The 57,671-nt window shown below is 63.0% G+C and carries 43 protein-coding genes and 1 pseudogene (1 of these 44 running past the window's edge); 20 read left to right on the forward strand and 24 right to left on the reverse strand.

Annotation, left to right across the window (positions count from 1 at the left end; genetic code table 11):
- The first annotated feature begins 151 nt into the window (after positions 1–151).
- From U0S50_RS15930 to U0S50_RS15945, 4 genes are read left to right on the forward strand one after another with little or no spacing between them, the layout of a single operon-like run.
- Positions 152–1,447 (forward strand): TolC family protein, encoded by a 1,296-nt coding sequence (locus U0S50_RS15930; RefSeq protein ID WP_322309664.1) that lies wholly within the window; start codon positions 152–154, stop codon positions 1,445–1,447.
- A 40-nt stretch (positions 1,448–1,487) separates the two neighbouring features.
- Entirely contained in the window at positions 1,488–3,638 is a 2,151-nt protein-coding gene (locus U0S50_RS15935) for a type I secretion system permease/ATPase (RefSeq protein ID WP_322309665.1), read from the forward strand.
- On the forward strand, positions 3,635–4,738 hold the full coding sequence (locus U0S50_RS15940; RefSeq protein WP_322309666.1) for a cell wall hydrolase: 1,104 nt from the start codon (positions 3,635–3,637) through the stop codon (positions 4,736–4,738). Before U0S50_RS15935 ends, U0S50_RS15940 begins: the two co-directional genes overlap by 4 nt.
- A gap of 14 nt (positions 4,739–4,752) precedes the next feature.
- A complete protein-coding gene (locus U0S50_RS15945) occupies positions 4,753–6,003 on the forward strand; it encodes an HlyD family type I secretion periplasmic adaptor subunit (protein WP_322309667.1) in 1,251 nt (416 codons plus the stop codon).
- Here the strand turns inward: U0S50_RS15945 and U0S50_RS15950 are convergent.
- The 6 genes from U0S50_RS15950 to U0S50_RS15975 all read right to left on the reverse strand — a co-directional run bounded on the left by U0S50_RS15950 (position 5,949) and on the right by U0S50_RS15975 (position 15,865).
- Positions 5,949–7,073 (reverse strand): transglutaminase-like cysteine peptidase, encoded by a 1,125-nt coding sequence (locus U0S50_RS15950; RefSeq protein WP_322309668.1) that lies wholly within the window; start codon positions 7,071–7,073, stop codon positions 5,949–5,951. The two genes, U0S50_RS15945 and U0S50_RS15950, sit on opposite strands and share 55 nt — an antisense overlap.
- Before the next feature lie 129 nt (positions 7,074–7,202).
- On the reverse strand, positions 7,203–8,615 hold the full coding sequence (locus tag U0S50_RS15955) for an aspartate ammonia-lyase (protein WP_322309669.1): 1,413 nt from the start codon (positions 8,613–8,615) through the stop codon (positions 7,203–7,205).
- Positions 8,612–9,310, reverse strand: coding sequence for a Type 1 glutamine amidotransferase-like domain-containing protein (locus U0S50_RS15960; RefSeq protein ID WP_322309670.1), 699 nt, complete (start codon positions 9,308–9,310; stop codon positions 8,612–8,614). The genes U0S50_RS15955 and U0S50_RS15960 overlap by 4 nt, the downstream gene beginning before the upstream one ends.
- A gap of 58 nt (positions 9,311–9,368) precedes the next feature.
- Positions 9,369–10,607, reverse strand: coding sequence for a DUF819 domain-containing protein (locus tag U0S50_RS15965; protein ID WP_322309671.1), 1,239 nt, complete (start codon positions 10,605–10,607; stop codon positions 9,369–9,371).
- Positions 10,608–10,628: 21 nt separating this feature from the next.
- Positions 10,629–12,701 carry a S9 family peptidase gene (locus tag U0S50_RS15970; RefSeq protein ID WP_322309672.1) on the reverse strand — a complete coding sequence of 691 codons (2,073 nt, stop codon included), beginning with the start codon at positions 12,699–12,701 and terminating at the stop codon, positions 10,629–10,631.
- Between the two features lie 131 nt (positions 12,702–12,832).
- On the reverse strand, positions 12,833–15,865 hold the full coding sequence (locus U0S50_RS15975) for a TonB-dependent receptor plug domain-containing protein (protein WP_322309673.1): 3,033 nt from the start codon (positions 15,863–15,865) through the stop codon (positions 12,833–12,835).
- Between the two features lie 120 nt (positions 15,866–15,985).
- Between U0S50_RS15975 and U0S50_RS15980 the strand changes: the two genes are divergently transcribed.
- Entirely contained in the window at positions 15,986–16,882 is an 897-nt protein-coding gene (locus tag U0S50_RS15980; protein ID WP_322309674.1) for a LysR family transcriptional regulator, read from the forward strand.
- Between the two features lie 10 nt (positions 16,883–16,892).
- On the opposite strand, the gene U0S50_RS15985 is transcribed toward U0S50_RS15980, so the two are convergent.
- From U0S50_RS15985 to U0S50_RS15995, 3 genes are read right to left on the reverse strand one after another with little or no spacing between them, the layout of a single operon-like run.
- Positions 16,893–17,093: a FecR/PupR family sigma factor regulator gene (locus U0S50_RS15985; protein WP_322309675.1), complete on the reverse strand. Its 201-nt coding sequence runs from the start codon at positions 17,091–17,093 to the stop codon at positions 16,893–16,895.
- A 47-nt stretch (positions 17,094–17,140) separates the two neighbouring features.
- The gene (locus U0S50_RS15990; protein WP_322309676.1) at positions 17,141–17,638 is read right to left on the reverse strand and encodes a sigma-70 family RNA polymerase sigma factor; all 498 of its coding nucleotides are present in this window, start codon (positions 17,636–17,638) and stop codon (positions 17,141–17,143) included.
- Positions 17,635–18,354 (reverse strand): M23 family metallopeptidase, encoded by a 720-nt coding sequence (locus tag U0S50_RS15995; protein WP_322309677.1) that lies wholly within the window; start codon positions 18,352–18,354, stop codon positions 17,635–17,637. Before U0S50_RS15995 ends, U0S50_RS15990 begins: the two co-directional genes overlap by 4 nt.
- 141 nt (positions 18,355–18,495) lie before the next feature.
- Between U0S50_RS15995 and U0S50_RS16000 the strand changes: the two genes are divergently transcribed.
- Genes U0S50_RS16000 through U0S50_RS16040 form a run of 9 tightly spaced genes read left to right on the forward strand, consistent with a single transcriptional unit; the run spans position 18,496 to position 28,705 of the window.
- Entirely contained in the window at positions 18,496–19,308 is an 813-nt protein-coding gene (locus tag U0S50_RS16000) for an aldolase/citrate lyase family protein (RefSeq protein WP_322309678.1), read from the forward strand.
- 5 nt (positions 19,309–19,313) lie between these two features.
- The gene (locus U0S50_RS16005; protein WP_322309743.1) at positions 19,314–20,141 is read left to right on the forward strand and encodes an inositol monophosphatase family protein; all 828 of its coding nucleotides are present in this window, start codon (positions 19,314–19,316) and stop codon (positions 20,139–20,141) included.
- Positions 20,138–22,021: an SLBB domain-containing protein gene (locus tag U0S50_RS16010; RefSeq protein WP_322309679.1), complete on the forward strand. Its 1,884-nt coding sequence runs from the start codon at positions 20,138–20,140 to the stop codon at positions 22,019–22,021. Before U0S50_RS16005 ends, U0S50_RS16010 begins: the two co-directional genes overlap by 4 nt.
- Complete coding sequence (locus U0S50_RS16015; RefSeq protein ID WP_322309680.1) at positions 22,018–23,145, forward strand: capsule biosynthesis protein; 1,128 nt, start codon at positions 22,018–22,020, stop codon at positions 23,143–23,145. The genes U0S50_RS16010 and U0S50_RS16015 overlap by 4 nt, the downstream gene beginning before the upstream one ends.
- On the forward strand, positions 23,142–24,137 hold the full coding sequence (locus tag U0S50_RS16020; RefSeq protein ID WP_322309681.1) for a glycosyltransferase family 2 protein: 996 nt from the start codon (positions 23,142–23,144) through the stop codon (positions 24,135–24,137). The genes U0S50_RS16015 and U0S50_RS16020 overlap by 4 nt, the downstream gene beginning before the upstream one ends.
- Positions 24,134–25,432 (forward strand): glycosyltransferase 87 family protein, encoded by a 1,299-nt coding sequence (locus U0S50_RS16025; protein WP_322309682.1) that lies wholly within the window; start codon positions 24,134–24,136, stop codon positions 25,430–25,432. The genes U0S50_RS16020 and U0S50_RS16025 overlap by 4 nt, the downstream gene beginning before the upstream one ends.
- A complete protein-coding gene (locus tag U0S50_RS16030; protein WP_322309683.1) occupies positions 25,429–26,442 on the forward strand; it encodes an NAD(P)-dependent oxidoreductase in 1,014 nt (337 codons plus the stop codon). The genes U0S50_RS16025 and U0S50_RS16030 overlap by 4 nt, the downstream gene beginning before the upstream one ends.
- Positions 26,439–28,268 carry a thiamine pyrophosphate-binding protein gene (locus tag U0S50_RS16035; RefSeq protein WP_322309684.1) on the forward strand — a complete coding sequence of 610 codons (1,830 nt, stop codon included), beginning with the start codon at positions 26,439–26,441 and terminating at the stop codon, positions 28,266–28,268. Before U0S50_RS16030 ends, U0S50_RS16035 begins: the two co-directional genes overlap by 4 nt.
- A gap of 50 nt (positions 28,269–28,318) precedes the next feature.
- A complete protein-coding gene (locus U0S50_RS16040; RefSeq protein ID WP_322309744.1) occupies positions 28,319–28,705 on the forward strand; it encodes a GtrA family protein in 387 nt (128 codons plus the stop codon).
- Here the strand turns inward: U0S50_RS16040 and rfbG are convergent.
- Positions 28,679–29,791: a CDP-glucose 4,6-dehydratase gene (gene rfbG / locus U0S50_RS16045; protein WP_322309685.1), complete on the reverse strand. Its 1,113-nt coding sequence runs from the start codon at positions 29,789–29,791 to the stop codon at positions 28,679–28,681. The two genes, U0S50_RS16040 and rfbG, sit on opposite strands and share 27 nt — an antisense overlap.
- Complete coding sequence (gene rfbF / locus U0S50_RS16050; RefSeq protein WP_322309745.1) at positions 29,788–30,561, reverse strand: glucose-1-phosphate cytidylyltransferase; 774 nt, start codon at positions 30,559–30,561, stop codon at positions 29,788–29,790. The genes rfbG and rfbF overlap by 4 nt, the downstream gene beginning before the upstream one ends.
- Positions 30,562–30,602: 41 nt before the next feature.
- On the opposite strand from rfbF, the gene U0S50_RS16055 reads away from it, so the two are divergent.
- A complete protein-coding gene (locus U0S50_RS16055; protein WP_322309686.1) occupies positions 30,603–32,312 on the forward strand; it encodes an ArnT family glycosyltransferase in 1,710 nt (569 codons plus the stop codon).
- Positions 32,313–32,416: 104 nt separating this feature from the next.
- On the forward strand, positions 32,417–34,684 hold the full coding sequence (locus U0S50_RS16060; RefSeq protein ID WP_322309687.1) for an FdhF/YdeP family oxidoreductase: 2,268 nt from the start codon (positions 32,417–32,419) through the stop codon (positions 34,682–34,684).
- Here the strand turns inward: U0S50_RS16060 and U0S50_RS16065 are convergent.
- The 7 genes from U0S50_RS16065 to U0S50_RS16095 all read right to left on the reverse strand — a co-directional run bounded on the left by U0S50_RS16065 (position 34,681) and on the right by U0S50_RS16095 (position 40,128).
- A complete protein-coding gene (locus U0S50_RS16065) occupies positions 34,681–35,229 on the reverse strand; it encodes a mechanosensitive ion channel family protein (protein ID WP_322309688.1) in 549 nt (182 codons plus the stop codon). The two genes, U0S50_RS16060 and U0S50_RS16065, sit on opposite strands and share 4 nt — an antisense overlap.
- Positions 35,216–35,761 (reverse strand): molybdenum cofactor guanylyltransferase, encoded by a 546-nt coding sequence (gene mobA / locus U0S50_RS16070; protein ID WP_322309689.1) that lies wholly within the window; start codon positions 35,759–35,761, stop codon positions 35,216–35,218. Before mobA ends, U0S50_RS16065 begins: the two co-directional genes overlap by 14 nt.
- Positions 35,758–36,591 (reverse strand): formate dehydrogenase accessory sulfurtransferase FdhD, encoded by an 834-nt coding sequence (fdhD, locus tag U0S50_RS16075; protein WP_322309690.1) that lies wholly within the window; start codon positions 36,589–36,591, stop codon positions 35,758–35,760. Before fdhD ends, mobA begins: the two co-directional genes overlap by 4 nt.
- Positions 36,592–36,714: 123 nt before the next feature.
- Positions 36,715–37,317 carry a class I SAM-dependent methyltransferase gene (locus U0S50_RS16080; protein WP_322309691.1) on the reverse strand — a complete coding sequence of 201 codons (603 nt, stop codon included), beginning with the start codon at positions 37,315–37,317 and terminating at the stop codon, positions 36,715–36,717.
- Positions 37,318–37,332: 15 nt separating this feature from the next.
- Positions 37,333–39,342: a TonB-dependent receptor plug domain-containing protein gene (locus U0S50_RS16085; RefSeq protein ID WP_322309692.1), complete on the reverse strand. Its 2,010-nt coding sequence runs from the start codon at positions 39,340–39,342 to the stop codon at positions 37,333–37,335.
- A 44-nt stretch (positions 39,343–39,386) separates the two neighbouring features.
- Entirely contained in the window at positions 39,387–39,605 is a 219-nt protein-coding gene (locus tag U0S50_RS16090) for a helix-turn-helix transcriptional regulator (protein ID WP_322309693.1), read from the reverse strand.
- 4 nt (positions 39,606–39,609) lie between these two features.
- Positions 39,610–40,128, reverse strand: a complete 519-nt coding sequence (locus U0S50_RS16095) for a hypothetical protein (protein ID WP_322309694.1) — start codon at positions 40,126–40,128, stop codon at positions 39,610–39,612.
- Between the two features lie 105 nt (positions 40,129–40,233).
- On the opposite strand from U0S50_RS16095, the gene U0S50_RS16100 reads away from it, so the two are divergent.
- The 4 genes and pseudogenes from U0S50_RS16100 to U0S50_RS16115 form a co-directional block, all read left to right on the forward strand.
- Entirely contained in the window at positions 40,234–40,560 is a 327-nt protein-coding gene (locus U0S50_RS16100) for a hypothetical protein (RefSeq protein ID WP_322309695.1), read from the forward strand.
- A gap of 76 nt (positions 40,561–40,636) precedes the next feature.
- The gene (locus tag U0S50_RS16105; RefSeq protein WP_322309696.1) at positions 40,637–41,719 is read left to right on the forward strand and encodes a helix-turn-helix transcriptional regulator; all 1,083 of its coding nucleotides are present in this window, start codon (positions 40,637–40,639) and stop codon (positions 41,717–41,719) included.
- 784 nt (positions 41,720–42,503) lie between these two features.
- Complete coding sequence (locus tag U0S50_RS16110) at positions 42,504–49,307, forward strand: putative Ig domain-containing protein (protein ID WP_322309697.1); 6,804 nt, start codon at positions 42,504–42,506, stop codon at positions 49,305–49,307.
- A gap of 100 nt (positions 49,308–49,407) precedes the next feature.
- A pseudogene (locus tag U0S50_RS16115) lies at positions 49,408–49,591 on the forward strand (transposase); the annotation flags it as partial.
- A gap of 255 nt (positions 49,592–49,846) precedes the next feature.
- On the opposite strand, the gene U0S50_RS16120 reads toward U0S50_RS16115, so the two are convergent.
- The 6 genes from U0S50_RS16120 to U0S50_RS16145 all read right to left on the reverse strand — a co-directional run.
- On the reverse strand, positions 49,847–51,334 hold the full coding sequence (locus U0S50_RS16120; RefSeq protein WP_322309698.1) for an amidohydrolase family protein: 1,488 nt from the start codon (positions 51,332–51,334) through the stop codon (positions 49,847–49,849).
- 12 nt (positions 51,335–51,346) lie between these two features.
- The gene (locus U0S50_RS16125; RefSeq protein ID WP_322309699.1) at positions 51,347–52,546 is read right to left on the reverse strand and encodes a HAMP domain-containing sensor histidine kinase; all 1,200 of its coding nucleotides are present in this window, start codon (positions 52,544–52,546) and stop codon (positions 51,347–51,349) included.
- Positions 52,533–53,243: a response regulator transcription factor gene (locus U0S50_RS16130; protein ID WP_322309700.1), complete on the reverse strand. Its 711-nt coding sequence runs from the start codon at positions 53,241–53,243 to the stop codon at positions 52,533–52,535. Before U0S50_RS16130 ends, U0S50_RS16125 begins: the two co-directional genes overlap by 14 nt.
- 6 nt (positions 53,244–53,249) lie before the next feature.
- Positions 53,250–54,389, reverse strand: coding sequence for a type 1 glutamine amidotransferase domain-containing protein (locus U0S50_RS16135; protein ID WP_322309701.1), 1,140 nt, complete (start codon positions 54,387–54,389; stop codon positions 53,250–53,252).
- A gap of 238 nt (positions 54,390–54,627) precedes the next feature.
- Positions 54,628–56,694: a hypothetical protein gene (locus tag U0S50_RS16140; RefSeq protein WP_322309702.1), complete on the reverse strand. Its 2,067-nt coding sequence runs from the start codon at positions 56,692–56,694 to the stop codon at positions 54,628–54,630.
- Between the two features lie 17 nt (positions 56,695–56,711).
- Positions 56,712–57,671: the 3' portion of a UbiA family prenyltransferase gene (locus tag U0S50_RS16145; RefSeq protein WP_322309703.1), read on the reverse strand. It continues 489 nt past the right edge of the window; the window shows 960 of its 1,449 coding nt (coding positions 490–1,449); the start codon falls outside the window, past its right edge; it ends in the stop codon at positions 56,712–56,714.

A 57,671-nucleotide genomic window follows, 5' to 3' on the forward strand; every position in this document is an offset into this window, starting at 1 on the left:
CACAACCTCCGCCTCACGTAGCTTGCCGATAATCTCTTCCGGGCGATGCTTTTTGCTCGGCATTCTATATCTCCTTCGTCGTCCAAAATATCATCAATTTTGGACCACTCAGAAGGGGGCAGATCACGAGCCCGTATCGATGCAGAATGTCATGGCGATCGCCATCGATTCCAATCCGCAGATCCATCAGGCGGAAATGAACAAGCAGGCCATCGAATTCGAGATGGAGCAGGCCCAGGGCCTCTATCTGCCGCGCGTCACGCTGGAAGCATCGGCGGGCGTCCGCCGTCTGGAAAATGCGACGCGCCGTGCCCTGGGGATCGCCAATCAGGAACTCTATCCGCTGGAAGCGTCGATCCGTGCCGAACAGACGCTGATCGACTTTGGACGGCGGCGCGGTGAAAAGACGCGCCAGGCCGCGCGGGTCGATGGCGCCGCGCTGCGCGTGCTGGAACGGTCGGAGTTCATCGCGCTGCAAAGCGCCCGGCAATATCTCGACGTCCTGCTGCAACAGCGGGTCGTCGCGGCGGCCGAGGACAATCTGACCTTTCACAACAGCCTGGTTTCCGACCTGTCGAACGGCGTGACCGCAGGGTCGATCAGCGTCGCCGACCTGCAGCAGGCACAGGAACGCGCCAAGGCGGCCAGCGTGCGCGTCACCGAAGCCAAGGAAGCGCTCGCCAACGCCAAGATCGAGCTGCTCGCGCTCAGCGGGATGGAGGTGGACGACGTCCAGATGCCGCCCGCCATGCTCGAAAAGCTGCCCGGAAGCCTTAGCGAAGCGGTCGGCGTCACCCGATCGAAGCACCCCAAGGTGCTGGAGGCGGGCGCAGACGTCGATGCCGCAACCGCCGAAGCCAAAAAGGCAGCCGGCGACCTTTATCCGACCGTCGGACTGGAACTGACCGGCCGGATCGGCGACGATATCGACGCCTTTCGCGGAGAAACCAACGACCTGATGGGCCGCGTCGTCATGCGCTGGAACATCTTTGACGGCGGCATCAACCGCGCCAAATATCAGGAAATGGTGCGCCGCGCGAGCGAAGCACGCTTCCGCCTTCACCAGACCGAACGCGATGCCGAAGCCGATGTGCGCCGCGCCTGGAACAGCAAGGAAACCCAGACCGCGGTGTTCCGCGACCTGGTCGACCAGAGCCGGGCCACCGATGAACTGCTGTTGTCCTATCGCCAGCAATTCTCGGTCGGACGCCGCTCGCTGCTCGATGTCCTCGATGCCCAGAACACCCGCTTCAATGTTCAGGTTCGCGCCGAAACCGCGCGCTTCTCCGAACTGTTCGCGGGCTATCAGATACTGGCATCGACCAACAGCCTGCTCGACGCCTTTGGCCTGACAGCGCCGGAGTCGCGCAGGGTCTATGCGCGCGAGAAGGTAAATTATGGACCGCCCGCACCCGCAGAACTGCAACGGCGTCGCTATCCGCAGTAAAAACTGGTATTGGTTTGATTCTGAGCAAAGAAATAACAAGATGATGCGGGATCAATCCTCGCTGGCCAGTAACGACAACAAAGATTCGGGCGATCCGCTGATCGCCTGTATCGACTTCGTTGCGCGCCATTTCGGCCAGACTTTCCAGCGCGCCGCCCTGTCTTCGCTCGCGCGGGACGAACGGGGGCGCCTGCCTTTCCATCAGGCCGAGGCGGCCCTCGACCTTTGCCTGATCAACAATGAACAGCTGTTCGCCCGCAAGGTTCGCGGCCTTGCGCGCAAGCTGCCAGCGATCATCCAGCGCAAGAACGGCAGCACCGCCGTGCTGCTCGACGAACGCGACAATCAATATCTGCTTTGGGATTCCAACCGGGAAGAGCCGCTCTGGGTCGCAGAAGAGACGGTCGAAGAAGAATATGCGGGACAGGCAATTGCCGTCGCCGCCGATCCCACAGCCATCCGGGCCGAGGAGCGGCCCTGGGACGAGGTTGCCAAGCATCACTGGTTCTGGGGCGAAGTGCGCCGCGTCCGCCGGTCTTTCTACCCGGTGCTGGGCGCCGCGCTGATGATCAATCTGCTCGGCCTTGCCCTCCCCCTCTTCACCATGAACGTCTATGACCGGGTGATCCCGAACAAGGCGGTATCGAGCCTGTGGGTGCTGGCGATCGGCGCCTTGCTTGCCTTCGCGGTCGAATTCACGCTGCGCCTGGCGCGCGCCACGTTGCTCGACGACCTGGGGCGCGATCTTGACGTCAAACTGTCGGAGAAAATCTTCTCCAAAGTTCTGAACATCCCCCTGATCGATCGGCGCGGAAGCACCGGGATGCTGGCGCGGCGGGTTTCGGAGTTCGAAGCCGTACGCGACTTTTTCGCTTCGACCACGATCGTCCTGGTCGTCGATGTGGCGTTCCTGTTCCTCTTCGTCGCGATGATAGCCGTACTCGCCGGCTGGCTCGCGCTGATCCCCCTGTCGATCATCGCCGCCATGGCGGTCGCGGGCTTTTTCCTTCAACGCCGCATGGTCGCCGCATCGCTCGACAGCCAGGCCGATGCGAGCATCCAGCATTCGATGCTGGTCGAATCGATCGGCGGATCGGAAACGATCAAGAGCTGCGCCGCCGAGGGGCAGGTGCTCGGCCAATGGCGCCGGATGGTCGATGTCAATGCCCGCACCCAGGCCAGCCTGCGCCGCACCGGCGCGGCGGCGATCAACCTCGCGACGCTGGGCCAACAATTTTCGAGCCTCGCGCTTGTCGTCGGCGGCTTTTACCTGTTCGACGCCGGCAAGATTTCGATGGGCGCCATCATTGCCATCGTCATGCTCGCCGGCCGGTCGATGGCGCCGGTCGGCCAGCTCGCCTTTCTGATGACCCGTGGGCGTCAGGCGTGGACGACGATGGCAAGCATCCAGCAGATGATCGAGGCGAACGACGAGCGCCGGATGGGCAGCAGCACGCTCGACCTTGCGATCCATCGCGGCGAAATGGCCGTCGACGGGCTGTCCTTTTCCTATCCCGGCGCTTCGGCACCCTCGCTGTCGGATATCAATCTGAAGATCGCGCCGGGCGAGAAGATCGCCATCGTGGGCCGGGTTGCATCGGGCAAATCGACGCTCGGCCGCATCCTGTGCGGGCTTTACCCGCCCGACACCGGCAATATCTATATCGACGGGCTCGACAGCCGCCAATATTCGCCGATCTATCTGCGCTCGCAGCTTCGCTTCGTCGGCCAGGATGCCGTTCTGTTCAGCGGGTCGATCAAGCAGAATCTTCAACTTTGTGCGCCCGCGGCATCGGACCACGACCTGTTGCAATTGCTCCAGTCGATCGGTGCGGACCAGTTTCTGGGTCGCGACGAAACCGGGCTCGATCGCGTCACGGGCGAACGCGGCAGCCAGCTTTCGGGCGGGCAGCGCAGCTTCCTCGCCATTGCCCGTGCGCTGGCGTCGCCCTCGCGCCTCCTGTTCCTCGACGAACCGACCGGGGCGATGGACACGCAAAGCGAACGCTTTTTCATCAAGGCGCTGGAATCCTGCGTCGATGAGGAGCAAACCGTGGTGATCGCCACCCACCGCGAGGCGATCCTTCACCTGTGCGACCGGATCATCGTCATCGACGGCGGCCGTATCGTCGCCGATGGCCCGCGCGCCGAAATCCTTGCCAAATCGATGCCAAAGGAAAATCGGCCGTGATCCTGCACCGCGATATCCGGCTGGCCACCGCCAGCGAGACGAGCCCGCCGTGGAATATTGACGGCACCGCACCCACTGCGGCCCCGCGCCGCATGGGGCTGTTCCTTGCCGGCCTGGCGCTGGTTGCCGGCCTGCTCGTCGTGGCGGCCTCTAACGATTGGGTTGCGCGATCGATCGAAGGCCTGTTCGCGTCGCACCGCGAAGACCCCGCAGCGACCGCAAGGGCCGCCAAGGCAAAGGCGATCGCCAAGCTGATCGCCGAAACCGAGGCCGACGCCGAAACGCCCGCGCTGGAAGGCGACGATGCCGTCGCCCGCAATGCCGAGCTGCCCAAATCCACCCTGCCGGTCGAAGCCGCGCGTCCCTTTTTCATCCCGCGCCTGTCCCTGGCCCAGGCATCCAATGCCGAACGCTGCCTGACGCAGGCGATCTATTATGAAGCGGCGACTGAAACCGATCTGGGCAAGGCCGCAGTCGCGCAGGTCATCCTGAACCGCGTGCGGCATCCCGCCTATCCCAGCACCGTTTGCGGCGTGGTGTATCAGGGCAGTTCGCGCCCCGGATGCCAGTTCAGCTTTGCCTGCGACGGATCGATGCGACGCGTGCCCGTCGCGGCGCTGTGGCGCCGTTCGGCGGAGATCGCGCGCGCCGCGCTCGCCGGACATGTCACTGTCGGGGTCGGCATGGCGACCCATTATCACGCCAACTATGTCCTGCCGCGCTGGGCCCCCAAGCTGACCAAGATCGAACAGATCGGCGCCCATATCTTTTATCGCTGGCCCGGAAGCTGGGGCAAGCCGGCGGCCTTCACGAACGGCTATTCGGGCAATGAATGGATACCGGCCTTCAGCCAGCTTTATCAGGGCGGAAACGCCGCCGATGACGTGACCGGCGAGATCGCCGTGACCGCACAGCCGATGCCGCGCGATCCCACCGACCATCGCGCCGACAATGACGTTGGCGGACGGGTCGACGTCACCAAGGGGTGGACCCCGAATATTCCCGATCCGACACAAGGCAAATCCCGTTTCGACGCGTTGACGAACCAGCAAGGAAGCGCGACCCTGACGGTATCCGGTCCGGCATCCGGCAGCGAATAGTTGAGGCGCGATTGATGTTGAAATATTGGCAGCGTCTGCGGGGTGCGGAGCAGATCACGGTCGCCGCGGCCGTCGGTTTCGTCCTTTTCCTTTTGTGGGCCAGCGTCGCGCGCGTCGATGAGGTGACACGCGGTCAGGGCCGGGTCATTCCGTCGTCGAAGGTTCAGATCATCCAATCGGCCGAACCCTCGACGATCGAGGAGATACTGGTTCGGTCCGGGCAGACGGTGAACAAGGGGCAATTGCTCGTTCGCCTCGACAATACGGCTTCGCAATCCGAACTGGGCCAGCTGGAAACGGAAAATGCGCGACTGGCACAGCGCGCCGCCCGACTGGCGAGCGAAGCCGGAGGAACCGGCTGTGTAGGCGATTCATGCGGAGACGAGGCCCGCCTCCTCGAAGTGCGACGCTCGTCGCTGCAAAGCCAGCTTGCCGCCCTGTCCGCCGCGGTCGATCAGCGGTCGCGCGATCTGGGCGAGGCGCAGGCAACGGCCTCGTCCTTGGAATCCAGCCTGAAACTCGCGCGCGAACAGGTGGCGATGCTTGAACCGCTCGCAGCCAAATCGGTGGTCCCGCAAACCGAGCTATTGTCGGCCCAGCGCGAAGTCGTCGACATTCAGGGCCGCCTTGCCGCCGCCCGGCAGGCGATTTCGCGCTCGCAGGCCGCCGTACGCGAAGCCCGGGCAGAGGTTGCCCGCGCGCGTTATGATTTTCAGCAGGAGGCGCTGAACGAGCGCAGCCAGCTGACGACCAAGATGGCGGTCAACCAGCAAACGATCCGGGGAGCCGAGGGACGGCTCGCGCGGTCCGAAATCCGGTCGCCGACGCGCGGGGTGGTCAACGACCTGCTCGTCAACACGGTCGGCGGATATGTCAACGCGGGCGAACAGATCATGCAGATCGTGCCGCTGGGCGAAAAGTTACTCGTCGAAACGCGCGTCACTCCGCGCGACATCGCGTTCATCAAGGTCGGCGATCCGGCCAATGTCAAAGTCACTGCCTATGACTTTTCCATCTATGGCGGGCTGAAGGGCCGGGTCGTCCGGGTGTCAGCCGACAGCATTTATGACGAAGTCGAACGCCAGCCCTATTTCACCGTGGTCGTCGAAACGACGCACTCTTATCTGACGTCGAACGGGCACCGCCTGCCGATCACCCCCGGCATGTTGTGCGATGTCGAAATCCTGACCGGCAAGAAATCGGTGCTGACCTACCTGCTGAAGCCGGTCTTGAAGGTCAGCGGCTCGGCACTGACCGAACGCTGATCGAGCGCGGCGAGCGTCCGGCTCTTTTCCGCGGCGGGAACCGACGCGACGGTAAAGGGCGGCTGCGTACCGCGATAGGCATGGACCCATCGGCGGTTCTCGCTGAAAGACAGGACCGGCCGTACCGCGACCGCCTCGGCACCGCGATAAACCCGGTCGGTCGTGTTATCGAGCACCACATGCCCGCCATCGGTTTCGACCAGCAGGAAGGCATGATCGCTGTTCGCGGCCAGATCGCGCAGCAGCACCAGCTTCATTCGTGACGGCGCGACGCCGGCCGCCCGCAGCATGTGCATCTTCAGGATCGCGAAATCCTCGCAATCCCCGCTCAGCCGCGCCAGCGTCTGATCGGCGGTCGCCCAATAGTCACGCTGCCGATAGTTTCGGTCATCGGCGCGGTATTCGATCTGGCGATTGACCCAGCGATTGACCCGCGCGAACAGCTCTTCTTCCGCCACGCCATGACCGGCGCCAGCCTTGCCGAGCTGCGCCTGCATCAACGCCGCCGACGGCGCGCGCCGGACGCGGTTCCAGCGGTCGTCGAAGCGAGTGCGCTTGACCGGAATGGCGCGGGTGCCAAGCTCGTCGTCGGGCGACGACAGCGTCCCGAAGGGCGCGGCAATCCCCATGTCGCGCGGCATCTTGCGCAGCGCAGCCGCGCCGCAATCGCCCATCACAGACGGCAACGGAAGGGCTCCAAAGGAAAGGCTGGTTCGGCTGGCCGGTTCCAGGACGGCGGCGGCCGTCACCAGATCGCGGCCGAAGGGCACCGAAACGGCAGCCGCGGGCGCTGGCTCCACCGCCTGCGACGCCGCGCCCTGCTGTTGGCTCAGCCGGATACGGTCGAGGGCACTGGGTGCACCGCCCAGAATAGCCTGGGTCAGATTTCCCGGCCGCGCCGCGACGGGCGGCGCGAATGAAACCGGACAGGAGGTGGAGGCCGCGAGCAGCGGCTTCACATTGTCGAGTTTCGACGATGCCTCTGCCGCCGCCGGCGTACCGGCAGCGGCAATCGCAAGAGCGATGAGCCAGCGCGAATCGACCGCGGCAAGATAGGATTTCGTCCTCATGCTGCCACGAATGCCGAGCCGACATGAGGATTCGCTTCACGGCGATGGTAAACCGCCGATTCAGCATATCAGCCCGGCCCGCGCGCATCTGTGCGCGGCCGGAGCGAATAGATCATCCGGAAGTGCGCCCTAGACGAGCTGCAGTTCGGCCCGCAAACGCGCGGCCTCTTCGGGCGCATGGATATGCAAGGCCTCGGCAAGGCTGACGCGATCCTCGACCATTGCCTGCGCGATCCGCGCCGCCGGGCCATAGCCGATATGGGGCATCAGCGACGTGACCAATGCCGTGCTGCCCGCCAGCAACTGCGCCGTGCGGGCTTCGTCGACGGTGATGCCGTCGATGCAATTTTCGACCATTGTGTTCATTCCCGCGATGAGCGCGGTGCAACTGTCATAGATGGTCCAGATGATGATCGGTTCCATCGCGTTGAGCTGAAGCTGGCCCGCCTCCGCCGCGAACGTGACCGTCGTATCGCCACCAAAGACCCTAAAGCATATCTGGTTCATCACTTCCGGGATCACCGGATTGACCTTGCCCGGCATGATCGACGATCCCGGCTGCATCTGGGGCAGTTTCAGTTCCCCGATGCCCGACAATGGCCCGCTCGACAGCAAGCGCAGATCGTTCGAAATCTTGCTGAGCTTTGTCGCGAGCCGCTTTAGCAGTCCGCTGTAAAACACGAACAGGCCGGTATCCCAGCTGGCCTCAATACGGTTGGCCGACGGGGTCAGCGGCATTCCCGTGACCTTGGCAAGCGCGGGTACGATATGGTCGAGATAATAGGGACTGACCCCAACCGCCGTTCCGATCGCGGTGCCCCCCATATTCACTTCCATGAACAGGCTCTGCATTTCGGCGATCCGCGAAACATCCTCGCGCAGCGCGTCGGCAAACGCCTGCATTTCCTGTCCCACCGTCATTGGAACGGCGTCCTGCAACTGGGTACGACCAAGCTTCTGGATATGATCGAACGCGCGGGCCTTGCGTTCAAAGGCCTCGACGATCTTCAGGGTCGCGTCGGACAGGCGGCGGTTGATCTGAACGACGGTCAAGCGGATCGCGGTCGCATAGACATCGTTGGTCGATTGGCATTTGTTCACATGGTCTTTGGGATGAAGCCGCACATAATCGCCCCGCGCATGTCCCATGATTTCGAGCGCGCGATTGGCGATCACCTCGTTCGCATTCATATTGGTCGAGGTGCCCGCCCCGCCCTGAATGACGTCCAGACAGAATTCTTCGTGGAGCCGCCCCGCCAGAATCTCGTCGCAGGCCGCCACAATCGCATCGGCTTGTTCCGGCGTCAGATCGCCCGCCGCCGCATTGGTCCGCGCCGCGGCCTTCTTGATCCACGCCAGCGCGACGAGCAGTTCCGGCATCGCCGAAATCGGCGTCCCGGTGATCGGAAAATTCCGGATCGCGCGCATGGTTTCGGCACCGAAATATCGTTCGGCCGGAACGGCGATATCGCCCAGAAAATCATGTTCGACGCGCATGGCCGGGGTAATGGGGCCCGTGTGCGGCAACGCAAGATCGGTCATGGCAGCACCGCCGCTTCGGTGCCGAGCGAATGCCGCGCCCAATCCGCTCCCTGATGTCTTTTCCACGTCCCGACATGCTCGCCATCGACGAAATGAAGCGCCACGCCGTCGTCAATCGAAAAGGCCGGCCCCGTCGCGCGCGGATCCTTCAAAAAGGCCTCGAACGCCGCCGGGCGATGCGCATTGGCATCGTGATGAATGCCGACCGTGCCCGGCAGCAAGCCCAGCCCGGCGATCGGATCGATCCGCGTCCGCACCGAATCCGTCAGTCCCCATTCGAACATCATGTTCGTGCCCGCGCTGGCCCCCGCCAGAATGACCCCGCGATCATAGGCATCACGCAGCGCCTGATCGGCCCGCCATTCGCGCAGTAGGACCATCAGGTTGCGGGTCGATCCGCCGTCGACATAGACGATGTCGGCATCCGCGAAATATTCGTCGGGATTGTCCGTCAGCGGCGTGAAGAGGTTGAGCGCCCGCGGCCGGAAATTCACCCTTTCGGCCAACTGATAAAAGGCCAGGCGGCGATCGGGATGGTCGCCCTTTGCCGCGCCGACATAGCAGATGGTCGGAGAGGTCCGCAGCGCCAGCGCGACGAGCGCGCGCGCCAGCAGCGGCTCCTCCCACTCCGGCACGAACAGCGAGGGCGAATCGCTGATACAAAAAGCCTGACGTGAACGCTGGGACAAGGGCATGAAGATCAACCTGCCTGATGAATGCGGGACAAGAAGGCGGAGGGCCTTGCAAAGGAGGTCATGGGGCAACCATCCGCATCAGTTCGGCGCTGATGATCGCTCCATAGGTGCCAAGCGCATAACCGAGGACCGCAAGCAGCACCCCGACCGGCGCCAGCGCCGGGTGAAAGGCCGCCGCGACGACCGGCGCCGATGCCGCCCCGCCGATATTCGCCTTGCTGCCCACCGCCACGAAGAAAAAGGGCGCGCGGATCAGCTTTGCCACCGTCAGCAAGAGCAGAACGTGGATCAGGATCCAGATCAGTCCGACCAGAAACAGCGTCGGATTGTCGGCGAGTTTGAAAACGTCCATCCGGGTGCCGATGATCGCCACGAGCAGAAAGATCATCACCGAACCGAATTTCGACGCCCCGGCTCCTTCCAGTCGGCGCGCGCGCGTAAAGCTGAGGATCAGGCCATAGCTGGTCGCGATCACGACCACCCAGAAGAACCGGCTGGCGAGGACGCCCCCCGTATATCCGGGGATCGCACCGATCGCCGCCGACATCATGTCGGCGCCGAGATGCGACAGGCCAACGCCCCCGAACGTGACGGCAAGCAACAGCATCAGACGCTCCAGCGTCGGCACTTCCTGGACCGATTGACTGAAATCGGCCATCCGCTGCTGCAACGTCGAAATGGCGCTTGCGTCGGCGTCGAGCCAGCGATCGATCCGCGCCGACATCCCGGCCCCATAAAGCAGGACGGCCATCCAGATATTCGCCACGACGATATCGACCGCCACCATCGCCGAATAGAGTTCGGGATTATAGCCATAGATTTCCAGCATCGCGGTCTGGTTCGCGCCGCCGCCGATCCAGCTTCCGGCAAGCGTCGAAAGGCCCCGCCACGTCGCGTCCGCGCCGGTTCCGCCAACCGCGTCCGGACTGAAACTGCCGACGATCATCACCGCCAACGGCCCGCCGATCACCACGCCGACGGTCGCCGTAAAGAACATGATCAGCGCCTTTGGACCAAGCCCCCAGACGCCCTTCAGATCGATATTGAGCGTCAGCAGGATCAACGCCGCGGGCAGGAAATAATCCTTTGCGGCAGGCCAAAGCCCCTCCTCGCCCGACCCGATGACGCCAAAACTGGCGAGAAGCGACGGCACCAGATAGCAAAGCAGCACGATCGGGACGAAGGTAAAGAAACGGTCCCAGCCGCCGCCCTGTCCGCGCAGATAGAAAAGCGTGCCAACGATCGTACACAATATGCCAAAGGTGACGACGTCGCTGGTGATCAGGGGTTCGGCCATTGGTTATCCTTCCGCGCCGGATTAATCGTCCGATGCCGCCGCCGTTTCGGTAGCGGTCGCGGGCAGTGATAGCTCGTATTTCGTGCCCGTGACATGGCGTGCGAACCAATCAAGTTCGGCATTGATCTTGAAAAGCTGGTTCGACAGCTTGCGAAAATTATGCGGTTCACCCTCGCCAAGATAGAGCATGGTCGGCGCCCCGGCCGCCCGAACTCCCCGATACATCATGATCGCCTGCGTGGGCGGCACGCGCTCGTCCTTTTCGCCATTGAAGAATAAGGTCGGGGTCTTCACCCGCCAGGCGTCCTTCAGGATCGATTGGTCGCTGTACGACGCCATCGGGGCGTTTTCCTGCCATGGCGAACCGCCAAACCAGGGCGTGCGATTTTCGCGCACGTCGCTTTCGCCATAGAGTGATATCCAGTCAGCAACGCCGCCGCCCGACGAGGCGGCCTTGAACCGGTCGGTCATCGTGATCAGCTTGTTGGTCATGTGGCCACCCGCGCTCCACCCCATGGCGATCAAACGGTCCGGATCGGCCAGCCCCCGCGCGACCAGGGCATCGACGCCGTCGAGTACGTCGAGGTGCGCATTGTTGAAATATCGGCCGACCATGTCGCGCATGAAGGCATCGCCATATCCGGTTCCGCCGCGATGGTTGGGCAGGAAGACGCCATAGCCCTGCCCCGTGAAGACCGGCACCGACCGCGACATGTTCCACGACCCGAACTGCGACGATGAACGCGGACCGCCGTGGGTAATGGTGATCAGGGGAAAGCGCTGCCCCGCCTTGTAATTGACGGGATAGACCAGCAGCCCTTCCAGAGACTGGCCATCGCGCCCCTGCCAACGGAAGGCCTGTTGGCGCGGAAGCTGGAAACGGCGCGACAGGTTGGCGTATTCGTGCGTCACAGGGCGCAGATCGCTATCACCCGCGCGCTTTACCATCACTTCGCCGGGGCTCGCGGCATCGGTGACGACCGCAACCTGCGCCTGCGAGGTCGCATCATAGCGCCAATCGCCGATCGCATGGTCGCCCCGGGTCAATTGTTCGAGCCGGTCGGCGGGAACCGACAATTTGAACAGCGCATTGCGCAGTCCGACATTGCCGAGGAGCATGATGCTGTCTTTGGCCTGGGCCCAGGCGAAATCATTCACTTCCATCGGGACATCGGCCATCATCAGCCGCGGCGCCGTATCCCCGACTTTCTGAACAAAAAGATTGTCCTCATAATAGCCCTCGCCCGCCGCATTTACGGTCGCGATATAGGCAAAGCTCTTGTTGTCGGGTGACAATTGGGCGCGGGATTCGGCATAGCGATTATGGGTCAGTCGGCGCACCGCCGCCGTGGCGATATCGAACAACCAAAGTTCGCGGTCGATGCTGTCATATTGGGCGCCGTCAGGCACCAGCGTCAGCAATATCTTGGTGCCGTCGCGCGACAGCGTATAGTCGGTGACGGACATGTCGCCGCCCCGGACCAGATGCGTCAGCCCGTCGCGCCGGTCATGGCGCCACAATTCATAGGGCAGTTCGGTGTCATACGGCTTGATCTGCAGCTTGCGCAGGGCAGCCGGATCGGGATTTTCGCGCCGCGCACGGAAATACAGGACGTTACCGTCGCGGCCCCACATGATGTCGCCGACCTTCGAGGGATGCGCCGTCTCCCTGCTCAGGACCTGCGATTTCAGGTCATAGATATAGACCTGATCCTGTCGGTCTCCCTTTGCCTTCATGGCGAAGGCAAAGCTTTGGCCGTCGGGCGCCCAGCTTACCGCCGACAACGTGTCGCTGTCGCGCGGCCAATCGGAAATGACGCGCCCCTCGCCCGTCGCCATATCGAACAGCACATAGTCGTCGAGATGCTTGTTCTTGGACCAGTCGGCGTGCGAGCGGACATAGACCAATTTACCGCCGTCCGGCGACAGCACCGGTTTTTCAAGTTGCGGAAGCTCGACAAAATCGACCGCGCTCATGGGTTTCGGAGCCGCAGACGCCGGTACGGCGACATCCTGAGCCAGAGCCATTGTCGGCAATGACGCCACGAGAAATCCGGAACAGGCCAGCCGCCAGGACAGGGTCTTCAGGCGCATAATCTTCCTCGCGGGGTCAAGGCGCGGCCGCTCCGCGCAGGCAAGTGGGAGGGGAGCGGCAGGCGCATTTCCTTGCAAGAAAGAAAATGCGCCTGCCAACCGGGTGGACGTCCGGTTTCTATGCCGGCGGTTCAGAAACGCGCACGAACCCCGACATAAAATTCACGTCCGGCCGGATCGTTGAGCGGGCTGACGATATTCCGGAAGTTCCCGTTGTTCAGGCCGTCGGGCATGAAGGGGCCGTAATCGTTGAACAGATTGTTGATGCCGCCGTAGATGCGGTACTGATCGTCCTTGCCGAAGTCATAGGAGGCATAGATGCGGTGATAATCCTGCCCCTTGACCTTGTAATAACGGTCATCGGTCGGGTTGGGAGCCGCGACCAGATCGTCGACCCCACCACCCAGATAGGTCATCGTATAGGTGAAGCGGAAATCGCCGAGACGATAGCCAAGCTTCAGGCGCAGTTCGTCCTTGGGCGTGCCGATCTCGCCCAGCGGCGACGAGGTCAGCACCTGTCCACCGATACCGGTGAACTTCACATCCTGCGTCAGATAATGGGTGTAACGGACGTCCACGTCGAACCGGCCAGGAACAAATCCGGGCTTGAACTTGTAGAACAGACCCGCATCGATACCCTCGACCCGCTCGCGGTTCAGGTTTTCCTGATAGTTGATGACCTCGATAATCTCGCCGGACGCCTGGTTCCGGGTGATGACGTCGCAGAATTTATTGTTGGGATAATCGGCGGCCGTGTAACACAGGTCGACCGTATCCTGGGTATCGATCGAGGTGATCGCATCCTTGATCGAGATGCGATAATAATCGAGCGTCAGGGTAAGGCCGGGGATGAAGCGCGGCGTCGCAACGACACCGAACGTGTAGGTATCCGCCGTTTCTTCCTTGAGGTTCGGGTTGCCCGCGTTCGGGCCCTGCGTCGAACTGTCACCATCGTCAAAGGCCAGACCGGCGTTCGCCGGATCGGCGAAATAGGCCTGAATTCCCGGGTCGGCGAGGCAGTTGGAGGTCAACACCGCAAGATCTGCCGCCGAACCGCCAACGCCTGCCGGGGTACGAACGCCGCTGCCGTCGGGCATCAGGCCTTCGCACGGATCGATCAGATCGTCCGCGTCCGGACGCGGCAGCGAGAAGAACTCGGTCAGGTTCGGCGCACGCTGCGACCGCGAATATTGCGCACGGAAGCGTAGGCCATCCATCGGACGGAACACCAGACCGGCATTATAGCTGAAGATCGTACCGACGGTATTATAGTCCGCGACGCGCGCCGCAAGTTGCAGGTCGAGCGTGTCCTCCCACAACGGCACGTCGAGTTCGCCGAACATTTCCTTGACGCGATAGCTGGCCTTGATGTCCGGGAAGGTCGCAAGGCTGGTCTGATCGACGTCGTCAGTTGTCGGATCGCCATCGAGCCCGCCCACCAGATCGCCATCGGGATCGCCATGGGTTTCCTGTCCTTCATAACGATATTCGACGCCGAAAACGGCCTTTACCGGGCCCGCCCACAGGTCGAACAGTTCGCCGCGCACGAAGCCGCCAGCGGTGAACTGGGTGCGCGTCTGCCGGGCATTGCCGGTGTAGCGGATATAGTCGGCGGCCTCGGGCGAGATCGTGCCCTCGCCAAAAATGTTCAGCGGAACACAGCCATCCGCCCGCGCCGCGGCATTGCGACAGCGAATGACGCCGCCGACCGTTTCAACGTCGAGCGCCCACTGCGCCTTTTGATGGTTATATTCGTTCGTGTTGATCTGGCGCTGATAGAATTTGCCGTAGGTGGAATAGAGCTCATATTCCCACTTGTCGCTCAGGCTGCCGCTGACGTCGCCGATGAAGCGGACGGTTTCGCGCTTGTTCAGGCGACGCTGGATGCCAAGTTCGACAAGCGAGCGATCGAAATCGACGCTGCCCGACCGAGTGACATGCACTTCGGGCGGAATGAAGGGGTTGCTCGATGCAATATTGCCGATCGTCTGCCCCGTCGAACCAAAGGTGTCGCTGTCGTTGAGCGTCTCATATCCGCCCGCCGTATTCGAATGGACCATCGAATAGAGACCGATCAGCGAAAGGTTGAACGCCGGCGAGAATTCATAGGTCAGGTTGGCGCCGACATTGAACATGCGCCGAGCGCCAATCAAAGACTGGCCGATGCGGGTGTTATACCCGTCATAATCGGAATAGAAATCCTGTCCGGGATTGCGGTCCGACGGCAGTCGCCCGTTGGGATTGGTGCGCGCGATGTCGTTGAACCACTGGCCGTCCTTGTACCAGGCGTCGCCGCCCTCGAACACGCCGCCGGGCGTGCTGCCGCTGAACGAGCCGACCAGACAATGCCGCTCGACATTGCTGGGGTCGCAGCCCGGCTGGCCGAGTTCATTGGCAAAGCTGTTGGAGGCGGCGACGTCGGGATCGTCGAATTCCAGCGCCAAGATCGATTCCGGCCGCGTCTTGTCGGCGGCGATGATCTTCACGTCGCGATAGCTGCCCGCGACCATGATATAGCCCCGATTGTCGTTGAACTTCTTGCCGACCATGGCGTTCAATTCGAGGTCTTCGCCGCCGCTCGCTTCGGGCGTCAGATAGCGCGCCTCGAATTCGGCGCCCTGAAAATTGTCTTCGAGGACGAAATTCGCGACCCCCGCAATGGCGTCGGAGCCATAGACCGCCGACGCGCCGCCGGTGGTGACTTCGACGCGCTTGATGAACCCCGACGGAAGCGTCGACAGGCTGACGCGGTCCGAGTTGCCCGAGTTGGAAACGGCCCGCTTGCCGTTGATCAGGACCAGCGTGCGGTCGTCGCCCAGGCGCCGCAGGTCGATGGTGGACAGACCGGCGGTCTGAATCTGGTCGTTGCTGCTCTGCGGCGAAATAGACGCCGATACGCCCGGCAGTTCGATGACCGCTTCAGCCAGGTCGACGGTGCCGCTTTCTTCGAGATCCTCCGCGCCCAGGATCTGCAGGGGAACGGCCGATTCCTGGATCGAGCGCTCGATACGCGATCCGGTCACGACGATCAGATCGCTCGCGCCGTCCGCCGACTGCGCGGTAGAATCCACCACAGTGTCCTGTGCATGTGCGGGCATCGCAAGAAGCGCCGGAATGGTTGCAAGGCACGTGAAGCCCAGCAGTTTTTGCCGCGTCGAAGTCATTTTATTTCCCCCTAGAACCGATTCTTGGATTGTTGATGCAGCGAAACCTTGTTCGGCGGCCAATTCGAAATTAGAAAGAGGCTATGCAAAAATTGCATAACTTTGAATTGGAACGATTTCATGGAACTCAAATGGCTCGAAGACCTGCTGAGCGTTGCCGAAATCGGTAATTTTTCGCGCGCGGCGGAGGCGCGGCTGGTCACCCAATCTGCGCTCAGCCGCCGGATCCAGTCGCTGGAACTGTGGGTCGGGGTCGAGCTTCTCGACCGGTCGCAGCATCCGATCTCGCTGACCCCGGAAGGCGAGGATTTCATCGCCGTCGCACGCGAAATCGTCGCGCAATCCTATGACGCCAAACGCAAGGCGATGGCCAATTCACGCATCGCCGCAACCGGTGTCCGGGTCGCGTGCCTGCACACGCTGGCACTTTATTTCCTGCCTGGCCTGTTTGCCGATCTGCGTCGCAAGATCGGCGCCTTTCAGGTATCGATCGTCGCCGAAACACGCACCATCGACGAATATCTGACCGCACTCCTCAATGGCGGCAGCGACTTCTTCATCAGTTACGATCACCCATCGGTACGCTTTGACATCGACCCCGATGCCTTTCCCAGCAAGGAAATCGGTATCGATCGGATGATCCCCTTTCAGGCCGATGGGTCGGTCATGAAAACAATCGCCGACGCGAGCGATGATCCCATTCCCTATCTGGAGTTTTCAAAAACCTCCTACATGTCGCATGTCGTGGGCAGCATATTGCAGGCAGCTCCGGCGAAACTGAACCTTGCCCCGGTCTTTCGCGCATCGCTTGCCGAAAGCCTGTTTACCGCAGCCAGGGGCGGCCTCGGCCTTGCCTGGCTTCCCGAAAGCATCGTCAACGGCGGATTCGCGGAAAAGCCCGTCGCTGCCACATCCGACCCATGGTCGACGACGATGAAGATCAAAATCTATCGGGCGGCGCAGAACAGCACCCATACGGTCGAGGCGATCTGGCAGGCGCTGGAAAGCCGCGAATAGCGGGTGATCATCAGCCTGGCGGCCGGCGCAGGCGTGCCACGGCGGCCGCGGCCCAGGCATCATTGTCGAGCGCCGCTTCATAAGCGGCAAGATGCGCGGGATCAGCCTCCAGCCATTGCGTGAAGTCGTCCCAATCGTCGAAATTTTCGTCGCCGATACGGACGATCCAGCGGCGGGCCGCTTCATTCGTTTCCGGATTGTCCTTCGTCATGCCCCGCCCCTTCCGGCTCGGCCTATCCCATGACGAAGTGAAAAGTGCTATCCCGTATTCGCGATCGTGCGAATATCGGCGAGCATATGATAGGCTTTGTGGAGATCTTTTTCCACGGAACTCAAGCTGATACCAAGCTCCGCGGCGATCTGGGCCTGACCCACGCCTTCCAGTCGAAAGCGGCGAAAGGCGTGTTCGACACGGGGGCCGAGTGCCGTCAGCGCCGCCTGCACCGCCTCCAGTTGTTCCCGCGCGATCAGGACCCGGTCGCCGCCTGGCTGATCGGAAGGACCGTCCGCCACCTCCATCCAGTCATATTGGCGCTTGCCCCGACTGACCGACGATCGCCGGGCATCGCGCACCAGATTCTCCGCTGCCCGAAAGACATAGGAGCGCGGATCGGCCACCGGACGCGCGGGCTCCACGGCCAATTTCTGCCACAGATCGTGCAGCAAATCCTCCGCATCCTCGCCCGCGCCGCGCGCCGCCAGAAAGCGGAGCAGGCGTGGACGTTCATCGACCAATATCAGCTGCAACCCGTTCATTGGGCGGCGGTCCCTGCCGCTGCACCACCCTCGCCCCCGGGAAGCGGGACGGCGCCTTCCTCCGGCGCCCCGGCGCGGCGGCGCGCGAAGCTCGATCGATGAACCGCGGGCGCCGCCACCCGGCGGCCCTGCCCCGCAACGCGCCCTTCGCCGGCACCCAGCAAGAGAAGTGGATCGACAGTGCGTCCATGCTGACGGGTTTCGAAATGCAGATGCACCCCCGTCGAACGCCCGGTCGTTCCCATCGCGCCGATAGGCTGGCTGCGTTCTACCCGGTCGCCCGCCCGGACGCCGATCCGCGACAGATGCGCATAGCGCGTGCGCAGACCGTCGCCATGGTCGATCTCGACCATATTGCCATAGCCGCCCGCGCGCCCCGCAAAGGCAATGGTGCCGCGTTCGGACGCCAGGATCGCGCTGCCCGCCGTTCCCGCAATGTCGATGCCGTGATGCATGCGTCTGCGGCCATGGATCGGATCGACGCGAACGCCATAGCGCGATGTCACCCCCGGCCGACCCAACGGCATAACCGCGACGGCAGTCGGTTCGGCGACGGGCTGTGCCACGCCGGTCTCGGCCAGTCCCTCGTCGATGCTGCCGGACAACATCGCGGCCTGCCCCCCGGGCAGCACCGCAAGCACCGGCTCCGCAGCACAGGCAGCCGCACCAAGGCACCATGATGCAATGGATGAGCAAAGAGCCAGGGACGCACGCATGTCCTATAGTGACGTTGCCGCCTGCCCATCCCCTTGGCGCCAACAGATAAAATAATTCCGGGCCACAATTGTTACGGAAACGGTCCGCATTCTCCGTCTCGACCATGCAACGAGCCTGTTCGCGTGGAAGGAGTAGATAGGATGAATGCCAGGGAACGTCGGATGCTGGACATGCTCAAAAAAGGCCGCGACCATTATGGCGTCGTTGCCGTAAAGGCCGAGTTCGAAGCCGAAGGAACCCGTCCGGACGAGCTTCTGCGTCTTCTGGAACTGACATGGCGCGCCGACCTCAAGTTCGCGCTCAAGATCGGGGGCTGCGAAGCTGTCTCGGACCTTCATGCCGCTCGGCTTTACGGCGCCGACTATATCATCGCCCCGATGGTCGAAACGCCCTATGCGCTGTCCAAATTCATCGATGCCAGCCGAAAGGTCTATGGCGGCGACCGGGCCGAAACCGGAATGCTGTTCAACCTCGAAACCGAAACGACCCTTGCCCACCTGGACGCCATGCTGCCGCTGGCGCGCGGGGGCGTGGACGGCATCGTATTCGGCCGGGTCGACTTTACCCAATCGCGGGGGTTGCCGCGCGGCGCGATCAACAGCGAGGCGATCAGTGAAGCCGTGCTGCGGGTCGCGCGGGTCTGCGCCGACAATGATCTGGAACTGGTCGTCGGCGGATCGGTAGCCGTCGAGGCGGCAATGGCCCTGCGCGCCTTTCGGCAGATCCGGCTTGACCGTTTTGAAACGCGCAAGATCGTCTTTGACGGCAGCGCGGCCGACAGTGCCGATTTCAACGACGCGATCGCCAATGCCGTCGCATTCGAGCTGGAATGGCTGAAGAACAAGCGCGACCATTATCGCGCCATCGCCGACGAGGATCTCGCCCGTATCCGCATGATCGAAGAGCGCGAGAGCACGGCCCAGCGCGGACATCTGGCCAGCGTCGCTGCGTGATCGACATGACATTGGGGGATCGGGTTTCGCAATTGATGCGCGAGGTGGCCGGACACGTGATCATGCCGCGCTTTCGGATGCTCGCGCCGGGAGAGACGATCGAGAAAAGCCCCGGAGAGGTCGTCACCATCGCCGATCGCGAGGCCGAAGAGCGGCTGCATGACGGCCTGTCCGCGCTAGGCCTTGGCGCGCGGATCGTGGGCGAGGAAGCCGCCGCCCATACCCCTGCCCTGCTGGATCATATCGGCGAGGGGCCGCTCTGGCTGATCGACCCACTCGACGGCACCGCCAACTTCGCGGCTGGACGCGCGCCTTTCGGCATGATGATCGCATTGGTCGAAGACGGCATGCCGGTGGGCGCGTGGATTCTCGACCCGCTCAGCGGCCGCCTGCACCACGCCGAACGCGGCAAGGGTGCGACATGCGACGGCACGGCCATTCCGCCCCGTGTATCACGGCGCTCGCCGATCCGAGCAGCAATCGGATCCCACTTCATGACCGAAGGCCAGCGAATGCAACTCCATCATGTCGCAAGCCGCCATCTAGACGTCAGGCCGGTGCCGCGCTGCGCCGCCGAAAGCTATGCCCGGCTGCTCAGCGGTCAGGACGATGCCGCGCTTTTTCAGCGTATCCTTCCCTGGGATCATGCGGCCGGCGCGTTGCTGATCACCGAAAGCGGCGGCGTCGTTACCCACTGGGATGGCTCTCCCTATCGCATCGGCGGTCCGGGGCGCGGCATTCTCGCCGCTTCGAACGCCGCGTTGTGGCAGGAGGCCGCCGCGAGGCTGTTCGTCCCGGAAGCGGGTTTGGCCGAAGCGGAGGCAAGGTTTTGACGCCTCGCATCATCCTGTTTTCCACGGCGGTGCTGCTCGCCGGCGTTCCATCGCCGATGGTTGCCGCGCAGCTCGCCTCGCCCGTCGCCGCAAGTGCATCGCCCCCGGCATCCCGAGGCGACGACCCCGCGCAGCGAGGCGCAGCCGAGCAGATCGCGGTGCCCGCCATCGACGTACCAGCCGTCGCGCCGGTGGAGCTCGAAGGGGCATCGCCGCCGCGCCGCGGGGTCCCCAAGCCGCCCGGCGGCCAAGATCGTCCCGACGCCATGCACCCGGTCCCGCCGAGCGAGTTCGAAACCTATGTCTCGACCCTTGCCGGAAAGCCTCTGCGGCGCTTTGGCGCCGAACTGCTCCTGCCGGGAGCCCGCGACTTCACGGCTCCGACGACGACGGCCGTTCCGCCCGATTATCGGATCAATCCGGGCGACGAAATATTGCTCGGGATCACGGGATCGGTTCAGGCGGCGGGACTGCGCCTGGTGGTCGATGGCGAGGGACGAATTTTCGTACCGCGCGTCGGCGCCATCGTCGTGGGCGGGGCACGATATGGCGACCTCCATGCCATCGTCGAACGACAGGTCGCGCGGCAATATCGCGGATTCAATCTGGAGGTTGCGATCGGCCGCCTCCACGGCATCACCGTTCACGTCACCGGCTTTGCCGCTCGTCCGGGTTCTTATACGACAGGCAGTCTGTCCACCCTGGTCAACGCCGTGCTCGCCGCTGGCGGACCCGCGCGCGGCGGCAGTTTCCGGTCGCTGCAACTTCGCCGCGTGGGCAAGCTCGTGTCCGATTTCGACCTGTACGACCTGTTGCTGAAGGGCGATGCCCGCGGCGACGTCCTGCTGCAAAATGGCGACATCATCTATATCGCCCCAGCTGGCGAAGAAGTCGCTGTGGTCGGCAGCGTCAATCGTGAAGCCATATTCGAACTGGCGCCCGGCGAAACGCTGACCGACGCCATCATCCACGCCGGCGGCGTCAACACGGTCGCCGATAACAGCCGCCTGATGGTCCTGAACGGCCTGGGCAGCGGGGAACCCGGCTGGCGCGAAGTCGACGCGGCGCAAGCCGCCAAGCGCGCGGCAAGGCGGGGCGACGTCATTCGCGTCCTGTCGCATGTCGGCATCGCCCGTCCGCTCCACCAGCAGCCGGTCCTTGTCACGATCAGCGGCGAAATCGCACGTCCCGGCCGCTATTATGTCGATGCCGGTACGAAGATGGCCGATGTGCTGGAAAAAGCGGGCGGCCTGACCAGCGACGCTTTTCCCTATGCCAGCGTGATCACGCGCGAAAGCGTCAAGAATCAACAACGCCTGAGCTATGACCGCGCCATCGACGATGTCGAATTGCTGCTGGCAACCCAGCCCATAACATCGGCCAATCGGGCGCAACTCGTCCAACCGGGCAATCTGGCGCTGATCGAGAATATCGTCGGCCAATTGCGCAAGCGCGAGCCCGACGGGCGCCTGGTGTTCAACCTGCCGGTCGATGCCGCCTCGCTGCCCGGCGATCTGATACTGGAAAACAACGACGTCATCCATGTCCCCGCGCGCCCGGTCACGATCGGCGTCTTCGGCGCGGTTCCCAGCCCGGCTTCCTTTTCATATCGCGATGGCGCGACCGTTCGCGACTTCATCGAATCCGCAGGCGGCGTCCAGAAAATAGGCGACAAGTCCGCCATTTTCGTCGTCCGCGCCAACGGAACCGTCCTGTCCGACGGCAGACGCACGCTGCGCGCGCCTGCCCTGCCCGGCGATCTGATCTATGTTCCGGTCGACGCGAGCCGCGGTGAATTCTGGGCACGACTGCGCGACATTACCGGGTCGCTGTTCGGCGGACTGGTGGGCGCGGCATCGATCCGGTCGATCTTCAAATGATCGCGCGCCGACCAGGCTGGAGCGGCATCGCCGCCCTCATCGCCGATGCCCGGCACCGCCGCCGTGCCTATGCGGTGGGCGCCCTGCTGCTCGCGTTGCTCATCTTCTTTCCCCAACCCCACGTCGCCCGCGCAAAATTATTGCCGCAGGACAATAGCGGCATGGGGTTGGGGTCGATGCTGAACGCGCTCGGCGGCCAGGCTCAGGGGCTCGCCGCCATGCTCGGCGGATCGAAGCAACAGATCGACATGTATCTGGCGGTCGCCCGCAGTAGCGAGGTCGCCGATCAGGTGATTGCCGAATTGAAGCTCGTCGGCTCTGGCGGATACGCCTCCGCCACCGCGGCGCATCGCGCGCTCGCTCGCAAGACCGATGTGCATTCGCTGACCGGCGGCATGATCGAGGTCAAGGTGCGCACCCACAATCCACGCGAAGCCGAAAGATTGGCCCGTGCCTATGCCGACGCGATCAGCGACCGCATCGTCGCCCTGGGTCAGGATCGCGCGGACCGCAAACGGCGCATCATTACCGAGCGCTTTCGCGAGGCAGCGGGCCGCGTCGCCAAGAGCGAAACGGCGCTCAACGAATTTCGCCGTCGCAACCGGCTGGCCGAGCCGCAAGCCGAACTGGGCGCCGCCCTGTCGGTGCGAGCCGGACTGGAGGCCCGGTTGCAGGCAAAGCAGGTCGAACTCGCAACTCTTCAGAAATTCCAGGGGCCGGAAAATCCGCAATTGCTGGCAGTGCAATCCGAAGTCGCCTCGCTCCGCACGCAGATCAGCCGCAGCGCGCGGCCGGAAAGCGGCCCTGCGGCGCCGAATGTCGCGGGCCTGGGAGAGGTGTCGGGCGAATATTTGGACCTCTATCGCGACTATCGCTTCGCGCAGGCGATGTACGAGGTGTACGCCCGCTCGTCGGAAGAGGTAGCGGTGGAAACGCTGGTCGGCGAAACCGGGGCCAACGTCCAGATGCTGGAAGCCCCACGCCTCGACACCGATCGGAAACTGAATATTCCGGCGGTTGCTCTGCTCGCGCTGCTGATGTTGGCGGCCCTGTTCACGGAAGTCTATGCGCCCGCGACGGCCATCCGCCTGTTCGCCCCCCGCCCGTCGGATGCGGCGGCATGACCGAACAGACGGAGCCCGCCGAACGTTCGCCCGAACTTTCGATCGTCATTCCCTGCTTCAACGAAGCCGACAATGTGGCGGCCATCTGCGCCGCCGTGACCGCCGAAGCCGAGCGTCACGCCGATGGCCATGAAATCATCCTGATCGACAATCATTCGACCGACGGAACCCGGGCGATCATGCGCGAATTGTGCGACGGCGATACGCGCATCCGCGCCATTTTCAACAACCGAAACTATGGCCAGATGCGCTCGCCCACCTATGGCCTGTATCAGGCCGAAGGGCGGGCGGTGATCGGCATGTGCGCCGATTTTCAGGATCCGCCGCAGATGATCGGCGCCTTTCTGGGGCGATGGCGCGCGGGGGCAGAGGTCGTGCTGGGCCAGCGCCGGTCGGAACGGGCATCATGGCCGCTGCGCGCCGCGCGCCATATCGGATATGGGATTTTGCGGCGCTTTGGCGATTATCCGATCATACCGGGCGCGACGGGCTTTGGCCTTTTCGACAGCAAGGTGCTCGATACGCTTGCCGCGTGGAACGAACCCGAACCCTTTTTTCGCGGGATGGTGGTCGAGGGCGGTTTCCATCTCGCGGTCATCCCCTTCGAACGCCCGGTCCGCGCGGCGGGAGTCAGCAAGAATGACTTTTCCGCGCTCGCCTCTTTCGCGCTTTCGGGATTGGCCGGGTCGGCAAAATCGCTGCTGCGCCTGCCCGTCTTTCTGTCGGCCTATGCCATGCTGGTCGCACTCGGCCTGGCCGTGGCCGGCGCGGCGGCATTGGCGCTTGGCGGGCCCGCATGGGTGCTGCTGGGGCTGGCGCTGATCGCCGCGCTGTTCGGCATACTCATGCTGTTCATGGGGCTGATCGGCGAACAGCTGCGGCTGCTGTCCGAACGCGGGCGCAACGTCCCCCTGGTCATCGAGGAGGAGCGCATCAACTTCCCCGCCGATCGCAGAAAGCCTGCGATCCGCACATTCGTCCAGCGGCCATGACCCGCCTGTCGCTGCGGCATCGGCTGCCGGAGGTCGTTCTCGCGCTCGCGGTGCTCGCCAGCTTCGGCTGGACCCTCTATCATGTGCACGCCTTCGGCTATTTGCCGCAACCTTTCGTGTTCGATACGAACGACAGCCTGATGGACTGGTTCAACCCGGCCTATTGGGCGAATAATCCGGGGGTCTATGACGTCTGGCGCAGCATATATCCGCCGCTCTCTTTCGTCTTTCTAGACCTGACAAGCCTGCCCAGCTGTTATCTGCAAAGCCCCTTTTACGCCCGCGATTGCGACTGGCTGGCGCGCGGCGTCATCCTCGGCACCTATGGCATCAATGTCCTGATCGCCTGGATCTGTTTCCGCCGGGTCGATCCCTATAGCGCGCCAATGCGTACCATCGCGATCGCCATCGGCCTGCCGATGCTGTTCACGCTGGAACGCGGCAACCTGATCCTGATCGCCTTCGCCTTCTTCATGATCGCGCATGGCCCCGTAACCCGATCGAGGCGCTGGCGCATTCTCTCTGCGGCGGTCACGATCAACTTCAAACCCTATCTGCTGCTCCCCGTCCTCGCGCTGGGGATCCGCCGCGACTGGCGGGCGCTGGAGGCGGCGGGGATTGCCACCATCGCCATCTATCTGGCGTCGCTGGCGTGGGTCGGATCGGGCACCCCGGCGGAACTGGCGTCCAATACAGCGCATTGGGTGGTGTTCCAGGGCGCGCAGGTCTGGAACGAGGTCAATTATTCGACGAGCTATGCCCCACTGACCATGTTCCGGAAACTGGACCTGCCGGTCATGAGCTTTGTCCCGTCGCGGATCGTCGAAACGATCGAATGGCTCGTTCCGATCGCAATCCGTTCGACCCAGCTGATCGCGCTGATCGCGCTCGCAGCGGCCTGGCTCCAGCCCCGCGCCCTGCCCGCCCACCGGGTCGCCGCGCTGTTCCTTGGCGCCTATCTCGTTACCCAATCGCCAGGCGGCTATACCCAGCTTTTCCTGATATTCCTCATCCTGCTGGAAAAATGGGAGCGAGCAGGGCCGGCGACCGCGATCGCCTGCGCCTACCTTCTCTGCATCGCGGCCGACTGGCCGCTCGCCACCATTCTCGACGTGACGGGCAACAGCTGGCTCACCGACCGCTCGGTCACGGCCAGCTTCGGCCTGACCGCGGGGCACTTCCTGCGCCCCGGCCTGATCCTTGTCATCGTCTGGGCGCTTTCGCTCGACAGTCTGGCGCGCGCGGTTCGCGCCCATCGCGAGCGGCGCCCATCATTCGGGCTGGCGGTGGCATGATATTGGCCGACGACCTGACGGCGATCAACCGCCGCCTCGCGGCGCATTGGCCACTTCTGTCGGGTGCGCGCATTTTCATGACCGGTGGCACCGGCTTCATCGGCCGCTGGATGCTCGAAGCGCTCGCCCGCTCCGAATCGACGGCCGAGGTGGTCGTGCTTAGCCGCGATCCCGCGGCCTTTGCCGCCCGCGCGCCGCATCTGAGCGCCCGATTCCACATGATCGCCGGCGACATTTCGGATTTCGCGCCGCCGCCGGGCCCCTTCACCCATGTCGTTCACGCGGCAACCGATGCGAGCGCAGTGCTCAATGCCAACGATCCGCGGCGCATGTTCGATACCATCGTCGCGGGCACCCGCCGCATAGCCGACTTCGCCGTCGAACGGCGGGTGCAGCGCGTGTTGTACCTCAGTTCGGGAGCGGTTTACGGCGCGCAGCCGCCGACCATGGAGCGGGTCGGCGAAGACTGGACGGGAGGTCCCGACCCACGCGACCCCAAATCGGCCTATGGCGAAGGCAAGCGTGCCGCCGAGCTGCTGTGCGCGATTTACGGAAAGCAGTTCGGCCTCGATGTCGTGACCGCGCGCATCTTTGCGTTGCTCGGGCCGCTGCTGTCGCTCGACATTCACTTCGCCGCGGGCAATTTCATCCGCGATGCGACGGCGGGCCGCGCGATCCGTATCGAAAGCAGCGGCTCCGCGGTCCGATCCTATCTCTATGCGGCGGACCTGACGGTCTGGCTCTGGCTGGCGCTGATGCGCGCGCCGCCCGGCACGACATGGAACATGGGGTCGGAAGAAGCGATATCGATAGCCGATCTCGCGCGACGGACGGCCAAGCTTCTGGGCGGTCCGGGCGTCGACATCATGGGCCGCGAGGACGCCGGCTGGAATCCCGGACGCTATGTGCCGTCGACCGCCGCCATCCGCCGCCAGCTTGGTGTCGAACCCACGGTCGCGCTCGACGAAGCGATCCGCCGCACCGCAATCTTCAATGGATGGACAAAATGAACCTGATCAAGCTTTCCGACTGGGTGGCCCAGTTTCTTGCCGACCACGGCGTCCGCGACGTGTTCATGCTGACCGGCGGCGGCGCGATGCATCTCAATCATTCGCTCGGGACCCATCCGGAGCTGTCCACGACCTTTACGCATCACGAGCAGGCGCTTTCGATGGCGGCGGAGGCCTATTACCGGCTGACCAACCGGCTGGCGGTGGTCAACGTTACCTCCGGCCCCGGAGGCACCAATGCGATCACCGGCGTCTATGGCGCCTTTGTCGATTCCATCGGGTTGCTGGTGATTTCCGGGCAGGTAAAGACCGAAACGACGGTCCGCGCGACGGGGCTTCCGCTTCGCCAATATGGCGACCAGGAACTGGACATCGAGGAACTGGTTCGCCCGATCACCAAATATGCGGCGATGGTGATCGATCCGTTGTCGATCCGCTATCATCTGGAAAAGGCCTTGCACCTTGCCACCAGCGGCCGCCCCGGACCGGTGTGGCTCGACATTCCCCTCGACGTTCAGGCAGCAAAGATCGACCCGGCGGCGCTGCTTCCCGGTTTCGATCCGGCGGAAATCGACGCGCCGTGGCAACGCGATCCGCTCGACACGGTCGCGGTCGCGGCAGAGATTATGGAACGGATCGCCGCCGCCCGGCGTCCGGTGATCTTTGCGGGCAGCGGCGTGCGATTGAGCGGAGCCCACAAGGCCTTTCTGGCGCTGGTCGACCGGCTGGGCATTCCGGTCGTGACCGGCTGGAACGCGCATGACGCGCTGTGGACCGACCATCGGCTGAACTGCGGCAAGCCGGGCACCGTCGGGGACCGCGGCGGCAATATGGTCACGCAAAGCGCCGACCTGCTGTTGATACTGGGTAGCCGGCTGAACATCCGGCAGGTCAGCTATAATTGGTCGAGCTTCGCACGCGAAGCCTATAAAATCTGGGTCGATATCGATCCTGTCGAACTCGCCAAACCCAATGTCATACCCGATATGCCGGTCGTCGCCGACCTTGCCGACCTGATCCCCGCCCTGCTCGCCGTTCCCTATGATGGCCCCGCCGACGCGCACCGCGAATGGCTGAACTGGTCGCGCGAGCGCGTCGCCCGCTTTCCCGCCGTACTGCCCGAATATCGCGATCACGGGCATCTGGTGCATCCCTATGTCGCGATGGATGAGTTGTTCGGGCAACTGGACGAAAAGGATATCGTCGTCACCGGCAACGGCAGCGCCTGCGTCATTGGCTTCCAAGCCGCCCGGCTGAAGCCGGGACAGCGGCTGTGGACCAACTCGGGCTGCGCCACCATGGGCTATGATCTGCCCGCCGCGATCGGCGTGTGGGCCGCCACGCGCGGTGAGCGCCGGATCGTCGCCATCGCGGGCGACGGCAGCATCATGATGAACCTTCAGGAAATGCAGACGATCGCAGGCTATCGCATGCCGGTGAAGGTCATTCTGATCAACAACAGCGGCTATGTTTCCATTTTCCAGACCCAGCGCAATTTCTTCAACGGGGTCGAGGTCGGCGGTGGACCGAAGAGCAATGTGAGTTTCCCGGAATTTTCTCGCATCGCCTCGGCCTTTGGCTTTGCCTATTGGAGGGCAGCCGACCATCATGCGTTGCCCCACGCGATCGCATCGGCGCTGGCTGCCGACGGCCCGGCATTTTGCGAGATCATCGTCGACGAAAATGTGCCTTTCGCACCCAAACTTGGCGCGCGGCAGCATCCGGACGGTCGCATCACATCACCCGCGCTCGAGGATCTGTCGCCTTTCCTTCCGCGCGAGACGTTGCAGGCGAATATGCGCATCGCCCTGCTCGACAAAGCATAGGGGTCATGTCCGGCCATTTCATACCGTTAAACCGGCCGCTCCGCTTTTTGATGGCGGGGGCATTGAACACCGCCCTTGGGCTGTCCTTCTATCCGCTTCTGCTCTGGTGGCAGCCCTATTTCGTGACCCATTATCTGCTGGCGCTGGCGATCGCCCAAGCGGTGTGCCTGTGCTTCGCCTTTGCGACGCACAAGCTGTGGGTCTTTCGTACGCGCGGCGCCCTATTCAGGGAGTTTGCGGCCTTCGCCAGCTTTTATCTTTTTAACTACGCCGCCAACTGGGCGGCGCTGCCCCTCCTCGTCGAATGGGGCCGGATTTCCCCTGTCCTTGCCCAGCTCGGCTTCACCCTGACGCTGATCGTCGGTAGCTGGTACTGGCACAGCCGCGTCACCTTTCGCAGCAGCGCACCGTCAGGCCATCTCCGTCCGCGCATTTGACATCGCCGCCCCGTGCGTCAGCAGGGCATATCGTGCGATCTGGTCGAGCGTGACGCGCTGCGCCGAAGCGCCCCCCGCCACGGCACGATGCCATTCGGCAATCCAGTCGAGCGCCGTTTCGAGCGGCAAGACCGGCCGCCACCCCAACCGCGACCGCGCCTTACTGCTGTCCAGGCGCAACAGATGCGCTTCATGCGGCTGCGGACCGGTGTCGATGGCGGCAGCGGGGCCCTTTTCATCCCAGGCCGCGTGCAGGCGCCTGACGATCCAGGACACCGGCCGAGCGTCTTCGTCCCTGGGGCCGAAATTCCATCCCTCGGCAAAGTCGCGGTCGCCCTGTAACAGGCGCGCACCCAGCATCAGATAGCCATGCAACGCCTCCAACACATGCTGCCATGGCCGGATTGCGCCCGGTGATCGGATCGTCGGTGCCCGTCCGGCGAGCATCGCGCGGATCATGTCGGGCACCAGCCTGTCGTCCGCCCAATCGCCACCGCCGATGACATTGCCCGCCCGCGCCGACGCGAGCAACGGTCCGCTCCCCTCAAAGAAGGAACTGCGCCAGGCCGACACGACCAGTTCGCTGCATCCCTTGCTGCTGCTGTACGGGTCGTGTCCGCCCATCGGATCGGCCTCCCGATAAGGCCAGACCCATTCACGGTTTTCATAGCATTTGTCGCTGGTAACGCACAGGATCGCCTTGACGCCCGGAACCCGGCGCGCCGCGTCGAGGATATGAACGGTCCCCATGACATTGGCCGCATAGGTTTCCACCGGCTCCCGATAGGACAGGCGCACCAGCGGCTGAGCCGCCAGATGGAAGATCACCTCGGGCTGGCAGGTTTCGACCAGTTGATAAAGGGCCCCGGCGTCGCGCACATCGCCTTCGACATGCCGTTCTATAATCCCCTCGATACCCGCGAGCGCGAACAGGCTCGGCCGGGTCGGGGGCGGCAACGCAAAGCCCGTGACTTTCGCGCCAAGGCTGTGGAGCCACAGGCTGAGCCAGCTTCCCTTGAAACCGCTGTGGCCGGTGACGAGAACCCGGCGCCCTGCCCAGACGCCGGCCCGGTCCGGCACGCTCACCACCGCTTCCACGGCGCCGCGCCGCGTTGCCACAGATCGTCGAGGTAATTTTTGTCGCGCAGCGTGTCCATCGGCTGCCAGAAACCTTCGTGCCGATACCCCATCAACTCACCGCCGCGCGCAAGCTGCTCCAGCGGCCCGGATTCCCATATCGTGTCGGGGCCCTCGACCAGATCGAGCACCGAGGGATCGGCAACGAAAAAGCCGCCGTTGATCTGTCCCCCATCGCCAAGCGGCTTTTCCCGAAAATCGACGATCTGCTGGCCATCGAAGGCCAGCGCGCCAAAACGGCCCGGCGGCGCCACCGACGTGACCGTCGCGCGGCGGCCATGCGCATGGTGGAACGCCACCAGTGCGGCGATGTCGATATCGGCCACGCCGTCGCCATAGGTAAAGCAAAAGGGTTGGCCGGGTTGCAGATGCGACCGGACCGCCGCCAGGCGCCCCCCGGTCATCGTGTCCGCGCCAGTCTCGACCAGCGTGATGCGCCAGGGCTCGCTGCGTGCCCGATGGACCTCCATCCCATTCCCGTTGCGAAGGTCGATGGTGACGTCCGACATGTGCAGGAAATAATTCGCGAAAAATTCCTTGATCACATAGCCCTTATAGCCAAGGCATATAACGAAGTCATTGAAACCACTCGACGAATATATCTTCATAATGTGCCACAGAATCGGCATTCCGCCAATTTCGACCATCGGCTTGGGCCGGATGGCGGTCTCTTCGCCCAGGCGACTGCCGAGACCTCCCGCCAGAATTACGGTTTGCATCATCGCTCCACGTCTTGGTTTGCGACATCATGACGGAACCAATGCAACCGCCCCGTAACCTCGTTTCGCCACGCCTCGACTGCGTGCTGCTGGCGCTCGTCCTGCTCGTCGCGGCCGGGCTGCGGGTCGACGGCATCGGCTTCGGCCTCCCCGCGCTCAACGACGCCGACGAGCCGCTGTTCGTCGGGACTGCGCTCGAAATGCTGGCGGGCCCCAGCCTGAACCCTGGGTGGTTCGGGCACCCCGGAACGGTGACATTCTATTCGCTCGCACTGCTGTTCGCCGCCGTCGGCGCAGTGGGTGTGGCGACGGGGCAATTTGCCGACATGACGGCCTTTGGCGCCGCCATCTATGCCGACCCGGCATTGGTCATTTTGCCCGGGCGGTTGATGATGGCTCTATTCGGCATCGCGTGCATCTGGCTGACCTTTCGTATCGGCGAACGGCTGGGCGATAGTCGCATCGGATTGACGGCGGCGGCGATCCTCGCAGTCAATGCGGTGCATATCGAATATTCGCAGATCATCCGTACCGACATGCAGGCCAGCTTTTTCATGCTGTTGTGCACCCTTGCCGCGTTGCAGATCGCCAAGGACGGACGCCGCCGCCATTATCTGCTTGCCGGATTGTTCGTGGGCCTCGGCTGCGCCACCAAATGGCCCGCCGCGACCATAGCGATCGCGGTCATCGGCGGCGCGATCGCCGCGCCCGGCGATGCCCGCTCGCGCTGGCAAGACCTTGCGCTGTTCGCGGCCAGCGCGGTCGTCACGCTGATCGCCGTGTCGCCCTATCTGCTGATCGATCATGCGACCGTGCTCGCCAATCTCGGCGGCGAGGCGCGACCGCTCCATCCCGGCGCAACCGGACAGGGGTTTCTGGCCAACCTTGGCTGGTACATCGGGGCGCCGCTGTTCACCTCGCTGGGCGTCGCCGGGCTGGTGCTGATCGTCATCGGGCTCGACTGGCGCGTCCCCGGAGATCGGCGCTGGACTTACGTGATTTTGCCCTTTTCCCTTGCCTTCCTGTTGATCATCGCGCTCCAGTCCTTGCGCTGGGAACGCTGGGTATTGCCGCTGCTTCCCTTTCTGGCGCTTGCCGCGGCGCGGGCGCTCCATGGTCTGGCAGCCCATCTCCCCGCGCGATGGGCGCCCGCCGCGACCGGCGCGATGCTGCTCCTGCTGCTCGCACCGATGATCGACACCACCCGGACCGAAGCGGTCGAGCGGCGGACCGATACGCGCCAGCTCGCGTCGGCCTGGCTGCGGGCGCATGCGCCGCCGGGCAGCCGCATATTGATCGAACATGCGGCCTTTGATCTGTTGTCCGAGCCGTGGAGCCTGCGCTTCCCGCTCGGCGCGGCCGGCTGCGTCGATGTCCACGCGACGCTAGCCGGCCGCATCCAATATTCCGAGGTCGAAGGTCGCCGCAGCGGGCGGGCGATCGTTGATATCGGCCATGTCGACATGGCCCGTCTCGACAGCTGCCGCGCCGACTTCGCCGTCGTCAGCAACCATATTCGCTACCGCGCCGACGCGCGCCATTACCGCAAGGAACTGGCACGATATGACCGGCTGCTTGCCGGAGGCACGCTACGTTTCAGGGCGGCGCCCCTTCCCGGTGCGCGATCGGGGCCCGAGATCGCGATTATCGAACTCGCGCCGGCAAATCGTCCGCCGGCGCCGGTCAAATCGAGTACCGCTGCGCCGCGCCCGGAAGTTCGCCAGACCTTCGCCCGCCCGACCTTCGATTGATACGCAGCGGCGGCGGCTTGTCCGTCATGGCCCCTTGGGCATGGCATTGGGGCGGCCGACATGCTTTATGGAGGCATCCGGACCAATTTTCGGGAGTCGCTCGCATGGCAGACGACAAACCCATCTATCGAGACTATATCCACCCCGCAGGCGGCTGGGGCGCTGCCGCCGCGACGGCCAAGGTGCTCCTCGAACAAAGCGTCGTCACCAAGGGGTCGCGCGCGCTGCTCGCGATGAACCAGCCGGGCGGTTTCAAATGCCCGAGCTGCGCCTTTCCAGACGCGAGCTGTACCAAGACGCTGGAATTTTGCGAAAATGGCGCGAAGGCGCTGGCGCATGAGGCGACCAAGTTCCGCGTCACCCGCGATTTCTTTGCACAGCACAGCGTCGCCGAGCTGATGGAACAGTCGGACTATTGGCTCGAAATGCAGGGCCGGTTGACCGAGCCAATGCGTTATGACGCCGCGACCGATCATTATGTTCCGGTCAGTTGGGACGACGCCTTTGCGCTGATCGGCAGCCACTTGCGCGCGCTCGATAGCTCCGACCAGGCCGAATTCTATACCTCCGGACGCACCCCGAACGAGGCGGCCTTCCTCTATTCCATCTTCGTGCGCGAATTTGGGACCAACAATTTCCCCGATTGTTCGAACATGTGCCACGAACCGACCAGCCGCGGCCTGCCGCCCGCGATCGGCGTCGGCAAGGGCACGGTGATCCTCGATGATTTCGACCATGCCGAGGCGATTTTCGTTATCGGCCAGAATCCCGGCACCAATTCGCCGCGGATGATGACCAATCTGGTCGAGGCACGAAAGCGCGGCGTGCCGATCGTTTCGGTCAACCCGATGCCCGAACGCGCGCTGATCCGCTTTACCGAGCCGCAGGACGTCGTGCAGATGGCGACCTTTGGCTCGACCGCGATCACCAGCGAATTCGTGCATGTGAAGATTGGCGGCGATCTTGCGCTGCTGAAGGGCATGATGCGCGTCCTGTTCGAACGCGACGCCGCGGGCGAAGCCGTGCTCGACCATGAATTCATCGCCGAGCATACGGCAGGGCTTGCCGAACTGCGCGCCGATATCATGGCCCAGGATTGGGACGCGATGGTGGCGGCGTCGGGGGTATCGGAAGAACAGATACGGCGCTGCGCCGAAATCTATATCCGCTCGAACGCGACGATCATCTGCTACGGCATGGGCCTGACCCAGCACCAACAGGGATCGCGGCTGTTGCAGCAGGTCGCGAACCTGTTGCTTCTTCGAGGCAATTTCGGAAAAGCAGGCGCCGGCATCGCACCGATCCGCGGCCATTCGAATGTCCAGGGCGACCGCACCGTCGGCATCGACGAGCGGCCGAGCGAGGCCTATCTCGACCGCGTCCGCGATGTCTTTGGTTTCGAGCCACCACGCGCGCACGGCCACCACACGGTCGAATCGGTCGAGGCGATGCTGGCGGGGACGGCAAAGGTCTTTATCGGGCTCGGCGGCAATTTCGTGCGCGCGGTGCCCGACACCGACCGCGCCTATACCGCAATGGCCAAGCTCGACCTGACCGTCGGCATTGCAACCAAGCTCAACCGCGGCCATCTGGTCCATGGCAAGGATGCGCTGATCCTGCCGGTCGTCGCGCGGTCGGAACGGATCGAAACTACCGCGGGCGAACAGTTTGTGACGATCGAGGATGCGATGTCGAACGTCACAGCGTCGCGCGGCGTGCTTGATCCCGCCAGCGATCAATTGCTGCCCGAGGTCGAGATCGTCTGCCGCATGGCGATGGCCACGCTGCCCGGCAGCAAGGTCGACTGGGCGAGCTATATCGCCGACTATGGCCGTATCCGCGATCGGATTGCCGAGGTCTATCCCGCCATCTACGAAGGCTTTGCCGAACGGATTGCGGCGCCCCAGGGGTTTCACCTCGACATCGCGCCGCGCCGCCGCGTCTGGCCGACCGCCAATGGCAAGGCGAATTTCCTGATTCTGCCGGGACTGAACGTCAACGCGCCGGTCGACGATCCGGCGATGCTGCGGCTCGCGACAGTGCGCTCGCACGACCAGTTCAATACCACCATCTACAGCTATAACGACCGCTATCGCGGCGTACGCGGCGACCGGATGATCCTGTTCATAAATGCCGAGGATCGCGAGGATCGCGGACTGGACGCCGGCACCCGCATTGCGCTGGAAACGATCAGCAGCGACGGTATCGCGCGGCGCGTCGACGGCCTGATGCTGATCGACTATCCGATGCCGCGCGGCGCCGTTGCGGGCTATTATCCCGAACTCAACCCGCTGTTGCCGCTCGATTATTACGACCGGATCAGCGGCACACCGGCCGCGAAATCAATCCCGGTCCGGATCGCACCTGCCTAGCCGCGCGTCAGCTTGATAAACGTCTGCTGCGCCATCGTTCCATTGGCAATGACGATCTGGCGCCCATCGTCGGTGCGCAGCATCGTATAGCCAAGCGAGATATCCTCCACCTCGCCGACCTCGAACTCGTCCTTGGTCGGGGCCGCGACCTGCAACCGGTCGCCGCGTCGAAAGGGCTTGTAAAGGACCAGGCTGATCCCTGCGACCAGATTGCCGAGCGTCGTCTGCGCCGCGAAACCGACGATCACAGACACCAGCCCGACACCAGCCAGCATGGCGGTGGCAAGCCGGTTAAGCGCCGGGATCAGGTGGGCGTATAACGTTGCGAGCAGCAACCAGATGATCAGGATGGTCAGGTGGCTGAGAAAAGACAGGCTGATCTGGTCGATCCGTTCGGATCGGTCGTGGCGCAGCGCCTCGACAATCAATCCGCGCACAAGCCGCGACAACAACAACCCGACCAGCAGCAGCAGCGCCGCGATCGCCACCGCTCCGACCGGACGGCTGGGATCCAAATAGTGAAGCGCTGCCTCAATCTCTTTCACTGCCGCCGTCCCCTTTCGCCAGACGGTCGAGGTCTTCGACCCGGTTGACGTTGGGCGGCACGAATGCGCCCTGCACCGCCCGAGCCCCAACCTGGCGGGCGAAGGCGCGCACCGCAAGGTCGCTTTCACACGCCAGCCAGTCATCGAGACGGTGGGCCAGCGCCGCCGACCACAGCCCGATCACCGGCTGACTCGTCAGGAAAGCCGACGCCGGCGACAGGCTGTCGCGCAGGTCGGCGGGCAGGACCACGCAATCGACCGGCACGGTCAGCGCGGCGTCGAAACCCTGCGCCGCTGCATAGGCCAACGCCCCTGCCATGCCGCCAAGCGGCCCCATGTCGGAGCGCGGCCGGTCCGTGATTGCCGTTAAATGCCCGTGGGTGCGCCCGACGATGACCAGCGCGTCGCAATGCGGGCGCAGCGCATCGGCGGCATGGTCGATCAACGGACGACCGTGGAGCAGCGCCAGCGCCTTGTCCGACCCGAAACGGCGCGATCGCCCGCCGGCCAGAACGGCACCAACGACCCTCATCCGATCATCCCGTGGCGGTCGCAGACGATCAGCGCGCTATCGTCGCGGGCGAGCGACACCAGCGTCAGCCCTGCGGCGCTGGCGCGTTCGGCGGCCAGGCTGGTCGGCGCCGATATGGTGACGAGCATCGGGCAACCGGCGCGTACCGTTTTTTCGACCAGTTCGTAACTGCAGCGTGCCGACAACAGGATGAAGCCACCTGCCGGATCGATACCGCCGCGCACGAGCGCGCCGATCAGCTTGTCGAGCGCATTGTGCCGCCCGACATCCTCGCGCACGCATAAAATGCCGCCGTCGGGCGCGCAAAAAGCGGCAGCATGGACGGCCCCCGTCGCCTGGCCGAGCGGCTGGTGGTCGCGCAGCGCCCCCAGCGCGCGCGCCAGCGCCGCGCGGTCGGTTGCGATACGCGCCGCAATGGGCGGCAAAGGACGCAGCACCTGTTCGATATTCTCGATACCGCACAAGCCACAGCTGCTTTCGCCAACCCGCGTCCGGATACGGTCCATCGCCATGGCAGTGCGGTCAGCCGGCAACCAGATGCGTAGCGCCCAGCCCCCCTCCAGCGGCTGGACATCGACGCGCCGGACCTCAGTCGGACCGTCGACCAGCCCTTCGCTCAGCGCAAAGCCCAGCGCATAATCCTCCAGATCGGCGGGGGTCGCCATCATCACCGCATAGCCGATGCTGGACACTTCGACCGAGATCGGTGCCTCGACGGCAAGGCGGCGTACCAGCGGCACGTCGCCGGGCGTATCGAGGCCCAGTCGGTGGACATCGATATCGACGACCGCCGCCCTCTGCCCGTCCGTCTGCTCGCTGCCGTCCGTCACCCGTCCCGCGCTCCATTGACCATTTGCTTTTACGCGCCTCCCTTTTGGGGACGCCCGCATCGTCGGCATAGACCAATCGCGTCGCCCCCGCACCAGCCTATCCTGTGGCTGGCACCTGGATTGCTACGCGCCCGGCAGTAGAGCAGTCCGACGATGGCGGCTTGAGATTCGATAGACCGACGCCGGCGGCAAGTTAGAAAGGGCGCCGCCCACCCGCCGTGCTTTCAGCCCAAGATGATCGAGCAACCTCAACGGCACCGGACATCCCAGCCCATAGGTAAATTGATAATAGGCGCCGTTAGGTTTCAACAGGCCAAAGGCCCCTTCCAGGATCGCCATCGTCTTGCGAAGCGGAAAATTGAGTAGGGGCAGTCCGCTGATCACCGCGCCATAAGTTGCGGGCGCCAACAACCGATCGCGCCCGATCCGGGCCGCGTCCAACTGCAACACCCGGGCCCTTGGAAAGCGCGCTTCCAGCATGGCCACGAACGCGGGCCCATATTCGATCAGAGTCAAATCCTCTTCGCGAACGCCCCTGTCGATCAGCGCCCGCGTAAACACCCCGGTTCCCGGCCCGAGTTCCAGCACCGGCCCGCTATCCGCCGCGACACCGCTGGTGATCAGGGCGGACAGCGCCCCGCCCGACGGTGCCAGTGCGCCCACCGTTCGGGGCGACGCCAGCCATTGACGCAAAAATCGCACGCAATCGGCTCCGGGAAAAGTCATGCTCAAACCTTTTGATCAAAAGACAAAACCGACGCCGACCGCCACGAAACGCGGGATGCCGCTGTCGTCGGCGGGCACCCCGATCAGCGATCCGTCGGGTTGAGGCCGCGTGTTGGCAATCGGATAATGGCGCTCGGCGACATTCGCGCGATCGAGGATGTTGAGCGCATCGACATAGATGCGGGCGGGTATGCGCCCGATCGTCAGCGTCTTTTCGATACGCAGGTCGAGCCGCGCATAAAGCGCCGCCCGCGCCGAAAAGGGTTCACCATATGCCTGGACAACCTCGCCAGTCACGGGATCCTTGGCGACCCCGACCAGTGGCGTATAGCGTGTCCCGCTCTGCAGTCGCCATTTCCCGCCAAGGGACAAGCTGGGCGTGACATGCCAGGTGGCCGCAACCGTGCCGCTCCAAGGGATGTCGTAACGATAGGGGACCGCCGCATCGCCAGGATGCAGGCTGCGTTTCGACCAGGTGCGGCTCAGCGACAGCCAGCCGTCGAACCGATCGCCGGCGGGTTTGGTCAGGAACAGGTTCAGTCCGCGCGCATCGCCGCCGACGCGCGCGGCAAGGGGCGTATCGACCAGATCGGCGACATCGAAATCCTTGTACCAGCCTTCAAGCTGGGCGCGCCATCCGCCCGCCAGGTTCGCGCGCATCCCGGCGAGTGCTTGCCACGATGCGTGATAGCGCTGCCGCGACCTCGCGGTCGGGATCAGCAATAGCCGGTCCAGTTCGGGCCGCTCGTGCTGACGCGCGCCGCGTACGTAAAGGGCGACCGCATCGCTCGGGGTCCATTCGATTGCGGCGCGCGGTTCCCAATAGCTGCGATCGAGCGCAAAGTCGCGCAGCCACCGACCGCCCATGTCGATAGACCATTGCTCCCCGACCCGGACGAGCGCGCCGACAAAGGTTTCGACACGCCCGAACCGCGTGCTTTCGCGGCGGGGCGCAATGCTCAGCGCGCCGCCGCAGTGGCGCTCGAGATAGTCGCAGATCGGGTAGAGGCCCTTGTACGCCAGCACGGCTTCGTTCCGGTCGATGTTTACGCCGCCTTCGATCCGCGCCGCGCCCAGCGGGACGGTGACGCGGCTGCGCAGCGACAGATTGCTTTGCGACAGCCGCCGAAAATCGCCCGCGACCTCCCTGGTGCGCTCCGCGCTGCGGACATGCGCGATGCTTGTTACCCACTCACCCGCCTCCGCAACCGGGACATGCAGGCGCAGCGACTGCGCATCGGTCGCGCGGGTTTCGGTCTGGCCAAAATGCGGTGGCAGGCCCAGTTCGCGACGTTGCACCTCCCGCCGTTCATCCCATGCCCCCAAGATCGTCGCGCTGATCGACGCATCACCCATCCGCCACACCGCCTTGGCCGTATAGTCACGGCTCTGCGGCATGCGGAATTCGAGCAGCGCATTGCCGCGCGCATAGTTTCGGAGGAACAAATGCGCCAGATTGACGCGATAGCTTGCATAGGCGCCCAGCGTGTCGGTGATCGCGGTCTCGACGAGCGCGCCGCTCTTCAACTGGCTCAGATCGACGGACAAGCGCGCCCCTTCGCGCTGCGGATCGCGCAGACGAATGTCGATGACGCCTCCCGTCGCACCGCCATAACGATTGGGTAACGCCGCGCTGTGCAGGTTAAAACCATGCAAGACGTTGGAACTGACGATGGAGTCACTGAGGTCGTGAAAAAGATCGGGCAACGGGATGTCATCGACCAGGAAGAGGTTGTTGGCAGGACCGGCGCCGCGCATGACCGGCCGATCCATGTCACCCGCACCAAAAGTGATACCCGGCAGGGCCAGAACGGCTTTCAACGGGTCGTTGCCATCGCCCGCCGTGTGCATCAGGAATTCGGCATCGCCCGCCATGGTGCTCGGATCATCGCGCGCCGGCCGGGCGGTCACGACAATGTCTTCGAAGCTGCCGATTTCGGAAGGCCGATCCTGAGCGTTCGCAGCAATGGGCAGCACGCACAGAACCGCCGCCGCAACACCAAGTCGTTGCAGAGTGATGATCATCGTGAGATCCAGGAAGTGAAAGGAAAGAAGCTGCCGCCGGGCGTTTAACCTGGCGCGTCATCCGGAACATGTTCGAGCAGGTCGCCCGGCTGACATTCCAGCACGACGCAGATGCGATCGAGCGTGTCGAAACGCACGCCCTTGATCTTGCCGGTCTTGATCATCGACAGATTCTGTTCGCTCTGCCCCAGCGCCGCGGCCAGGTCCTTCAACCGCATCTTGCGCTTCGCAAGCATCACATCGAGGTTCATGATGATGGCCATGGCGTTACAGAATCGACCTCGCGTCTTCGTCGATCTGACGCCCGACCGCGAATATCTGCGCAACGAACAAGAACAGCATCGCAAGAACAAATGACCGGATATCACCGGACCCGATATCGATCGCGATAACATTCTTCATCGCCGGATCAAGCCAGCTGACATAAGCGAGCGTCGCCGATTTCTGCACGATATTGACCGGAACCATCCATACCGTTGACCAGGCGAAGCGACGAAATCCGTCGATCGCCTCGGTTGCGAACCAGTCGCCGCGAGCTGCCGCGGCAAAGGTCCTGCGAAGATTGGCGAGGCCATAGAGCTGGACCGCAAGGAGCGGCAGCATGATCAACGGGATCACCAATTGCGGCGCCCCGATCAGCAACGCACTTTCGACACGATAGCCATCGACGATCTGCGCATAGGTGAAAAACCACGGATATACCGCCGCAGCGAGGATCGAAAGGCACAGCAGCGCCATCAGAACCGACACCCCCGTACGCATATGGCTAGCGAACCTCACATTCATGATCATCCCCTTGAACCGTGGGACTCGGATAATCCATAGCTTGATAAATTTCAAGTTATAGTTTAATTTCTTCAATCATAACCTCATATCAATCGAGAAACACCCATGCTCATATTCGCCATCGCCCTGACCGCTGGCACGCAAATTTCAGGGACTTCGAACCCCACCGACGCGGACATCGTCGTGATTGCCAGGCGCATGACCGAAGTGAAGGTGACGCTGGGACGCAACAACGAAGGCAAAATCATCTGCGCGACCACTCAATCGAGCGGAATTGCCGCGATCGATGAAATGATCTGCCGCGATGCGGCCGCTTGCCTGAAGCGACGGGACGCAACGCCCGAACAAATCGAAACCTGTATCGCCAAGCGCAAACCGCGCCTCGTCAAACGCATCGTTCGGCATTTGAAAGCCGTGCAAGGGTCGCACTGACCGCAATCCGTCCTTCACTACCGATTGCATTTTCGTCCCGCCCGGCGACAATAGGCCGGAGAGTTTGGGGGGAAGAATGCAGGAAGAGCTTGTTGACCGGATTTACGAATGCTCGGTTCTGCCCCAGGCATGGCCATCGGTTCTGGACGAGGTCGCGCAGCTTGCCGGATCGACCGGCGGCCTCCTGTTCTCTGCCAGAAAGGCGTTGCACTGGACGGCGTCGGACCGGGTTGCCGATGTGTTTTCGGCTTATGTCGAAGAGGGGTGGTTCGGGAAATGCAGTCGCCGCCTGTGCCTGATGGGCCAGGAAACCCCCTCCTTCTTTGTCGAACATGATTTTTGGAGCGATGACGAACTGGATGCAGATCCGGTCTATCGCGATTTCTTCCGTCCGCGCGGGCTCGGCTGGTCTGCCGGAACGGGAGTGCAGGTGCCGACAGGCGACAATATTGTCTTCAGCGTCGAACGCGCCTTTCGCGACGGGCCGATCGAGCCGGAGCGTGTCGCGCAGCTCAATCTGCTCCGCCCGCACCTGGCCCGCAGCGCACTGGTCAGCGCACGCCTGCAGCACCGGGCGGCACAAGGCGCCGCCGAGGCTCTTGCGGCCCTGAAACTTCCCGCTTTCCTGTTGCGCATGGACGGCCAGGTCGCCGAAGCCAGTCCGCAGACAAAGGAAATCGAGAGCTTTGTCTTATGGGGGGCGAATGGCCGCTTTCGCCTGAACGATCGGCAGGCCGATCGCCTGTTAAACGACGCACTGGCCGAAGCGCCTGCCGGATCCGAACAGGGCGCGCGCTCCTTCCCCGTCCGCGATACGTTCGGGATGCCCCAACTGGTCGCCCATCTCATCCCGGTTCGGCGCGCAGCGCACGACGTCTTCGGCGACAGCTATGCCTTGCTATTGCTGATCCCGGTTACATCGGAGCGCGCACCGAGCATTTCGCTATTGAAGTCGCTGTTCGACCTCACCCCCTCGGAAGCTCGTGTGGCAAGCGGCATTGCGCGCGGCGATACGCCCGAGGATATCGCCGCCGCGGGCGGCGTCGCGATCAGTACGATACGCACGCAGCTTCGCCGCACATTGGAGAAGACCGGGACGGCACGCCAGGCCGACCTCGCCGGCCTGCTGGGACGCATCGGCGCAACCGCCCCCGACTGATATGGTTTGGTCGTGGACATCCTCCATATGGGGGATGAACAAGTCGGCCGGATCCGCAAAAAAGAAAGCGCTGACGGCAACCTGCGACCCACAGCCGGCAGCCGGCGGCGCCCTACCATCCACGGTAAAGGCGCCGCCGCCTAGGTGCCGGTTTCAGGCACGATCCTGCACTCGATCGCCAGCCCGTGTTGACAAAAGATTGCCACCTTAGGCGAGCTGCGGCGAGGTTGAGGGAGCTTTTGAAGGAGAGGACGGTTTTATCGCAGCGCGCGGCGGTTCGGTGCTGCTGCCTGAGCTTGCCGAACATGCGATCGACCCGATGGCCACGAGTTCTGCCGAAGCGCCACTTCCTTCCCATCGGGGCACCGCTCAGACTGCAATCGACGACGATGCTATCCGCGAATGACAGCAAGCCGGGCGATCATGTGCGCCTTGAGGTTGTTGAAGACATAAGTTTTCGCGGCACAGTGGCGGTCCCGACCCGCACAACGATTATCGGAATAGTGTCGCGGGCGCAGCGTAACTGCCATGCCGACAAGAAGGGCAAGCTGGAAATCCGAATTCGGCGCAAAGGCTGCATGCTCCAGTCTGATGGCGTCCGCGTGCAGATACGCCTTGCACCAATACGCCGCGCCTTGAGCAGCGGCTCGCTAGTAATAGGCACCGCAAGTTGCAAGGATGTAGCAGTACGATTCGATTGATTGTCTATCAGCCCTCGCTTTGACAAGCCCAGCGCCATGGAAGGCTGCAAGCGATTCGCGCAGCCGGGGAAACGGGGCATAATATGACAATCGACGCATTGCGCGTGGCAGCAACCCGTTGGGTTGCAGTGACGCTGACCGTCTTGGCAGGCGTGATGCTTTCACAGCCGGTATATGCGCAGCATTCGTCGGCCGAATGCCCGCCACAGACGGCGTCAGTCACCAGCGGCGGCACCGTGACGATCGATATCACCGATTGCGCCTTTGGCATCGGATTTGCTGGAATCGGCACAGTAGATGGGGGTTCCTATGGCCCATCAGACTTGCCCGATCATGGTTCAGCGAATCTAAGGATTAGCGGCAGTCAGTGGCTTCTCGATTATAGCCACAACGGCACGACTGGCGTCGGTTCAACTGATGTGTTCGAGTTCGCCGACGGCTCTTTCAATGGTAGCGGCGATGTTCTGGTCACTATCACGATCACGCCGGCCACTTCGCCGATTACGGTATCGCCGGGCACATTGCCGACGCTGACTGCGGGCGCTGGTTTTTCGCAAACGCTGACGTCGGCCGGCGGCAGTGCGCCCTATACCTATGCGCTGCAAAGCGGCACTCTGCCTTTCGGCCTTTCCCTGACAACGAGCGGAGTGCTTTCGGGAACGCCGACCCAGCGCGGCAGCTATAGCTTTACGGTGCGCTCGACGGACAATGGCGGCCAATTCGTCGACAAAGGCTACACCGGCACGGTCCAGGACCCCTCACTTTCGATTTCGCCCGGGTCCGCAACAGCGATCCAAGGCGCGGCCTTTTCGTTGACACTGGCCACGAACGGCGGCGTTGCGCCCCATGCCTATCAGCTCGAAACGGGCGCCTTTCCCCTGGGGATCAACATTTCGTCGGCAGGCGTCATCAGCGGCACGACCATGGCGGCCCCCGGAAACTATCCGGTCACGCTGCGCGTCACCGACGGCAGCACCGGATCGGCTCCCTATTTCGAACTTGAGAATTTCACGCTGACGGTATCGCCGGCACCCAGCGTTTCGATCGGTGTTTCGCCGTCCAGCGTGTCGGAAGATGGTGCGACCAATCTGGTCTATACCGTGACGCGCAGCCTGAACCTGTCGTCGCCCACGGTTGTTAATATCACGACCTCCGGCACCGCTTCGGCGGGTACCGACTATACAGGCAATGTTTCGACGGTCACGATCCCCGCCGGTTCGACCAGCGCCACCATAACGGTCAACCCGACCGCCGATGGCACCGTCGAAGCCGACGAAACGGTCACCCTGACCGTCGCCTCCGGAGCAGGCTATACCATAGGTTCACCCAACAACGCGACCGGAACGATCCTGAACGACGATGTACCAAGTGCGTCGATCACGGCGTCTCCGCTTTCCGTCGCCGAGGATGGCGTTGCAAATCTTGTCTATACGGTGACGCTGAACCAGCCGTCATCCACCGCCACTTCCATCGGCTACACCGTCGGCGGGACGGCGACCAACGGTATCGACTATGCCAGCATATCCTCGCCGCTCGTCATCCCGGCGAACAATCTGACAGGGACGATCACGGTCAACCCGACTGCCGATGCGACGATCGAAGCGAACGAGACCGTCGTTATCACGCTGTCCGCCGGAGCCGGCTATACGGTCGGCGCGCCCAACAGCGCGACCGGAACGATCCTGAACGACGATCTGCCGAGCCTGAGCATCAACGATGTGACGATTAGTGAAGGCAATAGCGGGACGACGAGTTTCACTTTCACCATATCCTTGTCGACATCGGCCGGACCAGGCGGCGTGACCTTTGACATCGCGACGGCCAATGGAACGGCTATCGCCGGGAGCGATTTTGTCGGAAACAGCCTGACCGGGCAAACGATCCCTGCCGGGGCGAGCACATACAGCTTTACTGTCTTGGTCAACGGCGATGTGCTGAACGAGGCGTCCGAGACGTTTTTCGTCAACGTCGTCAATGTAAACAATGCGATCGTCGTCGATGGACAGGGGCTGGGAACCATAACCAATGACGATCCGCTGCCGCAGATATCGACATCCGACACGTCGGTGACCGAAGGCAATTCGGGCACATCCACCGCAACCGTTACCGTCACATTGCAGAGCGCGAGCGGCCGAACCGTTACGGTTGACTATGCTACCGCCGACGGCAGCGCAACGACGGCCGGCAGCGACTATACGGCTGCATCCGGAACGCTCAGCTTTGCGCCGGGCGAAACATCCAAGTCGATCTCCGTTCTGGTCAACGGCGATACGATCCCCGAGGGCAACGAGACATTCTCGCTAGACTTGTTCAATGCAAGCAATGCCTCGATCGCGGTATCCAGATCCTCCATCACCATTCAGAATGACGACGTGCCGGTGACCGTGTCACCGGGGGCGCTTCCTGGCGCGACTGTCGCGGCGAGCTATAGCCAGACGATCAGCGCATCGGGCGGCGTGGCCCCCTATAGCTTCAGTGTGACGGCGGGCGCATTGCCCGGTGGGTTGACGCTGTCGCCCGGCGGCGTGCTGTCAGGAACGCCGACCGCCGGCGGGAACTTTACCTTCACCATCACCGCGTCCGACAGCAGCCCCTTTCCAGGACCGTTTGCAGGCAGCCAAGCCTATACATTGTCTGTTGCAGCCCCGACGATCACGCTTCCCGCCGCGACGCTGGCACAGGGGCAGGTCGGCGCAAGCTACAGCAGTGCCATCACCCCCGCCACCGGCGGCACAGCACCCTATAGCTATGCCGTGACCACAGGCGCGCTTCCCCTGGGCGTCACCCTGTCGGCGACGACCGGCGCGCTGTCGGGAACCCCGAGCGTCTTCGGAACCTTCAACTTCAGCGTCACGGCGACCGACAACTCCACCGGAGCAGGCCCCTATTCGGCAACCCAGGCCTATGCGCTGACGATCATCGAAGCCGCACCGGTTGCCGGGCCGGTATCGGCATCCGTCGCTTACGGCAGCAATGCCAACAGCATCTCCCTCAACCTGTCGGGCGGCACAGCAACCAGCGTCGCCATTGTCGCCCAGGCCGCAAACGGCACGGCCACGGCATCGGGAACCAGCATCAGCTACACCCCCAACGCCGGCTATGCCGGAACCGACAGCTTTACCTACAACGCCACCAACGCGGGCGGCACGTCCGCCCCCGCAACGGTCAGCATCACGGTCGACAACCCGACGATCAGCATCGCCGCATCGGGACCGCTGACCGCAATGGTCGCCACCCCCTATAGCCAAAGCTTCACCTTCAGCGGCGGCACCCAGCCCTTCTCCGGCTATCAGGTCACGAGCCTGCCTGCCGGGCTGTCCATCACGGGCACCAGCGCCAACAGCGTCACCATCAGCGGTACACCGACCCAGTCGGGCAGCTTTGCGCTCAACGTCTCGGCCACCGACAGCTCAACCGGCAATGGCCCCTTCCCCGTCGCCCAGATCTTCACCCTGGCGGTCAACGCACCGACCCTCTCCATCACACCTGCGGCCGGCACGCTCAGCGCGCCCTATGGCGCCGCTTTCTCCCAGAGCTTCACAACAAGCGGCGGCGTCGGCCCCTATAGCTATGCCACCTCCGGCACTCTCCCGGCGGGTCTTGGCTTCAGCGGCAATGTACTAAGCGGTACGCCGACCATACCGGGAAGCTATCCGATCACCGTTACCGCGACCGATAGTGGATCAACGGGTACCGGGGCGCCGTTCTCCGTCTCGCAAAATTACGTGATCAACGTCCCGGCGCCGACGGTTATTCTTTCCCCGACGTCTCTGGCAGGCGGGACCGTCGCGGCGAGCTATAGCCAGACGATCAACGCATCGGGCGGCGTGGCCCCCTATAGCTTCAGTGTGACGGCGGGCGCATTGCCCGGTGGGTTGACGCTGTCGCCCGGCGGCGTGCTGTCAGGAACGCCGACCGCCGGCGGGAACTTTACCTTCACCATCACCGCGTCCGACAGCTTCAGCCAAACGGCGTCACGAGCTTATACATTGTCTGTTGCGGCCCCGACGATCACGCTTCCCGCCGCAACGCTGGCACAGGGACAGATCGGCGCAAGCTACAGCAGCGCCATCACCCCCGCCACCGGCGGCACAGCACCCTATAGCTATGCCGTGACCACAGGCGCGCTTCCCCTGGGCGTCACCCTGTCAGCGACGACCGGCGCACTGTCGGGAACCCCGAGCGCCTTCGGAACCTTCAACTTCAGCGTCACGGCAACCGACAGCTCCACCGGAGCAGGCCCCTATTCGGCAACCCAGGCCTATGCGCTGACGATCATCGAAGCCGCACCGGTTGCCGGGCCGGTATCGGCATCCGTCGCTTACGGCAGCAATGCCAACAGCATCTCCCTCAACCTGTCGGGCGGCACAGCAACCAGCGTCGCCATTGTCGCCCAGGCCGCAAACGGCACGGCCACGGCATCGGGAACCAGCATCAGCTACACCCCCAACGCCGGCTATGCCGGAACCGACAGCTTTACCTACAACGCCACCAACGCGGGCGGCACGTCCGCCCCCGCAACGGTCAGCATCACGGTCGACAACCCGACGATCAGCATCGCCGCATCGGGACCGCTGACCGCAATGGTCGCCACCCCCTATAGCCAAAGCTTCACCTTCAGCGGCGGCACCCAGCCTTTCTCCGGCTATCAGGTCACGAACCTGCCTGCCGGGCTGTCCATCACGGGCACCAGTGCCAACAGCGTCACCATCAGCGGCATACCGACCCAGTCGGGCAGCTTTGCGCTCAACGTCTCGGCCACCGACAGCTCAACCGGCAATGGCCCCTTCCCCGTCGGCCAGATATTCACCCTGGCGGTCAACGCACCGACCCTCGCCATCACACCCGCAGCCGGCACGCTCAGCGCGCCCTATGGCGCCGCTTTCTCCCAGAGCTTCACAACAAGCGGCGGCGTCGGTCCCTATAGCTATGCGACCTCCGGCACTCTCCCGGCGGGGATCACGCTGAACGGCTCGACCGGAGTGTTGTCCGGCATCCCGACGGCGATCGGAAGTTTCGCCTTTGCCGTCACCGCGACGGATACGGGGTCCACGGGCACCGGAGCGCCGTTCTCCGTGCAGGGCAATTATACGCTGGAGGTCATCACTCCGACGATCGTGATCACGCCCAATACGCTTCCGGTCGCGACCGCCAATAACAGCTATAATGTCGCGCTCTCCGCCTCAGGTGCCGTCGCCCCCTTTGCTTTCGCTCTGACGGGCGGCGCCCTGCCGACAGGACTGTCGCTGTCAGCGGAAGGCGTCATTTCGGGTACGCCAACGGTTGCGGGCAGTTTCGCGCTTGCGGTCACGGCGACCGACGCAAATGGACAAGGCGGAACTGTCAGTTTGAACCTGACCGTTGCCAATGCGGAACTCCGCGTAACCCCGGAAACGCTTCCCGCCGGGGTCCAGGGCGTTGCATACAGCCAACAACTCACGACCAGCGGCGGGATAGCACCCTATAGCTATGTGATCGCGGACGGCGCGTTGCCGGACGGGCTGGCCCTTGGGACCGCGACCGGCCGGATCGAGGGAACGCCGACGGGATCGGGTCCGGCGACCTTCACCGTGCGCGTAACCGACAGCACCGGTGGCACGCCCTCGACCATCGACATAAGCTATACGATCGCCATTGCGGCGCGCCCGAACCCCGCCAACGACCCCGAAGTACGGGGACTCGTTCAGGCGCAGGTCAACGCCGCCCGCCGTTTGGTCGACACGCAGGTCGGAAACTTCGGCCGCCGTCTGGAAGGGATGCGGCGCGGCGGAGGTCGCGGCGGGTTCCAGAATGCGTTGCGCCTCAATTCGTCTGACATCTGCATGGACACCATGACCGCGTGGACAAACAGCGCCTGCGCGAACAGCGGCTCCAATGGCTGGAACAATCGTCCGGGCGGCAGCGGCCCGACAGGCCTCGGCAGCGCCGGAGATGCCGGCGGCAACCTGCTCGGCTCCGGGATATCGGTCGGTGGCGGCGCTATTGGCGGCGCTCCATCCGGTCCCCAAGGACAAGCATCGGCAGCCCCTGGCGACAGCGGCGGAAACGCGGAACTGCCCTGGACCATCTGGGCAGGCGGCACGATCCGTTATGGTGACATCGACGAAACCACCGGTCGCCCCTCGCAGCGCTTCGAATCGGAAGGCGTGACCTTTGGCGCCGATTATCGCTTCAACCCGTCTTTCGCGGCGGGGGTCGGCGTCGGCCTGGGCCGCGAAACGAGCGATGTCGGCCGCAACGGATCGCGCAGCCGAGCCGAAGCCAAGACGCTGGCGATCTATGGCAGCCACCTGCTCGGCAGCGGCATCTATCTCGATTGGCTGGCGGGACATCAATGGCTCGATTTCGACCTGCGCCGCTATGTCACACTCAATGGCAATCTGGTCACATCCTCGCGCAAGGGGCGGCAATGGTTCGGGTCGCTATCGGCTGGGGCCGATATCGAAACCGGTGATTGGCGCTTCACACCCTATGCCCGACTGGATGCACAGCGCGGCACGTTGGACGGCTATACGGAGGCCAGTGGATCGGTGTTCGATTTGACCTTCCTCGACCAGGATGTGGCGTTCACTTCCGTCGCGGCCGGCGCCAAGATCGACCATCGGATCGCGGTCGAAAACGGATACTTCATCCCGCGCGTGCGACTGGAATATCAACGCGATGTCGAAAACGACAGCGAGGCTCTGGTCGCCTATTTCGATCAGACCTCCGGGCCGTTCAACGGGGTGCCAATCACCGGCTATTCCCGCAGCCGCCTGTTGCTCGGTGCAGGCATCGAAATGATCATGGGTGAGCGCACCGCCGTCGACGTCGAGTATAATCACCGGCGCAATAGCGGCGCGGGGGCCGATCAAGGCGTGTTGATCAATATCCGGCAGCAGTTCTGACGCGGCCGGAATGCGAGCAAGGTCGGGGGTTGGGTCTGAGGTGGCGCCGAAAATCTGGACAGGGTGTTAAGCTAGCCCGACCTGAAGGGCTGGTACGAGAATGGAGGCGACGAGGAAGCGCTACGGCGCGGATTTCAAGGCGAATGTGGCGCTGGAAGCGTTCGGGGCGATCTGACGCTGGCGGAGTTGGCCGCAAAGCATGGCGTTCACCACATGAAGATCGCGTCGTGGGATCGGCAAGCTATCGCGGGATGGCGGGTACATTTTCCGCCGCTAGGGCTGCCAATTTACCAGCTTCGCCTTCGCCAGTGCGCTGTGCGAGGCTGAGATCCGCGTCAGCATGCATATCGGGTCGGTGGATCACCTATTACAACACTCAGCGCCCGCACTCGGGCCTTGCCGGCGAACTCCAGCAGAGGCTCGGGCAATCCGATCATGGGGGCATGCCTCCCAAGCAGTTCGTTCGCCCACCGATCGATCCGGGTAGATGATCTTTGAGCCGACGTATTGCCAGCCCCCGTCACCGGGCTTCTCCCCTCTCAGAGCTCCGACGCGACGGGGCTGGTCAGGAAGCCCCAGACAAGCTTCACCCAATTCGCGGGTGCATGCGCTTGGGACTTGGTAAAATCGAGAAGCTGGTCGAGGCGCCTGCGATCATAAAGGCGCCCGCCCAAGACGACCGCCTCTATCGTGCGGGTGTTTCCGATATCAGCCACGGGATTGGCACGCAGCAGAACCAAGTCGGCAACCTTGCCCACGCTGACCGTGCCGAAATCACGCTCCTTGCCCGCGTAGCGAGCCGCATCGGCGGTTGCCGCTTTCAGAATTGACGCCGGTGTCATTCCGGCGCGATGAAGGAGTGCCATCTCATCATGATAGCGAAACCCGCCGATCGCCGTATCCGTCCCGACAAGAATGGGAACGCCCGCCGAATGCGCCGCTCCTGTCAGCCTTAGGCCCGCTTCGAAATAACGATCAAGAGCGTTGGCGCCGCGACGACCCTTAAATTGTGCCGCAGTCGAAGCAAGGTCATCGCCATATGCCCAGCGCGATAATGGGTCGAGATAGTCGAGCCGGGGGTCGTTAACGAAGTTGCTTTCATGCGCTCGCGCATCTTCTTCACGGGTCACATGGGTAGGAACAAGCCAGCTGTTCGAAGCTTTCAAGCGCTGTAGCAGCGTGTCGCATTTTCGGGTGTCGAAGGAATCGACCATTTTTTCGATGACTTCGACCGGCGGCGCATTCTCCATCACCCCCGTTCGCCAGTCATGTTCCTGCCGCGCACATGCTCTCACCAGCAAATGCGCATGTTCAAAACTGAGTTGTCCGCTGGCGATGGCTTCTTGAAATTTCACAGCCTTGGGCAAATGTCCGACCAGCGAAATTCCCAGTGCACGCCCTTCCTTTGCAAGAGCGAAATATGTTTCGCGCGATACACCATTGTACACTTTCAACCGGTCCACGCCGCGCTTGCCATATGTCCGGGCCCGCGCAACCGCTTCGGCTGGCGACATCTCACCATTGTCGAAGTAAAAGCTGGCGACTTCAACAAACCGCGGGCTGGTCATTTTTCCTGCCGAAACGCTGCGCGTCCAGCGCCGTTTATCCTCAACGCACGCGATCAGGGGATCCTTGGTTTCGGGACAGTCCATCATGTCGCGCACGCCGGTGACGCCATTGGCAACAAAAAGCGGCAGGTGCATTTGAGGAGACAGCTGGAAGGCATGCACATGCATGTCCCAGAAGCCCGGAACCAGATAGCCTCCCTTGCCGTCAAGCACAGGCATGTCGGGACCGGGTTGCAGGCTTGGCCCGATTTCGACGATCCGGCCGTCCCGGATCATGACATCTGCAAGCGAACCCAGGTCACCCGTCCGTACATCGACCACGTGGACATTGCTGATGAGCCGGTCGGCCATCGGGTCCGGCAGCGGAGCGGAGCGAACGGGCCAAAAAATTGCCGCTACCACGAGCAGAATGGCCAAGGCCAGCGCCGCGACCAGAAACTTTCCAATTTTCTTTATCAAGGACATTGCTGTTTACTCGTTTCCGAAGTCGAGCGTTGCGACAAAGACACCGGCAACATTTTGGAATCGCAGCATCCATCCTGACTGTTCACTAAGCCGCTGCGCAATTTTCAGGCCGATCCCAAAGCCGAGGCTCCGCTGCTTTGGATTGACGGTGTTGGCGACAACAAGCTCGGTTATAGAGAGCGTGACCCCCACCCTTCTGTCTCCGGCATGGTCGATCCCGTTGCGAAGAAGATTGGCAAAGATAACCTCAATGACTTCGCGCGGAACCGATCGCTTCGGGTCGCTGGTGATCCGGACGTCAAATTCCTTGTCTCTCCAGTGCGCCAGTGGCGCCAGTTCGTCTGCCAGATCCGACAAGACGCAAGCCAGAGCCACAGGCTCATCAGCGGAGGCTCGCTTGCCGCTGGCCATCCACAGCATGGCATTATTCGCTCGCTGAAGCCGGCTGAGCGCACGCGACAGTCTTTCCCAAGCCGCTTCATCGTGGCGGCTATCAAAAAGCAGCGCATGGGCGTTGATCGCTGACTGCATAGGCGTTCGCAATTCGTGACCAAGAAAGGCCAGATTCGTGCGCTCCGTATCGACCAGCGCATGTTGCCTTGCCCAGAGATCGGCGTGGATATCGAGCATATGGGCGATTTCGGACACGCGCTGATGGGCGGCGATTTCCCGCAGTTGCGATGGATCTGAAATCTGATCCAACTGCCCCGCAATCTGCTCCGTATCGCGAACAATCCTTGCGGCCAGCGCATTGGCCATGATCCATGCAGCAATGATGAAAAGCCCCGTGACGCCGGCGGCGATGACAATCGCGCTCGGCCAGAACGAGGACACAACCATGCTGTCTGACACATCATAGACCAGCACGGACAATGTACCATTTGTTGCGAGCCGCATGACATGGACATACCGCCCGTCAGTGCGCCTTAACTCGGCTATCTCACGCGAAGCCAAGTTGGCAGCCCGTTCACCGATATCGATCGGGATGTCACCGTTCGTATAAACATGCATCGCCGGCGGCAGTGACGGTTTTCTGGCCGATCCATCGGATAGGCCAGCCGCCACAGCGGCGAGCTTCCGATCGATCATGCTGTCTTCGACCATATAGGATGTGACGAGCGTGCCACCGCACAGCAAAACGGCGGCGCAGCCGGCAAATAGCGTCCACTGCCGAACGATGAGCACGCGAAGGCTATAGGTCGGCATCTGTCGCTCCAAATCGGTATCCAGCACCGCGAACGGTCACAATCGGCTGTTGGCCAAAGGTTGCGGTCAACAGCTTGCGCAACTCATAGATGTGCATGCGCAGTGGGTCGCTGGCTGGCGCATCACCTTGCCAGAGCAGTTCTTCAATCTCGCTGCGACGAACAATTCCCGGGCTTCGAGCGATCAGAATTTTCAGGATCTCGAACGCAGCCCCCGCCAGGACAAGCTGTTCCGGTCCATGGCGCAGCACCCCGGTTTGCAACGAAAAACTGAATCCGCACGCTTCAACGGACGCCTGCGAACTGCGCAGCTCAACCTGTCGATGAAGCGCGAAAATCCGCGCCTTCAACTCGGCGGGGGCAAAGGGCTTTACCATATAATCGACGGCTCCGGCGTCGAAACCTGCCAGCTTATCGTCCAAGCTTGCCCGAGCGGTGAGCATTATGATCGGCTTGTTAAAGCCAGACGAACGCAAGGATCTGCAAAGATCACGTCCGTCGCCGTCAGGCAGTTCGATATCCAGCACCGCGACGTCAAATTCGCGCTCCAGCGCGAGGGCCAGCGCGGAACGGACGGAATAGGAGAATTCTACCGAGACTCCGTGCGGCACCAGGTAATCGGCCAAGCCGGCCGACACGTCGAAATCGTCTTCCACTAGCAAGAGACGTATCGGTCGCCGAGGCGAAATCTCGGCCATGGGGCGTCAATGTACCAGTCGCTGGATGCGGAACGCATCCGCGACATTTCCGTCCATGATTTCAATCACGGAATGAAGAAGCAGGGTACGTTTGTCGAAGCCCGGCATCTTGTCGGCTGCCAACCTCGCTGCATCCAGCCCCTTCCCCCGATAGGCAGCCAGTATCCGGATCGCCTTTTCCTCGCCTGTCGGTTCCCGCCGAACAGGCGTGTAGCCCAGTGCGCGAACCATGCCTTCTGCAACCGACCACGTCGACCAAGGATTTTGGCCGGTCACCAATTTGCCGTCGATGATCGTGTGGTCGAGATACTTCGGGCCCTCGAGATATTGGACATCGGTCGATCGCAGTCTTTCTTCAAGCAGGAAAGGAAACACCTCACGCGCATTGCCGATGATGAACAGTTCTTCCTCGTCAGTGAAGGCCGTCAAGCGCTTTCCACGGAATAGCGGCTCGCCCGATTTGGTCCGCGCACCGATGAGCGCAGCCGGACCATGGCAGACCGCGCCGACGACACCCCCGCGCCCATAGATTTCGGCGACCAGGCCCTGGACCGGCAAATTCCCGGGAAAATCAAACATGGCTCCCTTGCCGCCAACGAAATAGACAGCTTCGTACCCGCGCGGGTCGACATCGGAAACCTTGAGGGTATTTGCGATTTGCGCTTGGGCAATCTTGTCGTTGAGGAAGGCGTAATCAGCCTCGAACAGTTCCTCATCGATGTTGATCGGCGGGCGTCCGCCTTGCGGGCTGGCGATGTCCACCTCAAAACCGTTCGCCTTGAAAACATAATAAGCGCGCGCCAGTTCGGTCAGTTCAAGGCCTGCATTGATATCCGTGTTTGGCGCCCGCCCCGTGCTGGTGACCACGGCCAGTATCCGGCCACGCTTTTCGTTCACAGCATTCTGCATGAAATCCAGTTGCTCGGGCCGCGTTGCCGGATCGGCGACGTGTTGCCCATCAATATCCACGCTGCTCCACCATAGGGCGCCAGCACTGACCGTCATCAATCCCAGCGCTACGAATGCACTAACCCAAAGAGTCCGCTTGCGCATGACCATCAACTCCTGCCCGGAATTCGCTTCCCTAGCAGGCAAATGTAAGTCGAAGATCAGATCGCCTGTCCGCGACTTGGGGGAAATCTTCAAACGGCCGGCCCCACTTCTCCTGCCCTACGTCCCCGCTGCTCGTGTGGCGCGGTGAAGCAATTTATTCTCATGGACCGAAGAGAATATTCCCGTGGCCAAGATCCTGAACTTTATCAATGTGCTGCGGGGATATTGGCGCATCACCGACCGGATGACGACCGGCGCCATCGGGGGCCTCGCTTTGCACACCCTGTTCTGGTCAGGGCGTCCATTGGATGCGGGGCTTTTTTGCAGCGATTCAAGGCGGTATCGAGGAAGGCGCCAGGCTCAAAATCGAAACATGCGGGTTGGTATAGGCGATGTTCACATTTGCGAAGCCGCCCGCGTTGATCGACGGTACGACAAGATAGGCGATCCCTTCCCGCCGCGCGAAACTTTCAATTTCCGTCGACCCGGAAAGACCCTGCAGCGCAGCCTTGCGCGATGACCAGATGGGATAGAAGGACGGCTGCCAAAGAACGGCGGCGCCTTGCGACTCCTCCCACCACACGGGTCTCCGCGAAAAAAGGGCAAAGCCGTCCTCGACACCCAGCGGCAGGAACAGCGCATCAGGGGGCGCGTTCGCACGGGCCCAGCGCTGCGCGGCGAGAAAATCGATTTGTGCCGCAGTTGGCGACGGTGAAAAAGCATCGCGAAGGCCGTTGGCAAAGCCAGCCACAATCAACAGCGGGACCAGCATGACCACCCCGGCGCGTGCGAGCGGCCGTAGCATCAAATACCCTGGCATCATCGGGACGAACAGCAGAAGCGCGCTGCCGCCACCGACAAGCGCCAGAGTGGGCACATCGCCTCGGACCGACCATAGAACAGCAACCAGCGCGACCGTTGCGAATGCCGTTCCAACCCGTTCCCATCGCCTTGGCAAAAGCGAGAACAGAATGGCGGCTGCCGTCAAAACCGAAGCCGCGGCGACATGGAGCGACGGCGACACGGTTACGACAGCACCGAGGGCCGCCACCGTCAACCGCAACGAGGCTGGCGCAGCTTCGGGCCGTATCAACACTGCGGCGGTCAGGACCATGGCCATCAGGACAAAAGCCAACGCCGCCTTCCCCGGGATGTCGGCAGGCGGGGCGGGCAGGAACAGCGCGAGTACGGAAGCGACCGCCAGCGCCATCGCCGCTTTGCGCGCGTTTGAATGCGATATCGGGGTCGCCAATGCGAAGCCGAAAATACTCACGATGGGCGACTTCAGGGCAAAACCAGCAAGCGCCGTGGCGGCCGCAAAGAGTGGAATCGATAGCTTTCCGTTCCCATCGCGCCCGGTCAGCGCCGCGATGACGAGCGCGCCGGCGCAAACCGCCGTCAGAAGAACTGGAATGCTGGTGAAACGCAGCGGATGCAGCAACAAAAGCAGCGTCCGCTCGGTTAGATAGGGTATAGCGGTTGCCACGACGAGAACTGCCGAAGCCGCGAGCATTACCGCCGACAGCCGACGCCCAGCACCGTCGGGCAAGGCGAAACGGATGGCGAGCCCCCCGGTGAACATCAGGCAAAAGCTTTGTACCAGCGCCTTGGGATAATCGAGGCCATAGACATGGCCCGCGAGAAACTCGCGAAAGAAAGATATGGGAATGGCATCGCCGCCGCGGCTTGCCATCAGCCCCCAGAACGTCACCGGCGCCGCCAGAACCAGGAAAGGCAGTGCAAAGCGGAACTGCTCCCGCATCGCGACCCTACCGTGGATGGCGATCAGAGCGCCCCCTACCGCCGCCGCGCTCCAAACCGCCATGAACAGATTGATGTTCGCAGCAACCCCGACCAGGACACCCGACAGAGCGGGGCGCCCCGCCATGATGCTGGCAAGACCGAACAGCGCCAAGGCGATCGCATATTGGGTGTGGGTCGCATAGGTGACGAACAGTTCCGAATAGCCCAGCGCCGTCGCGCCCCAAAGGCCATAGGCGAAGCACAGAAAGCCGGTGACGAACGCAGCGGGCCAAGGCGCACCGCCTCCCGTCCGAAGGAGAGTGAAGATCGCGCTCGCCAGCAAGGCATTGCCCGCAAGTTGAATCGCGACGAAGACCGACTGGATATTGCCTTCGTGCGTAAAACTGCGGACACCGATCCAGAACAGGCTGATGAAGTTGGCGAAGCTTTGCGAATAGCGGTCGTGCGGCCCTTCCATCGATCCGGCGAAATCGAGTACGACGGGAATCTGCCAGCGGTTATTCTGTTCGGGGAAGTTCATACCCGACAAAAATGCCGCGCACAGCGCGGCCACGAGGCAGAAGATCAACGGAGCTAGGCGATCGTGGCGACAGGCTATGACACGCAGCCTTGCCCCAAGGGTTGCACCGCTCACGCCCCGCGCCCTGCGCATCAACCGCCCGCCACCAACATATCGGGCACCGTGCCATAGAGCGCAGCCAGAAAGATCGCGGTCATGATCGCTCCGACCGCAATGCTGCGCCCGTCGCGAACAGCAAAAGCGACTGGGTCGCCATCGACCTCGCCACGCCGCGCCATCATCCACAGACGATTGATCCAATAGAGCAACGGCAGGCACAACAGCCACAGCAGTTCGGGCACCGCATAATGGCGGACGGTTTCCGGGTCGTGCGCGAACAGTGCGAGCACCAGGATCGCCACCATGCCGGACGCAATGCCCGACATCATCACCACATCGAGATCCTGGCCGACATACCCGCGACCGCTCAGCAAACGATCGGGACTGATGGCGTCGCGCATCTCAATATAGCGCTTCAGATAGGCAAGGCTCAGAAACAGAAAGACCGAAAAAAGCAGCAACCAGAAGCTCAGCGACACGCCGATCGCCACACTGCCGATAAGGATACGAATGGTGTAAAGCGCCGCCAGGACGATAGCATCGGCGACCATTACGGACTTCAGCCGGATCGAATAGAGCGTTGTGATAGCGACATAAACCAGCAGCCACAGCAACAGGCTCCACCCGCCGAGCAGCCACCCGCCTACCATGCCCGCAGTTCCGAGGAACAGCGAGAGGCCGATCGCGGCGGGTATCGACAGGTCGCCAGCGGCCAGTGGTCGATATCTTTTGGTACGGTGCAGCCGGTCGGCGTCCATGTCGAACAGGTCGTTGACGAGATAAATGGCCGAGGCGATGAGCGACATCAGCACCGCTGCCATCAATCCGGTCAGAACGGCCGAAGGCTTTACCAACAGCCCAGACGTGATCAAGGGCACCAGAACCAGCAGGTTCTTGCTCCATTGATGGGGCCGCATCGCCCGCATCGCCGCGCGCGCAAAGCCGATCGGATGCGCGCCCAGCCGCTCGACCGCCGTCCCCGGCGGAATATC

Origin of the sequence: Sphingopyxis sp. (genome assembly GCF_034380315.1) — a bacterium.
GTDB lineage: Bacteria > Pseudomonadota > Alphaproteobacteria > Sphingomonadales > Sphingomonadaceae > Sphingopyxis.

Excerpts from the sequence above, each read along its gene's own strand:
- U0S50_RS15975 (WP_322309673.1), bottom strand. The coding sequence starts at position 15,865 with ATGACTTCGACGCGGCAAAAACTGCTGGGCTTCACGTGCCTTGCAACC.
- U0S50_RS16055 (WP_322309686.1), top strand. The coding sequence starts at position 30,603 with ATGCAACCGCCCCGTAACCTCGTTTCGCCACGCCTCGACTGCGTGCTG.
- U0S50_RS16020 (WP_322309681.1), top strand. The coding sequence starts at position 23,142 with ATGACCGAACAGACGGAGCCCGCCGAACGTTCGCCCGAACTTTCGATC.
- U0S50_RS15980 (WP_322309674.1), top strand. The coding sequence starts at position 15,986 with ATGGAACTCAAATGGCTCGAAGACCTGCTGAGCGTTGCCGAAATCGGT.
- U0S50_RS16095 (WP_322309694.1), bottom strand. The coding sequence starts at position 40,128 with ATGAATGTGAGGTTCGCTAGCCATATGCGTACGGGGGTGTCGGTTCTG.
- U0S50_RS16110 (WP_322309697.1), top strand. The coding sequence starts at position 42,504 with ATGACAATCGACGCATTGCGCGTGGCAGCAACCCGTTGGGTTGCAGTG.
- U0S50_RS16105 (WP_322309696.1), top strand. The coding sequence starts at position 40,637 with ATGCAGGAAGAGCTTGTTGACCGGATTTACGAATGCTCGGTTCTGCCC.
- U0S50_RS16085 (WP_322309692.1), bottom strand. The coding sequence starts at position 39,342 with ATGATCATCACTCTGCAACGACTTGGTGTTGCGGCGGCGGTTCTGTGC.
- U0S50_RS16100 (WP_322309695.1), top strand. The coding sequence starts at position 40,234 with ATGCTCATATTCGCCATCGCCCTGACCGCTGGCACGCAAATTTCAGGG.
- U0S50_RS15930 (WP_322309664.1), top strand. The coding sequence starts at position 152 with ATGGCGATCGCCATCGATTCCAATCCGCAGATCCATCAGGCGGAAATG.
- U0S50_RS15955 (WP_322309669.1), bottom strand. The coding sequence starts at position 8,615 with ATGACCGATCTTGCGTTGCCGCACACGGGCCCCATTACCCCGGCCATG.
- U0S50_RS16005 (WP_322309743.1), top strand. The coding sequence starts at position 19,314 with ATGACATTGGGGGATCGGGTTTCGCAATTGATGCGCGAGGTGGCCGGA.
- U0S50_RS16060 (WP_322309687.1), top strand. The coding sequence starts at position 32,417 with ATGGCAGACGACAAACCCATCTATCGAGACTATATCCACCCCGCAGGC.
- U0S50_RS16080 (WP_322309691.1), bottom strand. The coding sequence starts at position 37,317 with ATGACTTTTCCCGGAGCCGATTGCGTGCGATTTTTGCGTCAATGGCTG.
- U0S50_RS16025 (WP_322309682.1), top strand. The coding sequence starts at position 24,134 with ATGACCCGCCTGTCGCTGCGGCATCGGCTGCCGGAGGTCGTTCTCGCG.
- U0S50_RS16130 (WP_322309700.1), bottom strand. The coding sequence starts at position 53,243 with ATGGCCGAGATTTCGCCTCGGCGACCGATACGTCTCTTGCTAGTGGAA.
- U0S50_RS16035 (WP_322309684.1), top strand. The coding sequence starts at position 26,439 with ATGAACCTGATCAAGCTTTCCGACTGGGTGGCCCAGTTTCTTGCCGAC.
- U0S50_RS15965 (WP_322309671.1), bottom strand. The coding sequence starts at position 10,607 with ATGGCCGAACCCCTGATCACCAGCGACGTCGTCACCTTTGGCATATTG.
- U0S50_RS16090 (WP_322309693.1), bottom strand. The coding sequence starts at position 39,605 with ATGGCCATCATCATGAACCTCGATGTGATGCTTGCGAAGCGCAAGATG.
- U0S50_RS15945 (WP_322309667.1), top strand. The coding sequence starts at position 4,753 with ATGTTGAAATATTGGCAGCGTCTGCGGGGTGCGGAGCAGATCACGGTC.
- U0S50_RS15990 (WP_322309676.1), bottom strand. The coding sequence starts at position 17,638 with ATGAACGGGTTGCAGCTGATATTGGTCGATGAACGTCCACGCCTGCTC.
- U0S50_RS15985 (WP_322309675.1), bottom strand. The coding sequence starts at position 17,093 with ATGACGAAGGACAATCCGGAAACGAATGAAGCGGCCCGCCGCTGGATC.
- U0S50_RS16125 (WP_322309699.1), bottom strand. The coding sequence starts at position 52,546 with ATGCCGACCTATAGCCTTCGCGTGCTCATCGTTCGGCAGTGGACGCTA.
- U0S50_RS16030 (WP_322309683.1), top strand. The coding sequence starts at position 25,429 with ATGATATTGGCCGACGACCTGACGGCGATCAACCGCCGCCTCGCGGCG.
- rfbF (WP_322309745.1), bottom strand. The coding sequence starts at position 30,561 with ATGCAAACCGTAATTCTGGCGGGAGGTCTCGGCAGTCGCCTGGGCGAA.
- U0S50_RS15950 (WP_322309668.1), bottom strand. The coding sequence starts at position 7,073 with ATGAGGACGAAATCCTATCTTGCCGCGGTCGATTCGCGCTGGCTCATC.
- U0S50_RS16000 (WP_322309678.1), top strand. The coding sequence starts at position 18,496 with ATGAATGCCAGGGAACGTCGGATGCTGGACATGCTCAAAAAAGGCCGC.
- U0S50_RS16040 (WP_322309744.1), top strand. The coding sequence starts at position 28,319 with ATGGCGGGGGCATTGAACACCGCCCTTGGGCTGTCCTTCTATCCGCTT.
- U0S50_RS15935 (WP_322309665.1), top strand. The coding sequence starts at position 1,488 with ATGATGCGGGATCAATCCTCGCTGGCCAGTAACGACAACAAAGATTCG.
- U0S50_RS15960 (WP_322309670.1), bottom strand. The coding sequence starts at position 9,310 with ATGCCCTTGTCCCAGCGTTCACGTCAGGCTTTTTGTATCAGCGATTCG.
- U0S50_RS16015 (WP_322309680.1), top strand. The coding sequence starts at position 22,018 with ATGATCGCGCGCCGACCAGGCTGGAGCGGCATCGCCGCCCTCATCGCC.
- U0S50_RS15995 (WP_322309677.1), bottom strand. The coding sequence starts at position 18,354 with ATGCGTGCGTCCCTGGCTCTTTGCTCATCCATTGCATCATGGTGCCTT.
- mobA (WP_322309689.1), bottom strand. The coding sequence starts at position 35,761 with ATGAGGGTCGTTGGTGCCGTTCTGGCCGGCGGGCGATCGCGCCGTTTC.
- U0S50_RS15970 (WP_322309672.1), bottom strand. The coding sequence starts at position 12,701 with ATGCGCCTGAAGACCCTGTCCTGGCGGCTGGCCTGTTCCGGATTTCTC.